The organism is Vibrio sp. UCD-FRSSP16_30 (genome assembly GCF_001676025.1).
Classification (GTDB): domain Bacteria; phylum Pseudomonadota; class Gammaproteobacteria; order Enterobacterales; family Vibrionaceae; genus Vibrio.
The window spans coordinates 1-57,671 of the sequence record NZ_LZFW01000010.1 but is presented as its reverse complement, the minus strand read 5'-3'; the positions used below and the strand labels follow the sequence as shown (position 1 = coordinate 57,671).

The 57,671-nt window shown below is 41.7% G+C and carries 52 protein-coding genes and 1 tRNA gene (1 of these 53 running past the window's edge); 36 read left to right on the top strand and 17 right to left on the bottom strand.

What is annotated here, in order from left to right; all coding sequences use genetic code 11:
• Positions 1 to 112 carry the 3' portion of a type II toxin-antitoxin system RelE/ParE family toxin gene (locus tag A9260_RS06605; RefSeq protein WP_068697375.1) on the top strand. It extends 188 nt beyond the left edge of the window, so the window shows 112 of its 300 coding nt (coding positions 189-300); the start codon falls outside the window, past its left edge; it ends in the stop codon at positions 110 to 112.
• Between the two features lie 428 nt (positions 113 to 540).
• Here A9260_RS06605 and A9260_RS06600 read toward each other — a convergent pair whose 3' ends face one another.
• Positions 541 to 879 carry a cytosolic protein gene (locus A9260_RS06600; protein WP_068697373.1) on the bottom strand — a complete coding sequence of 113 codons (339 nt, stop codon included), beginning with the start codon at positions 877 to 879 and terminating at the stop codon, positions 541 to 543.
• Positions 880 to 1,249: 370 nt separating this feature from the next.
• On the opposite strand from A9260_RS06600, the gene A9260_RS06595 reads away from it, so the two are divergent.
• The 5 genes from A9260_RS06595 to A9260_RS06575 all read left to right on the top strand — a co-directional run bounded on the left by A9260_RS06595 (position 1,250) and on the right by A9260_RS06575 (position 6,688).
• Positions 1,250 to 1,510, top strand: coding sequence for a DNA polymerase III subunit epsilon (locus tag A9260_RS06595; protein ID WP_068697370.1), 261 nt, complete (start codon positions 1,250 to 1,252; stop codon positions 1,508 to 1,510).
• 433 nt (positions 1,511 to 1,943) lie between these two features.
• Positions 1,944 to 3,236 (top strand): DEAD/DEAH box helicase, encoded by a 1,293-nt coding sequence (locus tag A9260_RS06590; RefSeq protein WP_068697368.1) that lies wholly within the window; start codon positions 1,944 to 1,946, stop codon positions 3,234 to 3,236.
• 441 nt (positions 3,237 to 3,677) lie between these two features.
• The gene (locus A9260_RS06585) at positions 3,678 to 4,694 is read left to right on the top strand and encodes a DUF6929 family protein (protein WP_068697366.1); all 1,017 of its coding nucleotides are present in this window, start codon (positions 3,678 to 3,680) and stop codon (positions 4,692 to 4,694) included.
• Positions 4,695 to 4,952: 258 nt separating this feature from the next.
• Positions 4,953 to 5,240, top strand: coding sequence for a YciI family protein (locus tag A9260_RS06580; protein WP_068697399.1), 288 nt, complete (start codon positions 4,953 to 4,955; stop codon positions 5,238 to 5,240).
• Positions 5,241 to 6,025: 785 nt separating this feature from the next.
• On the top strand, positions 6,026 to 6,688 hold the full coding sequence (locus tag A9260_RS06575) for a hypothetical protein (RefSeq protein ID WP_068697364.1): 663 nt from the start codon (positions 6,026 to 6,028) through the stop codon (positions 6,686 to 6,688).
• A gap of 302 nt (positions 6,689 to 6,990) precedes the next feature.
• On the opposite strand, the gene A9260_RS06570 is transcribed toward A9260_RS06575, so the two are convergent.
• From A9260_RS06570 to A9260_RS06550, 5 genes are all read right to left on the bottom strand, one after another.
• Positions 6,991 to 9,147, bottom strand: coding sequence for a c-type cytochrome (locus A9260_RS06570; RefSeq protein ID WP_068697363.1), 2,157 nt, complete (start codon positions 9,145 to 9,147; stop codon positions 6,991 to 6,993).
• Entirely contained in the window at positions 9,144 to 9,755 is a 612-nt protein-coding gene (locus tag A9260_RS06565; protein WP_068697360.1) for a cbb3-type cytochrome c oxidase subunit II, read from the bottom strand. The genes A9260_RS06570 and A9260_RS06565 overlap by 4 nt, the downstream gene beginning before the upstream one ends.
• Positions 9,755 to 11,167 (bottom strand): cytochrome-c oxidase, cbb3-type subunit I, encoded by a 1,413-nt coding sequence (ccoN, locus tag A9260_RS06560; protein ID WP_068697358.1) that lies wholly within the window; start codon positions 11,165 to 11,167, stop codon positions 9,755 to 9,757. Before ccoN ends, A9260_RS06565 begins: the two co-directional genes overlap by 1 nt.
• 11 nt (positions 11,168 to 11,178) lie before the next feature.
• Positions 11,179 to 11,502 carry a c-type cytochrome gene (locus A9260_RS06555; RefSeq protein ID WP_068697356.1) on the bottom strand — a complete coding sequence of 108 codons (324 nt, stop codon included), beginning with the start codon at positions 11,500 to 11,502 and terminating at the stop codon, positions 11,179 to 11,181.
• Between the two features lie 196 nt (positions 11,503 to 11,698).
• Positions 11,699 to 14,203 carry a molybdopterin oxidoreductase family protein gene (locus A9260_RS06550; RefSeq protein ID WP_068697354.1) on the bottom strand — a complete coding sequence of 835 codons (2,505 nt, stop codon included), beginning with the start codon at positions 14,201 to 14,203 and terminating at the stop codon, positions 11,699 to 11,701.
• Between the two features lie 421 nt (positions 14,204 to 14,624).
• Between A9260_RS06550 and cobA the strand changes: the two genes are divergently transcribed.
• The 5 genes from cobA to A9260_RS06525 all read left to right on the top strand — a co-directional run bounded on the left by cobA (position 14,625) and on the right by A9260_RS06525 (position 21,834).
• Entirely contained in the window at positions 14,625 to 15,452 is an 828-nt protein-coding gene (gene cobA, locus A9260_RS06545) for a uroporphyrinogen-III C-methyltransferase (RefSeq protein ID WP_068697352.1), read from the top strand.
• Positions 15,453 to 15,486: 34 nt separating this feature from the next.
• Positions 15,487 to 18,060, top strand: coding sequence for a nitrite reductase large subunit NirB (gene nirB / locus A9260_RS06540; RefSeq protein ID WP_068697350.1), 2,574 nt, complete (start codon positions 15,487 to 15,489; stop codon positions 18,058 to 18,060).
• A 52-nt stretch (positions 18,061 to 18,112) separates the two neighbouring features.
• Positions 18,113 to 18,457: a nitrite reductase small subunit NirD gene (gene nirD, locus A9260_RS06535; protein WP_068697348.1), complete on the top strand. Its 345-nt coding sequence runs from the start codon at positions 18,113 to 18,115 to the stop codon at positions 18,455 to 18,457.
• A 68-nt stretch (positions 18,458 to 18,525) separates the two neighbouring features.
• The gene (locus tag A9260_RS06530) at positions 18,526 to 19,995 is read left to right on the top strand and encodes a NarK family nitrate/nitrite MFS transporter (RefSeq protein ID WP_068697346.1); all 1,470 of its coding nucleotides are present in this window, start codon (positions 18,526 to 18,528) and stop codon (positions 19,993 to 19,995) included.
• A 102-nt stretch (positions 19,996 to 20,097) separates the two neighbouring features.
• Complete coding sequence (locus A9260_RS06525; RefSeq protein ID WP_068697345.1) at positions 20,098 to 21,834, top strand: bifunctional protein-serine/threonine kinase/phosphatase; 1,737 nt, start codon at positions 20,098 to 20,100, stop codon at positions 21,832 to 21,834.
• A 13-nt stretch (positions 21,835 to 21,847) separates the two neighbouring features.
• On the opposite strand, the gene A9260_RS06520 is transcribed toward A9260_RS06525, so the two are convergent.
• Both A9260_RS06520 and A9260_RS06515 read right to left on the bottom strand, forming a co-directional pair.
• Entirely contained in the window at positions 21,848 to 22,318 is a 471-nt protein-coding gene (locus A9260_RS06520) for a DUF302 domain-containing protein (protein WP_068697343.1), read from the bottom strand.
• Positions 22,319 to 22,609: 291 nt separating this feature from the next.
• Positions 22,610 to 23,146, bottom strand: coding sequence for a DUF3332 domain-containing protein (locus A9260_RS06515; RefSeq protein ID WP_068697341.1), 537 nt, complete (start codon positions 23,144 to 23,146; stop codon positions 22,610 to 22,612).
• Positions 23,147 to 23,530: 384 nt separating this feature from the next.
• On the opposite strand from A9260_RS06515, the gene A9260_RS06510 reads away from it, so the two are divergent.
• Both A9260_RS06510 and A9260_RS06505 read left to right on the top strand, forming a co-directional pair.
• Complete coding sequence (locus tag A9260_RS06510) at positions 23,531 to 23,788, top strand: hypothetical protein (protein ID WP_068697339.1); 258 nt, start codon at positions 23,531 to 23,533, stop codon at positions 23,786 to 23,788.
• Positions 23,789 to 23,825: 37 nt separating this feature from the next.
• Positions 23,826 to 24,185, top strand: coding sequence for a hypothetical protein (locus tag A9260_RS06505; RefSeq protein WP_068697337.1), 360 nt, complete (start codon positions 23,826 to 23,828; stop codon positions 24,183 to 24,185).
• Between the two features lie 4 nt (positions 24,186 to 24,189).
• Here the strand turns inward: A9260_RS06505 and A9260_RS06500 are convergent, their stop codons facing one another.
• On the bottom strand, positions 24,190 to 24,681 hold the full coding sequence (locus A9260_RS06500) for a peptidylprolyl isomerase (RefSeq protein ID WP_068697334.1): 492 nt from the start codon (positions 24,679 to 24,681) through the stop codon (positions 24,190 to 24,192).
• Positions 24,682 to 24,825: 144 nt separating this feature from the next.
• On the opposite strand from A9260_RS06500, the gene A9260_RS06495 reads away from it, so the two are divergent.
• From A9260_RS06495 to A9260_RS06475, 5 genes are all read left to right on the top strand, one after another.
• A complete protein-coding gene (locus A9260_RS06495) occupies positions 24,826 to 25,101 on the top strand; it encodes a nitrogenase-stabilizing/protective protein NifW (RefSeq protein ID WP_068697333.1) in 276 nt (91 codons plus the stop codon).
• A gap of 99 nt (positions 25,102 to 25,200) precedes the next feature.
• Positions 25,201 to 25,674 (top strand): DUF4442 domain-containing protein, encoded by a 474-nt coding sequence (locus tag A9260_RS06490; RefSeq protein ID WP_068697331.1) that lies wholly within the window; start codon positions 25,201 to 25,203, stop codon positions 25,672 to 25,674.
• A 148-nt stretch (positions 25,675 to 25,822) separates the two neighbouring features.
• Positions 25,823 to 27,319 (top strand): alanine/glycine:cation symporter family protein, encoded by a 1,497-nt coding sequence (locus A9260_RS06485; RefSeq protein WP_068697329.1) that lies wholly within the window; start codon positions 25,823 to 25,825, stop codon positions 27,317 to 27,319.
• A gap of 364 nt (positions 27,320 to 27,683) precedes the next feature.
• Positions 27,684 to 27,989 carry a hypothetical protein gene (locus tag A9260_RS06480; protein ID WP_068697327.1) on the top strand — a complete coding sequence of 102 codons (306 nt, stop codon included), beginning with the start codon at positions 27,684 to 27,686 and terminating at the stop codon, positions 27,987 to 27,989.
• 170 nt (positions 27,990 to 28,159) lie between these two features.
• Entirely contained in the window at positions 28,160 to 28,582 is a 423-nt protein-coding gene (locus tag A9260_RS06475) for a MarR family winged helix-turn-helix transcriptional regulator (protein WP_068697325.1), read from the top strand.
• A gap of 166 nt (positions 28,583 to 28,748) precedes the next feature.
• On the opposite strand, the gene A9260_RS06470 is transcribed toward A9260_RS06475, so the two are convergent.
• Complete coding sequence (locus A9260_RS06470; protein WP_068697323.1) at positions 28,749 to 29,099, bottom strand: DUF805 domain-containing protein; 351 nt, start codon at positions 29,097 to 29,099, stop codon at positions 28,749 to 28,751.
• Between the two features lie 154 nt (positions 29,100 to 29,253).
• On the bottom strand, positions 29,254 to 30,489 hold the full coding sequence (locus tag A9260_RS06465) for an Lcl C-terminal domain-containing protein (protein WP_068697321.1): 1,236 nt from the start codon (positions 30,487 to 30,489) through the stop codon (positions 29,254 to 29,256).
• A 470-nt stretch (positions 30,490 to 30,959) separates the two neighbouring features.
• On the opposite strand from A9260_RS06465, the gene A9260_RS06460 reads away from it, so the two are divergent.
• Complete coding sequence (locus A9260_RS06460) at positions 30,960 to 31,280, top strand: cupin domain-containing protein (protein WP_068697319.1); 321 nt, start codon at positions 30,960 to 30,962, stop codon at positions 31,278 to 31,280.
• A 192-nt stretch (positions 31,281 to 31,472) separates the two neighbouring features.
• On the opposite strand, the gene gcvP is transcribed toward A9260_RS06460, so the two are convergent.
• A complete protein-coding gene (gene gcvP / locus A9260_RS06455; protein WP_068697317.1) occupies positions 31,473 to 34,340 on the bottom strand; it encodes an aminomethyl-transferring glycine dehydrogenase in 2,868 nt (955 codons plus the stop codon).
• A gap of 153 nt (positions 34,341 to 34,493) precedes the next feature.
• Positions 34,494 to 34,874 carry a glycine cleavage system protein GcvH gene (gene gcvH / locus A9260_RS06450; protein ID WP_068697315.1) on the bottom strand — a complete coding sequence of 127 codons (381 nt, stop codon included), beginning with the start codon at positions 34,872 to 34,874 and terminating at the stop codon, positions 34,494 to 34,496.
• A gap of 220 nt (positions 34,875 to 35,094) precedes the next feature.
• Between gcvH and A9260_RS06445 the strand changes: the two genes are divergently transcribed.
• The 4 genes from A9260_RS06445 (at position 35,095) to A9260_RS06430 (ending at position 37,951) form a co-directional block, all read left to right on the top strand.
• Positions 35,095 to 35,718 (top strand): helix-turn-helix domain-containing protein, encoded by a 624-nt coding sequence (locus tag A9260_RS06445; RefSeq protein ID WP_068697313.1) that lies wholly within the window; start codon positions 35,095 to 35,097, stop codon positions 35,716 to 35,718.
• Positions 35,719 to 35,870: 152 nt separating this feature from the next.
• On the top strand, positions 35,871 to 36,989 hold the full coding sequence (gcvT, locus tag A9260_RS06440; RefSeq protein ID WP_068697312.1) for a glycine cleavage system aminomethyltransferase GcvT: 1,119 nt from the start codon (positions 35,871 to 35,873) through the stop codon (positions 36,987 to 36,989).
• 26 nt (positions 36,990 to 37,015) lie between these two features.
• A complete protein-coding gene (locus A9260_RS06435) occupies positions 37,016 to 37,291 on the top strand; it encodes a putative quinol monooxygenase (RefSeq protein ID WP_068697310.1) in 276 nt (91 codons plus the stop codon).
• A 27-nt stretch (positions 37,292 to 37,318) separates the two neighbouring features.
• Positions 37,319 to 37,951, top strand: a complete 633-nt coding sequence (locus tag A9260_RS06430) for a fumarylacetoacetate hydrolase family protein (RefSeq protein WP_068697308.1) — start codon at positions 37,319 to 37,321, stop codon at positions 37,949 to 37,951.
• An 81-nt stretch (positions 37,952 to 38,032) separates the two neighbouring features.
• On the opposite strand, the gene A9260_RS06425 is transcribed toward A9260_RS06430, so the two are convergent.
• A complete protein-coding gene (locus tag A9260_RS06425) occupies positions 38,033 to 40,915 on the bottom strand; it encodes a polysaccharide lyase 6 family protein (RefSeq protein WP_068697306.1) in 2,883 nt (960 codons plus the stop codon).
• Positions 40,916 to 41,733: 818 nt separating this feature from the next.
• On the opposite strand from A9260_RS06425, the gene A9260_RS06420 reads away from it, so the two are divergent.
• Both A9260_RS06420 and A9260_RS06415 read left to right on the top strand, forming a co-directional pair.
• Positions 41,734 to 41,808: transfer RNA gene (locus A9260_RS06420), tRNA-Gly, on the top strand.
• Positions 41,809 to 42,035: 227 nt separating this feature from the next.
• A complete protein-coding gene (locus A9260_RS06415; RefSeq protein ID WP_068697304.1) occupies positions 42,036 to 42,530 on the top strand; it encodes a hypothetical protein in 495 nt (164 codons plus the stop codon).
• A 29-nt stretch (positions 42,531 to 42,559) separates the two neighbouring features.
• Here the strand turns inward: A9260_RS06415 and A9260_RS06410 are convergent, their stop codons facing one another.
• On the bottom strand, positions 42,560 to 42,922 hold the full coding sequence (locus A9260_RS06410) for an HMA2 domain-containing protein (protein ID WP_231892572.1): 363 nt from the start codon (positions 42,920 to 42,922) through the stop codon (positions 42,560 to 42,562).
• Positions 42,923 to 43,102: 180 nt separating this feature from the next.
• Between A9260_RS06410 and A9260_RS06405 the strand changes: the two genes are divergently transcribed.
• From A9260_RS06405 to A9260_RS06375, 7 genes are all read left to right on the top strand, one after another.
• Positions 43,103 to 43,438, top strand: coding sequence for an HMA2 domain-containing protein (locus tag A9260_RS06405; protein WP_197485258.1), 336 nt, complete (start codon positions 43,103 to 43,105; stop codon positions 43,436 to 43,438).
• Entirely contained in the window at positions 43,438 to 44,184 is a 747-nt protein-coding gene (locus A9260_RS06400) for a hypothetical protein (RefSeq protein WP_068697300.1), read from the top strand. Before A9260_RS06405 ends, A9260_RS06400 begins: the two co-directional genes overlap by 1 nt.
• A 4-nt stretch (positions 44,185 to 44,188) precedes the next feature.
• Positions 44,189 to 44,491 (top strand): magnetosome protein MamC, encoded by a 303-nt coding sequence (locus A9260_RS06395; RefSeq protein ID WP_068697298.1) that lies wholly within the window; start codon positions 44,189 to 44,191, stop codon positions 44,489 to 44,491.
• A complete protein-coding gene (locus A9260_RS06390) occupies positions 44,484 to 44,783 on the top strand; it encodes a YtxH domain-containing protein (RefSeq protein WP_068697297.1) in 300 nt (99 codons plus the stop codon). Before A9260_RS06395 ends, A9260_RS06390 begins: the two co-directional genes overlap by 8 nt.
• Positions 44,780 to 46,846, top strand: coding sequence for a heavy metal translocating P-type ATPase (locus A9260_RS06385; RefSeq protein WP_068697295.1), 2,067 nt, complete (start codon positions 44,780 to 44,782; stop codon positions 46,844 to 46,846). Before A9260_RS06390 ends, A9260_RS06385 begins: the two co-directional genes overlap by 4 nt.
• 61 nt (positions 46,847 to 46,907) lie before the next feature.
• A complete protein-coding gene (locus tag A9260_RS06380) occupies positions 46,908 to 47,462 on the top strand; it encodes a hypothetical protein (RefSeq protein ID WP_068697293.1) in 555 nt (184 codons plus the stop codon).
• Between the two features lie 143 nt (positions 47,463 to 47,605).
• Positions 47,606 to 49,354, top strand: coding sequence for a formate--tetrahydrofolate ligase (locus tag A9260_RS06375; RefSeq protein ID WP_068697291.1), 1,749 nt, complete (start codon positions 47,606 to 47,608; stop codon positions 49,352 to 49,354).
• A gap of 132 nt (positions 49,355 to 49,486) precedes the next feature.
• Here the strand turns inward: A9260_RS06375 and A9260_RS06370 are convergent, their stop codons facing one another.
• Positions 49,487 to 50,857, bottom strand: coding sequence for an L-serine ammonia-lyase (locus A9260_RS06370; RefSeq protein WP_068697289.1), 1,371 nt, complete (start codon positions 50,855 to 50,857; stop codon positions 49,487 to 49,489).
• A gap of 347 nt (positions 50,858 to 51,204) precedes the next feature.
• On the opposite strand from A9260_RS06370, the gene A9260_RS06365 reads away from it, so the two are divergent.
• Positions 51,205 to 51,726: an NUDIX hydrolase gene (locus A9260_RS06365; protein ID WP_082957074.1), complete on the top strand. Its 522-nt coding sequence runs from the start codon at positions 51,205 to 51,207 to the stop codon at positions 51,724 to 51,726.
• Positions 51,727 to 51,799: 73 nt separating this feature from the next.
• On the opposite strand, the gene A9260_RS06360 is transcribed toward A9260_RS06365, so the two are convergent.
• On the bottom strand, positions 51,800 to 52,681 hold the full coding sequence (locus tag A9260_RS06360) for an EamA family transporter (protein WP_231892573.1): 882 nt from the start codon (positions 52,679 to 52,681) through the stop codon (positions 51,800 to 51,802).
• A gap of 172 nt (positions 52,682 to 52,853) precedes the next feature.
• Between A9260_RS06360 and A9260_RS06355 the strand changes: the two genes are divergently transcribed.
• The 3 genes from A9260_RS06355 to A9260_RS06345 all read left to right on the top strand — a co-directional run.
• Positions 52,854 to 54,446 (top strand): DUF4145 domain-containing protein, encoded by a 1,593-nt coding sequence (locus A9260_RS06355; RefSeq protein WP_068697286.1) that lies wholly within the window; start codon positions 52,854 to 52,856, stop codon positions 54,444 to 54,446.
• Between the two features lie 164 nt (positions 54,447 to 54,610).
• The gene (gene phnR, locus A9260_RS06350; protein WP_068697284.1) at positions 54,611 to 55,324 is read left to right on the top strand and encodes a phosphonate utilization transcriptional regulator PhnR; all 714 of its coding nucleotides are present in this window, start codon (positions 54,611 to 54,613) and stop codon (positions 55,322 to 55,324) included.
• A 595-nt stretch (positions 55,325 to 55,919) separates the two neighbouring features.
• Positions 55,920 to 57,671, top strand: a 1,752-nt coding sequence (locus A9260_RS06345) for a VCBS domain-containing protein (protein ID WP_197485257.1), incomplete at its 3' end; no start/stop codon positions are given.

The window sequence follows — 57,671 nt, the reverse complement described above, 5'->3', positions numbered from 1 at the left end:
AGTTATCGCTAGTCCATGTCGTATTTTCTACAAAAAAGAGAGCGACAAAGTCTTTATCTTGTACGTAATGCGTGAAGAGCGAGATTTGAGAAGGTTCTTATTGAGTAAGTAGTAGGAGAAAGTGACAGTTAACGAATAAGGATAAGTGCCGCCCAACCGACACTTTATCTGGGTGTTGAACAAGCCCAATCGTGTAGTTGTCTTCTATTCGTAAATTGCTCTTTGGTGAGTAGTTTGAAATGAGCCTCATCTATTTTCTACAAGTCGTATGTAGTGGTGCGAGGCGGGGTGAGATCGCGAACGTTATTTGAACCAAATCATGTGCATTATCGGAACAACTCTTTGTGACATGGTTTTGTGGCATGAATGCCACATGAAGCCATCAAGGATGATTTCACGGCGTCTTGTGGAGATGATGATTAGTCGATAAGTGTTCACTCATGCGTTCGCCCTAACTTAAAGGGCTTCTTAATTGAAGCCCTTTAAGTATTTGTTAGTGATGACTTTTGATGCCAATCGCTGTTAGTCACGGAATCATTTTCAGTTTATTTGGGTAATAAAGGTTTGCTCGTCATCCATAAAAGCCACAAAGCCTCCGTGATAGATAAACACTCGACCACGCCCCTCAACTAGGCAGGCAAGCTGTGGGTTCAAATCTTCTTCGTTATTCTGGCTTTGGAAAGTGCCGGTATCGGTGATTACGCCGCTGAGTGTAGGCAAATACCCATAAGTGCGCTTGGCTTGATCAATCAGGTGCAATTCGCTGGCTCTAGAGAAGCAAGAGGGGATCGCACCTGCATCTTCAATAAATATAGTTTTAAATTCTTCAAAAGCTGTAATCACCAGCCAGTCGATGTCGTTAACATGATGGATAAACATTTTTATAAATACCTAGTCTCGGTAATTCTGATGCGGAGATTCTATCACTATCAGGGCAGAACATAGCAGAGATTTAGTTGCTAAAGGCGGTAATTCGGTGTCATTTTCGGATATTTACTCGGTTAACTTAAAGCATGTTTTGCCCCTTTTTAAGCTAGGGCATTGAGTCATCACATTTTGAGGTCTGGGGATTGGACAACATTGAAGCGTGTTAATATCAATAGGTATGTCCAGTGTTAGTTATCCACAGTGGTATATGGAGTACTGCATAGTCCAACTTATGTTAGACTCTCGCCATCCGCGAGATAAGTGTTCTTATCTATCAGCGTGAGGCATAAATGGCCATTTTATTTTTTACATAGGTATATCAATGAGCAAATTGAGTTCAGCAGAGCGCAAAGCACGTGACAATGAGCGTTTTTCACAACGTGTAAGTGAACGCAGAGAGAAGGGTGAAGATATCGTTGCGTACGCACTTTCAAACAAGAAGGCGATTAAGTTTCTGACGAAGTCAGAAAAAAAAGCCCTGAACGAACGTAAAGCAGCCGTTAAAAAAGAACTTGAATTAAAAGAGCAAGAAGAGCTTAAAAGAATTGAAGAGTCTTTCTCTGTTGATGAACACCAAGATTAATGAGTAACTAGAAAAAGAAGTCTCAAACAGTGCCTCGTTAAACTTTGGGACTAGAGCGATTGAACGCACCTAGCCTAATAACCCTGTCCAGAGGCTTCTCAGAATGATGCTCCATTGTGCGCGTCGACCGATTGAGCACATTCTTCACCAAAGCATCATTTGGCTTACTTTTTTCATGCTTAGAACGCTAACTATCTGACCAAATTTGCTAATCCACTATACTGTTAGTTGTTGGGAGTGGTTAAACAGCACTTTTACCTTGTAAAAGATGGCCTCTAAAGGACTTATTGCCATTAAATTGTCGTATTTTCGAGCTTATTGCGACGAATTGGTAAAAAGTCTGCCGTTCCGATACAGTTTGTTTTACAATCTGCGACCGTATTTTTGGTTATGCTTTACGTGGTCGTAGCCGTTTAATTTTAGGAACACTACAATGTCATTTTCATCTCAGAATTTTTCTCCAGAAATTGTGAAAGCACTGTCAGAGTGCGGCTACGAAAAACTTACTCCTGTTCAGCAAAAAGCGATCCCACTCGCTCGTAAAGGGTACGATATCTTAGCGAATGCTCAAACAGGGACAGGCAAAACTGCCGCTTTCGCTCTGCCTATTATTCAGCAGCTATTAGACAAGAACAAAGCGAATAACCATTTTCAAACACGAGCACTGATTCTTGCACCAACTCGTGAATTGGCTGCACAGATTGCGCACAGCATTGAAGATTATATTAAGTACACATCATTGAGTGTTGCTGCCATTTATGGTGGCGTGAAAATGTCATCTCAGGTGCAAAAGCTAAAGAACGGTGTCGACATTTTAGTGGCAACACCAGGTCGCTTAATTGAGCATCTGGATGAAAAAAGTGTTTCCCTACTGAACCTTGAGTTCTTGGTTTTTGATGAAGCCGACCGTATGTTAGACATGGGCTTTATTTCATCAATTGAAACCATTATGTCTGGTGTTTCAACTAAGCCACAGACTATGCTGTTTTCGGCGACGTTCTCTCCGCAAATGAACAAACTTGCGGCTGAAATGTTGAATCAACCGAAAAGAGTATCTGTAGCCCAAGAGAATGTGACGGCAAACACTATCTCGCATGTGGTTTACCCAGTAGACCAAGAAAGAAAGTATGAAATGCTATCTGAACTTATTGGTCGTAAAAACTGGCAACAGGTATTGGTCTTTGTAAACTACAAAGAAACGGCCAACATGTTATTGAAAGAACTCAAACTGGACGGCATTAAAGCGGTACTATGTCACGGTGATAAAGCACAAAGTGCCCGTCGTAGAGCGCTTGATGAGTTTAAAGAAGGTAAGGCGCGTGTGATGATTGCAACCGATGTGGCAGCTCGCGGCTTAGATATTAAAGACCTTCCGCACGTAGTGAATTTCGATATGCCATTTTTGGCAGAAGATTATGTTCACCGTATTGGCCGCACAGGCCGAGCTGGCCAAAAAGGACAGGCTGTGTCTTTTGTCAGTCGTGAAGAAGAACTGACGCTGCAACAAGTAGAGTCGTTAATTGGTCATACGATTCGACGTGTAGAACAGGCAGGGTACGAGCCTAAAAGCCGTGATGCACTATTGCAGAAAATGCACAGCAAACCAGCGTTCAAAGACCGCAAAACTCGCATGAACAACCCTTCTGATGCTAGCCAGGGTTCTGCTGAGAAATACGCTCGATTACGTAGCATGGTGAAAAATAGAACCGCAGCCACTAAGAAGTAAGTGAGTCAAAGTTAACGTACATTAAACGCCGATTATGCAAATTAATCGGCGTTTTTTTTCATTTTTTCGGAGAGATTTCTTTCTACCCTCGCTCTATTTCCAACCTTCGATTTTCATGCTTGTTCAATAACTCATAAGAGATTAAATTTTAGCTATCTGGCCAAACTTGCTCAATCACTGATGTAAGGCATCAAGAGAAGAAAGAGCGTCAGGAGCAAGGACAGTCGGGGCTGAGCTAAACAAAGTCCCCTATCTAGAAGTTCATGCAAAGCCAGTTTCTTTGGAAGGTTGGTCTTTTACTCGACTCGCTCAGCAAGGAAGATACCTTAAGCCCGAACGTTGAAAAGTCGTGATTTTCACAATCTTTGTTTTCATTCCTATGAGAGGTGCTAGCTGGGTATATATTAAAACTTCTTAAATATCATGGACGTAAGTATTAAAATGAAAACAAGAAACTATGTCACAGCGAGCTTTCTAACCGCTATTGCTATTGCCGTTAGTGGCTGCTCTCAAACTCCAGCGCAAACGGAGTCATTTGACTTTACGATAGCTAATTCCACCATCAACCCAAATCTGTCTTCTGGTTCAGCAATGGTGGTAAACAATAATAAAATTATTGTTGCAGGTGATGACTCACCGTGGTTATTTGATGTGGCTGATGACTTTTCCATTGATAACAAAACTCTTATCGATAACTTCCCAGTCAATGGAGACAACCGCATAGCCCACGCAACAAAACCTGATTTTGAGGCCATGACGCAGCTGAATTACCACAATCAACCTTATTACTTTGTGGTTGGTTCGGGCAGCAAAAAAGAGTTGCGTGAAAATGCGTATCTAATCCCAGTTGATGGTGGGGATAACATCAAGCTATCGCTGTCTCAATTCTATGCCGATTTACACAGCGCTGCGGGCTTCAAAGACGAAGAAAAAATAAACATTGAAGGCATTGCAAATTCTGCAGATGAAACTTACATTTTCAACCGTGGTAATGAAGGTAAGAATGCAATCTTCAAGATGAAAACCGAGGATATGTTGAGTTATCTGCAAGGTCAAACCAATCATATTCCTTCGTTGGATGTTGTGGAAATTACGTTGCCTAGTATCAACGGCGTACAGGCTTGCTTAGCTGGTGCAGATTTCTGGCAAAGTAATAACAGTTTGATTTATACCGCTTCGGTTGAAGGCAATAATTCAAGCAGCGTGAATGATGGCGCGATTCAAGGAAGTTTTGTTGGGGTGCTACCTGTAGATGCACTTAACAACCAAGATAGTCTTGATCTTACGCCTTATAGCCAGTTGATACAAAGTGGTGGTCAACCTGTGATCACGAAAGCGGAATCTATTGCGGTTGATAAGCAAAATAGTGAGCAAGTATCGGGTTATGTGGTGAGTGATAATGACAATGGTACAAGCCAGTTCTTTACCTTCACGATTCATCAGCCTGCCGCTTTGTAATTTTTAGCGAGTAGAACAAAAAAGCCTGATGAGTTTCCTCATCAGGCTTTTTATTTTTACTTAAAAAAGTGTTGTTCCCTCCAAGAAATCCACCTCAAATAAGAACTGGGAACCAATCGATTATGCGTGAAGTCCCGACCACTACACGGTAGTGGATTCAACATTGTCTCATTGGCCTAATCTACTGTTTCATCAGTTTCTATGATTGTTGTGCCAATGCCTGTACTCAACCAACAAGAACTTAAACGAGGATTGATTATGTTTATCGTATCTTTAACTTATATTTGTGAAATGTCAGAGGTTGATAAGCACCTTGAAGCTCATATTGAGTACCTAAATAAGTACTATGAGTTAGGCGTTTTCATTGCTTCAGGGAGAAAAGTCCCCCGCAATGGTGGAGTTATCTTTGCACAAGCTGAAAATCGCAGTGAATTAGAGGTAGTACTAAACGATGACCCTTTTAAAATTTATAATCTAGCCAATTACGAACTAACTGAGTTTGTACCAAGCAAGACATCCCTTGAGCTTGCTTTTTTAATCAATTAATACTCTCTGTAAACCTAAATGGATCAAATGAGTTGAATGGATTTATCAGCAAACTCGTTTATGCCCAGAATCTTCACAGTTGCACTTCGTAACTCGGAAGTTGCCCACTGCGTGTTTGGGAGATAGCTGAGCCTAAATTAAGACCCTGCATATAATTTACCTTTTCTTACCCCCAAACTCTAACTATGTGGTCAAGCTTTCTAATCCATGACACTTTCTCCCACTTTAAAACTCGTATCTATTTCTGCAAACCTAATTTAAATGGAATAACTAATAGTATTTATATAGTTAATCCGTATATAAAACTCATAGATATGCGTACTTAGTACGCATATAATTCGAATCTAGTACGTTATTGATGAATCCAAATAAAGAGATTTAGGCGATGAAAAAGTTAATTCTAGCGATAATAACAACAGCAACCTTAGGAGGTAGTAACAACTAATTTCGTGCAGAGCATTGTTGATACATATATTGAGCCACAGTAATTAACTGCTGAAGAGACTGTCTTAAACGCAGCTCTAAATAGATCAGATAAATTGCTAGTTCGTTTATGCCCAAAAGTGAGTCAGAGCTAGGTTTAAGTTGAACAAAAAGCGCTGTAATTTAACTTGAGTTTTCTCATGCACAGAACTCTAACCATGTAACCAAAGCTTCTAGTCCACTACAAATTAAACGGAACTAAAACAGTTGGTTAGGTTCCGCTTCGCTTCACGCTATATTATAACCAACAATTTTAGTCCGCTTATCGCGACGTTATATTTTAAATCATATTTGGAGTTTTAATGGACAATCCTTGGATAAATTATAGTTTTGAAGACTCTGCTATCCATACTTTAGATGAAGTACTGATAAAGGAATTCAATCTCAAAGCTAAACCCAAAGTATCATATAATAAAGAACTCTTACCAGATCCATATATCGGAAATATAAACACAAAAATATTACTGTTAATGCTAAATCCTGGTGTAAGTGACAATGATTTTGTTGTTCATAAATCACCTGATTTTATTAAGTTACATAGAAAAAATATCGATCAAAAAGAGCTCGAATACCCCTTTTATTATCTTAATCCTGAACTAGATTGCCCCGGTTCTGATTATTGGCATAAGAAACTAGGAACATTGATCAAAGAGTTTGGTGTTAAAAAAATATCGCAAACGTTTTGTTGTTTACAATTAGTTCCGTATCACTCAATAGCGTTTAAGAACAATACTAAAATATTCCCTACACAGGAATTCACAAAAAACGTTCTTAAAAATCACATGAAGAATAATCTCCCAATCATAATCATGCGTAGCAAAACTATGTGGGAGAATCTAGTTCCCGAGTTAAAAACGTATAAAAACTTTTTTGTGTTAAATAGTTTTTTAAATCCTGTAATCACACCAAAAAATGTTGGTGAGGATAATTTTGATGTTATTAAAGCTCTAATTGCATCGGAGTAATATAATAAATAAAGATAAAGTGTCGCCCAGTCGACACTTTATCTGGGTATTGAACAATCCCAATCATGTAGTTGTCTTCCATTAGTAAATGGCTCTTTGGTGAGTCGCTTGAAATGAACCTCATCTACCTTCTACAAGTAGTATGTAGTGGGTCGAGGCTATCGAGCTGCACTGATCGGCATCAGCCATTAAAAAAAGGATCTAACAAAGTTAGATCCTTTTTAAATTATTAGCCTATATTGTGTGGCCTTATCGCACTGAAAGAAGATAAAGACCGTTAAGCCTTCATCTTCTTAATACACTTACTTGATATTGATGTTTCTATCTCGTTGGTCGTACATATCAGGAGTGGTGTGGACGCCGCCGGCGTAGCCTGCTTTTTCTAGCGTTTCACGTACTTCTTTTATGTCATCAGACGATACAACAATATCTCTTGCGCCTAAGTGGTAGCGAACAAAGGTGATGAGTTCAGCCAGTTTTTGGTCGGACAGTACATCTTCAAAGCTGACCATTGGCATGAAGTTTCTATCTTCTACCAAGTAGGTTGGCTCAAGGCCACGTACGGCAACTGCGATGGTATTGAATGGGTCACTATGCATGATAATGCCGTTGTTCAATAATGCAGGTGCAATTGGGTCGCGCCCTTTACCATCTGCGCCATGACATGCGCCACAGGTTTGTTGATAAACAGGGTAGATGTCAGACTTGTATGCGCTGTCATCAAAGCCTTTTGGTTTAAGCACAACCGACTCAGGGTTGATGAAGTTATCGGTATCACCTTTGATGAGGTAGTACGACATTGCTTCAACATCTTCACGAGTCATTAGGCTGAGACTGTTCTTCACTACATCGGCCATTCCAGCAAAAGCGGTGCCTTTATCTGAGTGTCCAGTGTGTAGGAAGTCCGTTAGTACCTCGGTATTCCATCCATCAATATGCAGCTCATCTGAGGTGATGTTCGGCGCGTTCCAACCATCGATAATATTACCTTGGAATATACGGTCACTGATAATGGCTTGGGCGATATTTCGTGGTGAGTGACACTCAGAACAGTGCCCTAAACCTGCGACGAAGTATTTGCCTTTCTGCCATTTTTCAACGTCTTCAACGCTTTCTTTTATTTCCGCAGGAACTTCATAAGACAGTGGGTCTGTATCCATAAATACAATATTCCAACTTAGTAGACCTAAGCGAATATTGGATGGGAACATCATGCTGTTGTCGTCGTTACGTCTGGCAACAGGGGTGATAGATTGCAGGTATTCCCACATATCTGTCATGTCCTGCTCTGTAACGTGCTGATACGAGGTATATGGCATCGCAGGATACAAGTATCCGTGACGACCTTTACCATCAACCAGTGCTGCTTTAAATTCTTCGTAGTTGTACTCACCAATACCTTCACTTGCATGAGGGGTAATGTTGGTGGAATACACCGTACCAAAAGGTGTGACAAACGGAAGGCCGCCAGCAAAAGGTTCGCCACCTTCAGCACTATGACAAGCCACACAGTCACCCGCATAAGCTAGGTATTCACCACGCTTAATAGATTCCGCATCAAGACTGGCTTGTTTAGCGTTGTTGTCTAAGCGAGCTTTGGTGATCATCGCACCTATGGCAAGCACTTCGTTATGCGTGAGTTGTTTTTCAAACCCTGGCATTACATTGTTTAGACCATAACTAATGGTGTGTTGGATCTCTTCAATACTGCCGCCATGCAACCAGATATCATCGGACAGAATAGGCACACCAATTTCAGGTTTACCTATTGAGCCATCGCCATGACACGCAGAACAGTACTGACCAAATAATTGCTTACCCAGTTCCACTTTTACCGGTGGTACATCAGTATGACGTTGGTTTAATGACGCTAAGAAGTACGAAAGCTTACTGATTTCGTCTTCGTTGAGCACTTCATAATATCCCGCCATCGCGCCGTTACGACCTTTTTCGATGGAGTGGAGGATAGCTTCATCGCTTCCGCCGTATAACCAGTCGTCATCGGTTAGGTTTGGAAAGTGTTTTTGCCCTTGCGCATTATCTCTATGACAGGCTGCACAGTGGGTTTGAAACAAAATTCGTCCAGATTCAGTAATGGCATCATTGCTTGCTAGGCTAAGTAATGACGTATCACTGATTGATGAAAATTGTTCATCTAAGGTTGTGTTAGGTGAGCTTAATTTGTCATCAGTTTGCTTCCAATCCACTAATCCTTCCCAATTCCCCAGTCCGGGATAAAGGACTAAGTAACCAGCAGAGAGAGAGAAAGCGATAAAATAACTGACAAATAAAATTTTAGGTGGCGGGGCATCGTTTTCATCGATGCCATCAAACTTACCTAAAGATTTATTTTGGTCTGCACTGTGATTCTTACGCCAATATTTGAAGATGATACCCATCATCAAAAAAAGGAAGGTGAGGGTGCAGATAACGGCCCATAAATTCCAGAAAGTACTCATCGAATAACCTCCTCTGCTGTATCAACACCTAAGCTTTGTAGATAGCGAATCAGTGCCTCTCCCTTAGTTTTACCTCTAACTTGTAGCCTTGCATCTGCAATTTCATCTTCGGTGTAAGGAACACCTAATGTTTGCAGTGCCAGCATTTTATCAGTGATGTCATTACCTGAGAGCTTGTACTCAAATAACCACGGATAAGAGGGCATGATAGAGGTTGGAATTACATCTCTAGGGTTAACCAAGTGCAATACGTGCCACTGATCTGAGTATTTTCTGCCTACGTTAGTGAGATCTGGGCCGGTACGTTTTGAACCCCAAAGATTTGGAAATTCATAAATGTCATCCGACTCTTTATTGGGGCGACCATTTCGTTTTATTTCTGGCTCTATAGGGCGCACCATTTGCGTGTGACACACATGACACCCTTCACTGATATAGACATCGCGCCCTGCAACTTCAAGGGCGGTTAGGGGTTTGGCTGAGCTGTTTAATGCAAGTTCTGGCCCTCTGACAATATTAGGCACGATAAGTACCAATATTGAAAAAGAGGCAACAACGATTGTCGCAATGATGAGAATAACGACGGACTGAGTGAAGTCTTTAGTCATTAGACAGCCTCCCTTTTTAGAACAAACGTAGGTGTGGTGACTGTTTTGTACAGGTTGTAGACCATCAGAAGTAGTCCAAGCACGAATAACGCACCGCCGAAGAAGCGTACAAATAGCCAAGGAGCCTTAAAGTTCATGGCATCAACAAAGCTATAGATAAGCTCGCCGTTGTCATTTTGTGCAAGCCACATGTAGCCTTCTCCAATCCCTGCAACCCAAAGTGCAATGGCATAAAGTGCCACACCTGCATGAGCTAACCAGAAGTGCCATTTGATTAAACGTGGTGACCAAAGCTTATCTTTGTTCCACAACTTAGGTATGAAGTAGTAGAAAACGGCAATACCAGACATTGCCACCCAACCCAGCGCAGCAGAGTGTACGTGGCCGATGATCCATTCGGTATTGTGCGCCATCATATTAAACCAGCGAATGGCCAGTAGTGGACCTTCAAAGGTGGCAAGACAGTAGTAAAGAATGGCAGAGAAGAAGAACTTCATGATGTAGTCATTCTTCAGTTTTTTCTTGTTTTGCAGCAAGGTCATTGCACTGTTAAATGCACCACCCCAAGAAGGTAGCCACAAGATCAGTGACATCACAATACCGATATTTTGCACCCAAATTGGCACAGAAGAATAGATAAGGTGGTGCGTACCAGCCCAAGTATAGAAACCAACTAATCCCCAAAAGTGAATCACAGAAAGGCGATAAGAATAAATTGGACGCTCTGATACTTTAGGGATGAAGTAGTAGTTCATCCCGATAACACCAGCGGTAAGAAGGAAACCAACCGCGTTATGTCCCCACCACCATTGAACGATGGCATCTTGAGCTCCAGCAAACACCGAATAAGATTTAGTTAAAGAAGCTGGTAGCGCTAGGTTATTCACTATAAAAATGAGGGCGACAACAATGATAAAGGCGGCGAAGAACCAGTTTGCCACGAAGATGTGGTTAATCTTTCTTTTTGCTAGAGTGCCAAAGAACAAAATTGCGTACAACACCCAAACCAGAGCAATCATCAGATCGATTGGCCACTCAAGCTCGGCATATTCCTTGCTGGTGGTGTAACCCATAGGTAATGTGAGCACCGCCAGTAGCAATATAATTTGCCAACCCCAAAAGACCATCCAAGCTAGGCTTTTGTTAAATAGACCACATTGCCCTGAACGCTGAGCAATATAAAGCGATGCCCCCATCAGTATGTTGACTACAAAGCCATAAATAACGCCAGAAGTATGAAGGGGACGTAATCGACCAAATTGGAAGTATTCAGAATCGAAATTTAAAACAGGCCAATAGAGCTGAGCGGCAAGCACAACCCCAATGAACATGCCAAGTACTGACCATGCAACGGACGCCACAACGAAGTATTTGACGACCTTGGTGCTGTACACCGTGGTTTCGTTTTCCATCAGTTAATCCTTTACTGCTGAGGTTCTAGACCAAGTTGTGAAAAGTAGTACGAAATGTCTTCGATGTCTTGATCAGAAAGCGCATCAGCTTGTTGCTGCATTAAGATAGCCAACCCACTGGTTCGCTCTCGCGCTTTATAATCTTTTAATGAGGAAACCAAATAACCGAGTTTTTGACCTCGGAGATTGGGATAGGGATCTAAAGTAGAAATGCCATCTTCGCCATGACAAGCCATACAAACTTTGGCTTTGGCTTTGCCTACTTCAAATTGGGTATCTTCTTGTGCGATGGCACCAACACTGAATCCCATTAATGCTAATAAAAGCAGCTTCATCGGTTAAGTCCTTTTCCGAATCTCCAGCGAACGATGCTGAAGGAAATACAATATGTAGCAAAAGTATAGTTAACAATTTCGACAAGACATTGCTTTGACTGAATTTTCTTGCTCGTAAATGATAACGAGTTTCACTCAATAATGGCGCACAGGCGAAACGCTAAATTCAAATAATGCCCCTCATAGATGTAAGTGATTATGCTAAGAGAGATAAGTGCTTGTTTAAGCTATATATATCAATCAAATCATGAGCTTGTGTTAGGTCTGTTGGTTGCTTAAAGGCGTCAATTAATGCGGCCACATCATCGTGTGAAAAAGTTTTTTGAACGCATAAAAATTGAACTATTCTCTCCTCATTAAGGGTAAGCCAGCGCGCTTTTCCTTGTGCTGTTTCGTTACTGACTTGGCGAAGACCATCAATGGATAAGTGCATTTTTAGTTTAGATGCTAGCTTGTTGACGGTAAGAGAAGACTCAATTCGATACAAGTATCCTCTCACTATTTTTTGCCTTGCCCAGTAGTCAATACCATCTAATGTCAGTGGCGTCGTGGACATAAATAATGCACTACTGCGTGTGGTATAGGGCGCAATGCTTACCGCTGAATGTTTAAACTCAGGTTGACCGGAAATACTGTCAGCAGTATTGGCAATTAAGGTGCAGGGTTTACTGTTATTAGCGGTAGTGCCATTCCAGTGTATTGGCATAAATAGCTGCTGAGCAGATACTTGCTCGGTGATGCTTGCGCGAACCAGTGCCTTGCCTTGCGCGTTAGAGACTTCGGCTAATTGACCATCGACGATATTAAATTTAGCTGCTGTTGCGGGATGAATTTGTACATACGGTTCTGTGCTGTGTTCCCCCAATTTTGCGGATAAGCCAGTGCGGGTCATGGTATGCCAGTGATCTCGGGTGCGACCACTATTGAGGATCAGCGGAGCATGTTCACTCGCCGTGGCGATAGGGGCTCGATGAGAAACCGCTATGAATCTTGCTTTAGCATTTGGGGTAAAGAACTGACCGTCACTGAAAAGCCTTTGATTGACATGAGTTTTTTGATGAGAGGTGACAGGCCATTGCTGTGGCATTAAGCGGCTATAACCTTGATCATCAAGTGTTGTTAGGCCAATAAGGTTCAAATCACGCTCACCGTTACGATTACCTATGGTGGTGAGATTGGCGTACTCATTAAAGATTTCACCTTCATGCTGATAATTGAACGCACTACTGTGCCCCATTTTTTGCGCCACTTGCGAGACTATCCACCAATCTGGTTTTGCCAGTCCGGGGCTTGGTAAAATGCGGCGCTGTCTGGAGATTCGTCTTTCTGAATTGGTCACTGTTCCTGATTTTTCACTCCAGCCTTGCGCAGGAAGCACAATATCGGCCATGCGGGTAGTTTCGGTATCTGCAATGCAATCCGACACCACTACAAGGGGACATTTTTCTAGCGCAGATTTGATTTTTTTAGAGTTAGGTAAACTTACCATTGGGTTAGTTGCCATGATCCAGATGGCTTTGATTTTCCCAGATTCAATCGCATCAAACATATCGATGGCTTTTAGCCCTGCTTTAGTTGCAAGATTGGAAGTTTGCCAAAAATCACTGACCCATTTTTGATGGTTAGGGTTGTCAAATTCCATGTGCGCAGTCAGTGTATTAGCAAGTGCGCCGACTTCGCGCCCGCCCATCGCATTAGGTTGTCCGGTAACAGAAAATGGTCCACTGCCAGCTTTGCCTATCTTGCCTGTGGCTAGGTGACAGTTGAGAATGGCATTCACTTTATCTGAACCGCTACTGGATTGGTTTACACCTTGAGAATAAATGGTGACGATGCGTTCTGTATTAGCAAAGGATTGATAAAACTGCTGTAGTTGTTCGTGAGAAAGCTCGGTTATTTGTTCAATATTCAATTCGTTATCAGCGGCTTGCAATGCTTCATCAAAACCCTGCGTATGAGTGGCAATGTACTCACTATCTAACTTATCATGCTGTATAAGGTGGGAAAGCAGTCCATTAAATAACGCCACATCAGAGCCAGATGCTAACGGAAGATGCGAGTCTGCAATGTCGCAGGTTTCGGTTTTGCGTGGATCGATGACAACAATTTTTAGTGCAGGATTAGATTGTTTTGCGGTGCGCAGTCGTTGAAATAATACGGGATGACACCACGCAAGGTTAGACCCGACGATGACGACCATTTCGGCTTGTTCTAAATCTTCGTAGCAGACGGGGACGGTATCACTACCAAATGCGCGCTTGTGCCCCACAACGGATGACGCCATACACAGCCTTGAATTACTGTCTATGTTTGCGGTGCCCATAAAACCTTTTATCAATTTATTCGCCACATAATAGTCTTCGGTAAGCAGTTGCCCCGAGACATAAAAGGCGACAGAGTCACTGCCAAATTCCTCGATGGTTTTAGCAAAACCGTTAGCAACTCTTTGTGTTGCTTCATCCCATCCAAGGGTTTTTGAACCCTGCTCAGTATTGAGTGTTGGTGAGAGCAAGCGCCCGTCATGAATCACAGTATCCCCAAGAGCAATGCCTTTTGTGCATAATTTGCCATAATTAGAGGGATGATCCTTATCTCCTCGAACTTCTAGCTCTCCAGAGATCTTAGGTCTAGCCTCTATTCCACAGCCAACACCGCAATACGCACATGTGGTTTTAATCCACCCTTCATCTTGCTGATTCATGAGAGTTCCTTTCTGAATTTGTTTCTACTGCCTGTTACCTTGCAAAAATCAAACCAAGTTAAATAAAATGCACGTTTTATAAATAACCACTTTAAATACAATCACATAAAATTACACCTACCCCTAAAGTGGTAGGTATTTATAGCTATATATAGTTATGTTTGATTGCTTATGCACCAAGTTGATCGTTATTGCACCGTTAAGGTTCAGTTTGTGTGCATTTTTGTTTTGTGATGGTTATTTGTACATATTTATATTTTAGAAAAACAAGATTTAAGCTTATGTTTTTTAAGTATTTTTAATATTAATCATTATTAAAATTCAATTGTTGGTATCTAAATTGCAAGAGTTGGCTCAGAGGAAGTTACATAAATGACAATTTTTAGAAAATGTCATGATGGCAAGCGCTAGGAGCAAGACTATGCAAGCACAAGGACATTATCTCGGACGAGTAACACTAGTTGGTGCAGGTCCTGGAGACCCAGATCTTTTGACTGTGAAAGCCAGCAGAGTGATCCAACAAGCGAGCTTTATCATGTATGACAACTTGGTTAGCTCTGAGATTCGCGCTCTTTTTCCTGATAATGCAGAAAAAGTGTTTGTTGGCAAAGCTAAAGGTGAACACAGCTCAACGCAGGATCAAATCAACGCATTGTTATTACAAGCGGCACTTGCGGGCAAAGATGTTTGTCGAGTAAAGGGAGGGGATTCCTTTGTGTTTGGTCGCGGTGGAGAAGAGATGTTGATGCTGGCACAAAACGGCATTGAAGTGGATGTCGTGCCGGGCATAACCGCCGCTTCTGGTTGCACTAGCTATGCCGATATTCCGCTCACTCACCGAGGTCTAGCGCAAGGTTGTACCTTTATCACCGCTCATGCAGATAAAAAGCTTGATATCAACTGGACAGCTCTGGCGCAACTAAAACAAACATTGGTGTTTTATATGGGCCTGAGCAAAACCGACATGCTCATAGAAAACCTTACTACTGGCGGCTTATCAGCCAATACACCTATTGCCTTTATTGAAAACGGATGTACCCCTCAGCAGAGAGTCATCATAGGTAAGCTTGATCAATTAACTTCTTTAAAAGAGCAGCATCAAATTAAATCACCGGCACTGATTGTAGTGGGAGAGGTGGTTTCTGTTGCTAAGCAAATGGACTGGCTAACTGCGCTATCACATCGTCAACCTCAGCATTTTGAATATAAGAAAGTCGAAAGTAAGCAACCGCTTCAGCTAACGGCTTAATAGACAAATTTAACAATTTCAAGGAATGAACATTATGACAAAGCAAAGAGTAATAGTGGTTGGCAACGGTATGGTTGGTCACAAATACATTGAAAACCTGCTACAACAGCAACGAGATGATATTGAGATCATTACCTTCTCTGAAGAGCCACATTTGGCCTATGACCGCGTTCATCTTACTTCCTATTTCACAGGCAGTAGTGCGAAGGATTTGTCACTCGTTGATGAAGGTTATTACACCGAAAATGGCGTTAAGTTTGTGGTCAGCGATAAGGTTATCAAGCTGGATACTGATGCTAAGCAAGTCATTACGGAAAGTGGTCGTGTAGAAGCCTACGATACGCTTATTCTCGCAACCGGTTCTTACCCTTTTGTTCCACCTATTTCCGGTAATGACGGCGCGCATTGTCATGTTTATCGTACTCTTGAAGATCTTGATGGCATTGAAGATTCAAGCAAACTTAGCCAAAACGGCGTGGTTGTTGGTGGTGGTCTTCTTGGCCTTGAAGCGGCAAATGCCATTAAAGAGCTTGGCCTTGAAACACATGTCGTAGAATTTGCTCCAAGACTGATGGCGGTTCAGCTTGACGCTGGTGGCGGTGCACTGCTGCGCAGAAAGATTGAGTCTCTTGGGGTATCGGTTCACACAGAAAAAGCCACGACCGAAATCATTGCAGGTGAGAATTCACGTTATCGCATGAACTTTGCCGATGGCTCTCATTTAGAAACCGACATGATTGTGTTTTCTGCCGGTATTAGACCGCAAGATGAATTAGCGAAAGGCACCAATATTGAGCTTGGTGAACGCGGCGGTATTGTGGTGAACGACTACTGTCAAACCAATTTACCTGATGTTTATGCTATTGGTGAGTGCGCCCTTTGGGACGGTAAAATCTTTGGCTTAGTTGCGCCCGGTTATCAAATGGCGAAAGTGGCAGCACAACATTTAACTCATCATTTAACGAACGGTGATGATGCTCCCGCAACGTCATTTACTGGCGCGGATATGAGCACAAAATTGAAGCTATTAGGTGTTGATGTAGCAAGTATCGGCGAAGTTCACGACCAAACGCCCGGTGCGCAATCTTATACGTTTAGCGATGAAATTGACCAAATTTATAAGCGTTTAATTGTCTCAGAAGATGGTTCAAAAATTATTGGTGCAGTACTAGTCGGCGACGCTGATGCTTATGGCACTTTGCTGCAAATGAAGCAAAATGATATGCCGCTTCCGTCCAATCCTTCTGTATTGATTTTACCTAATGTTGCCGGTGATGAGCCTGCTGGTATGGGGGTTGACGCTCTACCTGATAGCGCGGTCATTTGTTCATGTTTTGATGTGACTAAAGGCGATATTAAGCAAGCGGTGCAGGCAGGGTGCAACACCATGGCGGCGCTGAAAGAAACCACGAATGCCTCTACCGGTTGTGGCGGTTGTAGTGCTTTGGCAAAACAAGTATTAGACAGCGAACTGCTTAGCCTTGGCGTTGAAGTAAATAACGATCTTTGTGAGCACTTTGCTTATTCACGACAAGAGCTTTCAGACATTGTCCGCATCCAACAGATCAAAACCTTTGATGAATTGCTTGATCAATACGGTAGCGGTCTAGGCTGTGAAATCTGTAAGCCAACCGCAGGATCTATCCTCGCTTCATTTTGGAATGACTACATTCTGGAAAACGAGCACATGGAGCTTCAAGACACCAACGATATCTACTTAGGTAACATGCAAAAAGACGGAACTTACTCTGTGGTTCCTCGTATTGCGGGTGGCGAAATTACACCCGATAAATTGATTGTGCTTGGTGAAGTGGCTAAAGAATTTGATCTGTATACCAAGATCACTGGCGGACAGCGTGTTGATTTGTTTGGCGCACAGCTTAATGACTTGCCAACCATTTGGCAGAAATTAGTAGATGCTGGGTTTGAAACTGGACATGCCTACGGCAAATCAGTGCGTACCGTTAAGTCGTGTGTCGGCAGTACTTGGTGTCGATATGGTGTGGGCGATAGTGTTCGCTTAGCCATCGATATTGAAAACCGCTACAAAGGGCTTCGTTCTCCTCATAAGACCAAATTTGCAGTGTCTGGCTGTACTCGTGAGTGTGCCGAAGCGCAGTCAAAAGATGTCGGTATTATTGCCACCGATAACGGCTGGAACTTGTATGTGTGTGGTAACGGCGGTATGCGCCCTCGACACGCCGATCTTCTAGCAACGGATTTGGATGAGAAAACACTGATTCAATACATTGACCGCATGCTGATGTTTTATATTCGCACCGCTGATCGTTTGCAACGTACTTCAGTATGGTTAGAAAACCTAGAAGGTGGCATCGATTACCTTAAACAAGTGGTCATTGAAGACAAATTAGGCTTAGGCGCGGAGCTTGAGCAAGAAATGCAAAACAACATCGACAAATATCAGTGTGAGTGGAAAACCACCTTGCAGTCTCCAGAAAAACTGAAGCGTTTTAGTCACTTTATCAACAGTGAGCAACGCGATAACACCCTTCAATTTGTCTCTGATCGCGAGCAGCGTTTTCCTAAACCTGCTGTGGTTGAAGCCATTGCCCCCGAACAAGTAATAGATGTGGTGGAGATTAGCTAAACATCGCCAAAACCACACGTATATGCAGATAACTTTAGTCTAGGAGAAAATGATGAATAACTGGCAAACCGTTTGTGATGTAAAAGACATTGCCCCCAATGTTGGGGTGTGCGCCCTAATCAATGGACAGCAGATAGCCATATTTAACTATCAGCGTAGCGGGGCATTATTCGCGATTTCAAATTATGACCCGATAGGCAAAGCGCAAGTATTGTCCAGAGGCATTGTTGGCTGTTTAGATGGCGTGCCAGTAGTGGCTTCACCTCTTTATAAGCAACATTTTGATTTGAAAACAGGGCAGTGCATTGAAGAGGCGCAATACAGCGTAAAAACGCACCCAATTCGTTTACTTGATGGCGTTGTTCAAGTTCAGGTGAGTGAAGCCATCGCCGCATAACCGTTTTATCTGTTCGAGCAGTTTGCAGTCGCTGGAATGAAGGAAAAAATAGCAAAAGGATTTATAGTATGGATAACAGTAAATTTTCTTTATTTTCGTTTAGCGGCAAGATGAAAATCTTGCACCTAAGTTGGATGGCCTTTTTTATTACCTTTGTGGTTTGGTTTAACTTTGCACCACTATTGCAAATGGTAAAAGAGTCATTGGGTTTAAGTACTCAAGAAGTGAAAATGCTCTTGATACTGAACGTGGCATTAACCATCCCAGCCCGTGTGATTATTGGTATGTTTACCGATAAGTACGGCCCAAGAAAGGTATATTCCGCATTGCTTGCGGTGTGTTCAATACCGTGTTTTATGTTCGCGTTTGCTGACAACTTTGTACAAGCCGCCATTGCCCGTTTCTTGCTAGGTTTTATCGGTGCAGGTTTTGTTATCGGTATTCGTTTAGTGTCTGAATGGTTCCCTCATGATGAGCTAGGTACAGCTGAAGGCGTGTATGGCGGTTGGGGTAACTTTGGTTCGGCAGCTGCTGCGTTTACTTTGCCTACTCTTGCCATCATGTTCGGTGGTGAAGACGGATGGCGCTACGCTGTTGCGTTAACTGGCTTGATGAGCTTATTGTTTTCGGTGGTTTTTTACCGCTCAGTATCCGATACACCAAAAGGCTCAACTTACTTCAAACCTAAACATATGACGGCGATGGAAGTGACCTCTAAAGGCGATTTTTACTTCTTGCTGATTATGAAAATACCGATGTATGCAGTACTGGCTTTACTGACCTGGAAAATGTCATCAAGTGGCATCAACATGCTGTCTGATTTTGTTGTTAACTCAATTTATGCCGGTCTAGTTGCTCTGTACCTTATTGAAGTGACACAGGTTTGGAAGGTGAATAAAAATATCTTTAAAGAACCTGTTCCAGAAATGCATCAGTATAAATTTAAGCAAGTTGCTGTATTGAACGTGTTGTACTTTGCCACCTTTGGTTCTGAGCTTGCAGTGGTCTCTATGTTGCCACTGTTTTTTGCCGAAACCTTTGAATTGACACCTGTTTTGGCGGGTATGGTTGCTTCGGCTTATGCCTTCATGAACTTAATGTCTCGTCCTGGTGGCGGTTGGATTTCGGATAAATGTGGTCGTAAACCAACACTGCTTATTTTAACCGCGGGTCTTGCTGTCGGTTATTTCTTAATGGGACAAGTAGGTAGCCAGTGGCCAGTATGGCTTGCTGTAGTAACCGCAATGGTATGTTCTTTCTTTGTACAGGCAGGTGAGGGCGCAGTATTTGCGACAGTGCCACTGATTAAACGTCGCATGACAGGTCAGATTGCCGGAATGACAGGTGCATACGGAAACGTAGGCGCAGTAACATACCTGACCATACTTTCCTTTGTTGACTACCAAACGTTCTTTTACGTGATAGCAGGTACCGCAGTATTAGGTTTTGTTACCTTGATCTTTATGGAAGAACCAAGTGGTAAAATTGCTGAAGTGAACGATGATGGTAGTGTGACTTTGATTGATGTATCAAACTAAATAGTACAGTAACAATTTAACGCTCTAAATAAAGTTAGTCTTGCTTAGAAATTATCGCTTCGCAGGGCTAACTTTTTCAGTGATACAGGGAAGGTAGCACGAGTGAAAGAAAGGCTTGAATCACCATTAACATTGAGTTTTGGCGGCGCATCACTAATTGGAATGCGTGATGAAAACCAAGATGCATTTTTAGTTAAAGTGCCACAACCGCGTTATGAGTTAGAGCACAAAGGCATTGTGGCGTGTATCGCCGATGGCGTGAGTTGTAGCGATAACAGTCAAAAGGCCAGTCATACCGCGGTGATGCAGTTTATTGCGGATTATTACGCAACCCCTGATAGCTGGAGTATTCAGCATTGCGCCAGTAAAATTTTAACGTCGATGAATAACTGGTTATTTGAAGAAGGGCTCAAGCAAAGCTTAAAACACAACGGCTTAGTGACTACCTTTAGTGCGGTGATATTTAAGTCCAACACGGCGCACCTATTTCATGTGGGTGACACTCGTATTTATCGCGTTCGAGATAAAAAACTGAAACTTCTGACGCGCGATCACCAGCGAGTGAGTTTTGGGCAAACCCCTCACCTGACCAGAGCATTAGGCATGGATAGTCGGTTGGATGTCGATTATCAATCCTTTGAATTACAATCTGGCGATCGCTTCGTTCTCACCAGTGATGGCGTGCATGATTCGCTTGCAGAAGAACAGCTGCACACCTTATTCATTTCCGATAAAGATAAAGAGCTTTTAGCCGATAGCATCAGCCAAGCGGCCATTGTACTTGGCAGTACCGATAACGCCACCTGTTTGATTCTTGATGTTGATGGATTGCCCAGTCATTCTTTACTTGAGCATCAAGCTAAACTGTTATCCAGAGCCGTACCTCCCGCCTTAAAAGAAGGCAATCGTATCGATCATTTTTTGGTGACTAAGGTGCTGTACGCAGGCCCTAGAAGCCATGTCTATCAAGTGCTTGATGAAACTAACGGTGAATTTCGAGTGCTGAAAGCGCCTTCACTTAATTACAGTGAGGATACTGAGCATCTCAATTTATTAGCCAACGAATATTGGGTTGGAAGTCAGCTTAAAAGTGAGCGTGTGATGCAGGTGTATCCTGTTCCCGACACGACCAAGTTTGTCTATCAATTATGTGAGTATATTGAGGGCGTGACGCTTAGACAGTGGATGTTTGATAACTCTAAGCCCAATTTAAGTAAAGTGCGCAGCATTATTGAAGAGATCATTAAAGCGGTAAGAGTACTGCAACGCGCCGATATGGTGCATCGAGATTTAAAGCCAGAGAATATTATGATGACCGATGGCGGCGCGATAAAGCTGATTGATTTTGGCGCGGTAAAAGCTCTGGGGCTTGAAGAAATATCCGGTCACAGTCACGGCAGTGAACCGTTAGGCGCGGTTAATTACATCGCGCCCGAAAGCATCGATACTGGTGAAGCCACCATACAGTCAGACTTATTCTCGGTTGCCGTCATTGGTTATGAAATGTTGTGTGCAGAGTTGCCTTATAAGCCTATTTCTGCGCAAGTGGCGCAAACAGCAAGACATCATAAATGGCATTATCGTCCAATGATGCAGTTTCGTGAGGATATTCCAGCTTGGTTAGATTTGGTGTTTCGTAAAGCCACTCATGAGAACATGAATAGTCGTTATCAAGTGCTTGGGGATTTCTTGGTGGATTTATCAACGCCCAATTCAACCTTGGTTAAACAGGCCAAACAACGCCCACTATTAAAGCGCGATCCGGTGATGTTTTGGAAGTCAGTTGCGTTAATATCCACAAGCATTGCGATAGCACAATACTTGTGGGGACAAGGTTAGCTTTGCGTCACGTCTATGGCTGAGTTGCTTTAGTCGCAAACATGTTCAATGCTTTGCTAATTTTGCCTAATACTTCGTCACAGCCTGTGATGTTATGACGCTGTTTTAGGTAATTAGGATTGTTGTAAGTTAGCCAAACTAAACCGTGCTCATCTTGTGAAATAAGCGCTTTTTGAGGAAGGTCGATACCTGCACTTTGCTGACAAGCCATAAGTGGTGAACCTACTTTAGGATTACCAAATAACACTAACTCAGTTGGACGCAATTCGATACCTACCGCGTCAGCCGCTTCTGAATGTTTAATGCGAGCAAATGTGGTCATTCCTTTTTCAGTTAAAGCGGCAACCAGTCTGTCTGCTGTGGTCACAACATCGTGGTTACTTTTCACTGAAATTAGACCGTTGTCTGCTTGTGCTGAGCTACTTGCATGGGCTGTAAAGCTAACTAAAAGGGTAGCAAATAGACCAAGTAGAGATTTTTTCATGTTGCCTCCGGCAATCTTTATCATTATTGATTTAGGTTATGGACTTTTGAGTGAATGTTTTACTCAAAGCCTAGTTTTCGCCGTAATTATTAGAAAAAGGATAGTACAAGTAAAGATAGCTGGCTTAGATGTGAGAGAGCGGAACAAAGGTTGATTCAGAATTGAGCTTATTTTGAGTAGGTAATAAACAGTTTAGAAATAAAAATGCTATTTTAAAGGATAAATAAAGGGGCAAAGTCAATGACTGTGCCCCTAATGAGATATTAATTTGTTGCTTTAATAAAGCAGTGTTTATGCTTGTTGGTTAGCCAGTTCTTCTAATTGCCCAATGGTCGTTTGAGCAATTAATTTATCGTCAATATAATAACTGACATTTTCATCATCTTTAATTCCAGTGACTAGCGCTTTCTCACCATTATTATAGGTGACGTGCATTTGAATGGTGTTTTCATCAATAGATTCAAAAGTAGCCGATTCAACCTGACGCATTGAAATAGGTTCAATGGGAGCTTCGGTTAAAGAAGGATCTAGACTATCATTCATCTGATACATGGTTTTTGTTTTAGAATCAAAAATGTGTGGCTTACCGTTGATTGGGTTTTTGCCAGACCAGAACTCAATAGAGTTAAATACAAGGGTATCGGCAGCAACGCTAAGGCCGTATACAGGCGCAAGCAACATGTTGACGCCACCACGAGCGTATCGGTTGTCGACCACTTCTAGGTTAAACTTCATCACATATCCTGTCACTGCATTACTTCCGATACAGCCCGTTAGCATAGTGGCGATTGCTGCGATACTTAATGCTTTTAAACTCAATTTTTTCATTTAATAGACCTTATAAATAGATTGTTGTTAATTAATGTGAATAGTCATATCTGCGTGATTATTTTTAAGCCGGTCACGGTAAAGTCTTATTAAAAATATAGGTATAAAGTTGTAAGACAATAAATGACTATTTAAACTTGATTTAGATAATAACGGCGACATAAATACTGTCTTGTTATTTGTAAATGAATGTTCGTTTGCGATGGGAAGAATTATAGCTTCAGATTTTTAACTTACTTGCCATTTCACGCCAATCAAATTATTGACTAAGAGTTTTATTGTGTATCAAAACATTTCGCTGTTGGATCAATCGGTGTACAGTCGTGTGTATGGGTGAAAAAAATAACAATTTATCGTTCACCGTAGTATCCGTAAGAGGTAAAAATGAGTACACATAAGCAGGATTTTTTAGATTATTTGCAGGTTGAGTTTGATAAATACAGTGCAATTCCAACCACTGAAACGCAGTTAAAGTTTGAGAAAAAGCAGTATATAAATGGTTTGATGATGGCAGCTCGTATTTTTGGCGTTGAATTTGATGAACTAGAAGGGGTTTTGGCTCAACCACAAGCAAAAGCTGCTGAGCAAAGGCTGGATATTCCTGCTTATATTCGTCAGGACGTGCAGATTCAGCCGCTATAGATCTATAGACCGCGCTTTTTCATTGATGAGGGGTTTTATGCGAGTATTTACAGTAATAGCAGTGCTAGGAGCGGCGTTTGTGGCAAGCACGGTATTGGCCAGTACCGGCTTTTTAAAAAGTAATGACGTGCAAGGGTTTAACCAAACCTGCTATTACGATGTGTTGGGTGAATTACATAGCCTCAATATTAATTCGACAGATATTTGCCCACTGAGTCATGAATTTGATCTGCAGCCTAAACTTAAAAAGCCTGCCTCTGATGCTCAGAAAACAGGCTTTTTTAAGCATGATACAACGTCAGGCTTTAGTAAACTTTGCACTTACGATGTATTAGGTGAAAGCTATGTGATCACTATTGGAAGTACCGAGATTTGTCCATTAACTTATAAGTTTTAGGGGCTTACTTTACGGTTACTTTTTCTATCACAATGGCAGTGACGGGCATGTCATCAAGGCCTAAGTATGAGTGAGTTTTAACTTGTGCAATTGCGTTGACGGTATCCATCCCTGCGGTAACTTTCCCGAACACCGCATAGCCCCAACCTTGATTGGTGGTCGCGGTATAATCTAAGAAGTCATTATCGTCTAGGTTTATAAAAAACTGTGAAGATGCAGAGTGTGGCGCATCGGTGCGAGCCATTGCAATAGAGCCGATTGTGTTTTTTAATCCACGATTTGCTTCATTGACGATAGGGGCATGGGTTTCTTTCTCAAGTAAGTTTTCAGTGTATCCACCGCCTTGAATCATAAAACCTGCGATGACACGATGAAAAATCGTGCCTTCAAAAAAGCCTTCATTACAGTATTTAAGAAAGTTTTTTGAACTGACAGGAGCTTGCTCTAGGTCAAGTTCAATGGTGATATCGCCGAGGTTAGTTGATAATACAATCATGGAATGTCATTTTATTAAATGGGGTATACGCAGTAGTATACCTTGAATAGCGTTTGTAATGCGCGCAAGCTTTAGGTTGTGACCATCCTATAATCTAGGCTTTAGTACCGGCTTTGTGAGTTAAAAGCACAATGAGATATCAAAATGAGCTTTAGCGATCTGCAACAGAAGTTGTCTTCATTTACCTCACTTGAGCAGGTGTTTGAGTATTTTGAGGTGGATTTTGATCGTCGATTTGTTAATGAGTATCGCCTGCCACTATTAAAACGATTTAATGGCTACCTACTGCTGGCTAAACCTGATGATTGGTTTGCCGCGCGCAGAGTGCTGAGGAATGCTTATTGTAAAATTCAGAGGGGAAGGTTAGATCCTGCCACTCGCTCGGCCTGTCGCGGTTGTACTTCTTGCTTGCGCCGATAAACCACTTAATAAATTGACCCATCAAATCTATAACATTTCTTTGACAATCAAGCGTCGGATTGATTAACTGGTACGACAAGTTAATCTTTGGTGTTACTGATGCTCTCACAATTACAAAAAGCTAATCTCTATCTCAGTTACTTCGCTTTCACTAAAGTGCCGCTGTTATGGCTAAGCCGACCTAAAATAGTGTTGGTTGATGAAGAGGTGGTAGAGATTAAAATCCCTCTTAAACGTCGTACTAAAAATCACTTAAATAGCATGTACATTGGCGCAATGGTAATGGGCGCGGATGTTGCTGGTGGCTTTATGGCGGCAATGAAAGCTCGCGACCAAGGGCGAAAAATATCACTAGCATTCAAAGGTTTAAAATCAGAATTTCTAATGCGTCCGGAAGCGGATGTGCATTTTGTTTGTCGAGATGGGTATTTAATTGATGAAATGCTAAAAGAAACCATGGCGACAGGTGAGCGTGTAAACCGAGATGTGCGTATTACCGCTTTGTGCCCAACATTACATGGGGACAAACCCATGGCAACCTTTGATCTGACCCTCTCTCTTAAAGCAAAATAATAACGGTTATGTTCTATTTTTTAGTCAATTGTTATCCTACAAGTCTTTGTTAATAACTCTATTACGAAATGTTACTAGAAGGTCGTAGATCCCTAGGCTCAAGTAAGATATTGTTTCGTCTATATTTTATTCAATAGGGAAGTTGTATATGGAAGGCTTTGTGGATGCAGTGAATGGGATTATCTGGAGTCCTGTTCTTATCTATCTTTGTTTAGGTGCTGGATTATTCTATTCTGTCCTGACTCGATTTGTGCAGATTCGTCATTTCTTTGAAATGTGGCGACTATTGCTATCGGGCAAAAGCTCCGAGAAAGGGATCTCTTCATTTCAAGCTTTAGCGGTTTCTCTATCAGGGCGTGTCGGTACGGGTAATATTGCCGGAGTGGCTGCCGCTATCGGTTTTGGTGGCCCTGGAGCGGTATTTTGGATGTGGGTTGTGGCCTTTTTTGGCGCCGCGACCGCTTATGCAGAATCGACCTTAGCGCAAATATACAAAGAAGAAGATGAAGGTCAGTTTCGCGGTGGCCCCGCTTACTATATAGAAAAGGCAATGGGGCAGAAGTGGTATGCATGGATCTTCGCCATAGCCACCATATTTGCTTGTGGCGTATTGTTGCCAGGCGTTCAGTCAAATAGCATCGGCAATGCGGTTGAAGCTGCGTTTGGCTCAGGTCCTATGATTGATACTGCTATGGGCACATTTAGCTTTGCTAAGATAGTGACAGGCACTTTTGTTTCTATCATTCTTGGCTTCATCATCTTTGGTGGAGTGAAGCGTATTGCTAACTTTACCCAAATTGTGGTGCCGTTTATGGCATTAGCCTACATATTAACTGCTTTTGTTATTCTGCTTCTTCACATCACTGAAGTACCACGCATCTTTGCCATGATCATTGGCGATGCCTTCACTCCAATGGCGGGTTTTGGCGCGGCGATTGGTTGGGGTGTTAAACGTGGCGTGTATTCTAATGAAGCAGGTCAAGGTACTGGTCCACATGCCGCCGCCGCGGCCAATGTAGACCACCCTGCGCAGCAAGGTTTGGTTCAGTCGTTCTCTATCTATATTGATACTTTGCTGGTTTGTACGGCAACTGCATTTATGATCCTAATTACCGGAATGTACAACGTACATGGCGCAGAAGAAGGCATATACATAGTACAAAACTTATCTGAGAATATTGGTGCTAATGGCCCAGTATTTACGCAATTGGCCATTGATAGTGCGCTACCGGGTATAGGTAAGCCGTTCATTGCGATTGCTTTATTCTTCTTCGCCTTTACGACCATATTGGCCTATTACTACATTGCTGAGACCAATATCGCCTACATCAGACGTACGTTTAAGATCAGTGGAATGAAGTTTTTACTTAAATTAGTCATCATTTCGTCTGTTTTCTACGGAACCATAAAAGCGGCGAATTTAGCTTGGGCTATGGGTGATATTGGAGTAGGAGTGATGGCTTGGCTGAATATTATTGGCATTTTGATTATCTTCTTTATGTCTAAACCAGCCCTAAAAGCATTAAGAGACTATGAACAGCAGCAAAAGCAAGGGGTTAAGAAATACACCTTTGACCCTGTTAAGCTTGGCATTAAAGGCGCAACTTACTGGGAGCAACTTTTAGAAAAGTCTTCCAAGAAATAATCACTTAGTATGCTTAAATATAGGTCGAGGACATGTTCCTCGACTTTTTTAATTTTGATAGCAAGTTGTCATAGAAAACCCGTTATCTATTTTGGCAACTATTATCTAAATCTGAAAATACAAATGAAACAACGCTCATATAAACTACAATTTAAATCTAGTTTATAGAATTTAGCTATGTTTGATTAAGTAATTTTATAATGAAATTAAATTACATCATTACAATAAAAGCGTGATTTGCGTCACGTAATTCCACATATTTTTGGTAATTAATGACCAAAAGTGTGAGTGTGCCCATAGTAAGAATGGAATTGTATTATTATAACTCTATTAAATATCGGTTTATTGTTTCTGGAGTTATATTTTGTCTTGGTCCATTGTCTTTGATTTATTGAGTGTGCTATTGCTAGTAGTGTTAGCTGTGGCCGCTACAAAATCGATGCAATCACTAAGAGTCTCCATTTCTGCCGACCAACGAAATCATGTCTCGGAAAAATTGGTTCGTAAAAAATTCGCAAGATTAAGCTTAAACAGAGCGATCTTAGTGCTAACCATTGCCACCATCGTGATTAAAGTCGCGCTACTTCTTGGACAAGTGCTCGATCTTGACTCCATCGACAAGCATGGTTTGCTTGATGAAGATGTTGTTCAATATATTGTTGTTGAGTAGACAAGTTTAGTCGAGCGAGCACGCGGTAATGCGCATTATGTGTGTTGCTGCCATAACCACAATTTAATTCAAAATAATTTCTGTGTATTCGTACTTGAGTCATGCTAATTAGGTAGATAAAATCAACTTAATCGTACTGTTTATGTTGTAATACTACTCTAGGTGAATTCATGGATAAGAATGCAGTTTCTGAAACCATTTTTAATATTGTTCAATCTTATCGTCAGGCCATTCGCGCCGAACTACAAGCCAATGATTTAGGATTAAATGGAATGCATGTCCGTTGTTTATCCTTTATTCGTCATCGTAATCAATGTACCGCTAACGACATCGTACAACAATTTTCTCGTGATAAAGCTCAAGTAGCGCGAATCGTAAAAGATATGATCAGCAAAGGTTGGATTATCAAGACCCCCAATCCCAATGACAAGCGTAGCCAACAGCTGTTTTTGACAGAACAAGGCGTTAGCCTGAGTGATAAGATTGAGTTGGCGCAGTATTCAATTCAAAATAAAATGCTAGAAAATATCAGTGAAGAAGAGCTGAAGACCTTTGTTGCAGTTGCAGATAAATTATCAGACAACTTACAGTAAGTTCTAGTCGAATAGTGTATTGATATGATTACTATTTATTTGATATTAATGGATAAATAGTAGTAAGCAGTGAATGTAATATTAGCGTTATTATTTGAAATTGGTATAAAGCCCGCTTTAAGTTGCGGGCTTTATGTTGATTAGATAATAACACTCACTTTATTGGCTATTTGAGTGTATTCCCAAAACGGTTACTTCCATTTGTACCTTTGAAACATCCAAGATAAATCATCAATGGGAACGTTCCAAGATAAGGGATGAGATTAATAAGCACCCACCAACCTGCTTTATCTAAGTCATGCAGACGCTTAACTTGGATAGCGAGTGACCACCAAAGCATCAGAACACTGATAACAAACACGACAAAAGTCGCAATGTTTGATACGTCACCTTCTCCGTGATTACTAAAGTTACCGTGTAAGCTAAAGCGCATTATTAAAATGATAACAATATTTGCTAACACCATGCTCCAGTACGTGCGACGACTTGCTCGTCCTTGAAAAGAAAAAATATTCATAATCTAAATCTTCTAAGTGTAGAAACTAAACAGTTCAATTTTATAGCATAGAAGAAGATGACGAAATTGCTTTCAATATAAGTTTGTATGGTTTGGCTATGGTTGCAGTAGCCTTTAGTTTATTCAAAGGCTACTAACTATATGAATTGATAATCTATTCAAGAGTACCGCTGTCATTTTTCATCCACATAAGGCCAGTCGCATTATCGGTAATGGTGTTATCGGAGTTATCGATAAAGTTTGATGATTGATAGTTGCTGTTACCTCTTACATATCGAACATGGAGTAGGTTATCAGTGCCTGTTGATTTTTTGTATTTTGGATAGCCTTTAATTCGACCATCTACAAAATTCAATCCAAAGACCGTTTCATCTCCATTCATGGTCGTGCTGACGTATTCTGTCGCAGACCAAGTTTGTGCATCAATGGCGCGATAGCCATCATCTGTGTTTCCATATGGTTGCTCAAAAAAGTCAGTATCAATGAATTTTTTAGTGGTGCATTCGTCAGTTGTGCCAGTACAGCTCGTCGCATCTTCGCCGGAGAATATGATAAGAGAATACAGCTCTTTGATAGTGGGCAATCGCCAGTCATCATAACCGCCAATATTGATGGTTGAGGCGTTATTGATTGCATCAGAGTAACTGACTTTATCCGCGACACTTTGTTGCCACATCAGTCCAGTATTTTTATCCTCGATAACTTCACCATTGCCAATGACAGCATAGGAAGGTTGATTACCCATATAGTCAGAATCTTCGCCAAAAGTTGTGGTGGTATTGTTGTTTTGATTGGTATCTACGATGGTATAAGAGGGGCTTACAATAGTGTTGTCATCGCGCACGCAGCGTACATAGTTATCAATTCGGATTGCGTCACCTTGAGGACCATGCCCTTCAGGGTAGTCTGATGCATCACCAGATTTTGGATCGCTTCTTTGTGAGCCTGCGCCATGTACATCTTTCCATTCTTCACTCATGTAGCCTAAAGCAAGACCAAATGCGATGTAGGCAGCACTGTTGGTTTTACCGCTACCAGAGATATGCGTCGTGCTACTCCAATAATAGGGATAGTCTACTTCGCCACCTTCATTAATGATTTGAGATGAAATGAAGGTCGAGTCAATAGCTGCGGTTCCGCTAGAGTTGGGAGATAAAGAATAATCCACAATAGAGTGCAATTCTTTGATATTAGGCAGTCGCCAATCATCATATTCTGCATAGTTGAGGGATTCACAAAATTGGATGGCAGACTCCCAATCTAAAGCGCCACTGGTGGAAATATTGCTATCGTCACCTTCAACCGATCCTGAGTTTCCACCGCTTTCGCTATTACAGCCTGCAACAAGCACTAAGGTTAAAGCGGCAATATAACATTTATAGTTATTCATTCTGTTTCCTAGTCATACTCCTGAACTTGCATAATAATTAACTAAGTCCTATATAGGCAACCTAATAACCTTTAATTTACAATGATTTACTTACTGTGATTGGCATTACTGTGAATGGTGTAAGATATGGAATATGGCGTTATTTCTATGAACAAGAACAGATAAGGTTGCGGTCACCGTATACGTTGTCGTACACGGTTTACTGTTGGCCAGTATATTTCCAGTTACGCTGTGAACGGGCGAGAAAGCGGCCAATTTGCATGAATATGGATGACCCCATTGGCTACTTTTAAGGTCAATTTGTGAAATAAATACATGGCTGTCCTGTATCTTCTCTATCTCGGTTCAAGAATTATGTTATCATTTGTCATATAAAATTATTAATAGGCAGAGGTAATTCAACAGCTGTGAGGCTTAATGCCTAACAATGTTGAATATTTTGTCACACTGAAAATAAAGAAGGCGAAAACATGTTTGTATACAATAAAGACGTTGTTATTGAAGAGCTAGGTGGTGGTCTTTCACGTAAGGTTCTAGCATACAGCGAGAACATGATGACTTGTGAAGTGTATTTTGAGACTGGTACAGTAGCTGCAATGCACAAACACCCACATGAGCAACTAACTTACGTTGTTTCAGGTAAGTTTGAGTTCACTGTTGGTGAAGATACTCAAATCGTTGTTGCTGGCGACACTATCTACAAAGAACCAAACATCATGCACGGTGCTAAGTGTCTTGAGAAAGGTGTTCTTATCGATAACTTCACGCCAATGCGTAAAGACTTCGTATAAAAAACAAAAAGAACCCGGTTATTTAACAGGGCTCAAAAGTTTATAAGGCTCCGCAATTGCGGAGCTTTTTTGTATCTAGCTCACCATTACTTGGTGTTTTTTAGCCGAGATAAATGCAAAAAAGCGAACCTGTTGAGGTTCGCTTTTTTATTGAAAGAGACGTAACTTAATGAGACATCTGCATCAGTTAAATTACTCTTCTATATAATCATCAATGCTAGGGCAAGAACAGATAAGGTTACGGTCGCCGTATACGTTGTCGACACGGTTTACTGTTGGCCAGTATTTCCAGTCACGCTGTGAGCGAGATGGGAAAGCGGCTAGCTCGCGTGAGTATGGACGTTCCCATTCGCTATTGGCAAGATCAACTTGTGTGTGAGGCGCGTTAACTAATGGGTTGTTATCCAGTGGCCATTCGCCATCACGTACTTTATTCATCTCTTTACGAATCGCGATCATCGCATCACAGAAGCGGTTTAGCTCTTCTAAATCCTCAGATTCTGTAGGCTCAACCATTAGGGTGCCCGCAACAGGGAAAGACATAGTTGGCGCATGGAAGCCGTAGTCCATTAGACGTTTAGCGATGTCTTCTTCACTGATGCCTGTTTCTTCTTTTAGAGGGCGGATATCAATAATGCACTCGTGCGCAACACGACCATTCTTACCACGATATAAAACTGGGTAATAAGGCAATAAACGTTCCATTACATAGTTGGCATTTAGGATAGCCACTTCGGTAGCTGTAGTGAGCCCTTGCTCGCCCATCATGGCAATGTAAGCCCATGAGATAGGAAGAATAGAGGCACTGCCCATATCGGCTGCAGATACTGGGTGATCGCTACCTTGTACGCCGTTTTCAATGTGTCCAGGTAGGAAAGGTGCTAGGTGAGATTTAACACCGATAGGTCCCATACCAGGACCGCCGCCGCCGTGTGGGATACAGAACGTTTTATGTAGGTTAAGGTGCGATACATCAGAACCAATAACGCCAGGGCTAGTAAGGCCCACTTGAGCGTTCATGTTCGCGCCATCAAGGTAGACCTGCCCACCTGCTGCGTGAATCATTTCGCACACTTCTTTCACTTGCTCTTCAAATACGCCATGCGTAGAAGGGTAGGTGATCATAATGCTTGATAGGTTTTCTGCGTGTTTTTCGATTTTAGCCGCAAGATCGGTCATATCGATATTGCCGTCATCATCACATTTCACTACCACGACTTTCATCGATACCATAGAGGCCGATGCAGGGTTTGTGCCGTGCGCAGAGCTTGGGATTAAACACACATTACGATGGCCTTCGCCGCGAGATTGGTGGTAGCGCTGAATCGCGATAAGACCTGCATATTCACCTGATGCACCAGAGTTTGGTTGCAAAGAAAAATCATCATAGCCAGTGATTTCGCACAGCTTCGCTTTCAAGTCTTTGGCAAGCGCGGTATAGCCGGCGGCTTGATCAATTGGCGCAAACGGGTGCATTGAGCCAAATTCAGGCCATGTAACCGGAATCATTTCTGCTGCTGCGTTTAGTTTCATGGTACATGAACCTAGCGGGATCATGCCGTGAGTCAGAGAAAAGTCTTTATTTTCTAGTTTTTTCAAATAACGCATCATCTGAGTTTCACTGTGACAAGTGTTAAACACAGGGTGCGTTAAGAATGAAGAACTGCGGCGACAGCTTTCAGGAATCGCGGCAAATTCATTCGCCGATACGGCGTTACTTAGCGCTTCAATGGATTCGCTAACTTGGAAGACGCTAAATAGGGACACGATATCTGCAACAGTCGTGGTTTCATCAAAACTAACCCCGAGCTTGCCATCAAGCTTACGCAAGTTAATATTGTCACGTAGCGCTGCGCCATAAAGGGCTTCAGTTCTGTCACCAGTATTAATGGTTAGCGTATCAAAGAAGGAGTTATGGCAAAGCTCATAGCCAGATTGAGTTAGGCCAGCGGCTAAAATAGCGGTCATATGGTGAGTACGACGTGCGATGGTTTTTAAACCTTCACTGCCGTGGAACACGGCGTAAAATGCCGCCATATTGGCAAGCAGTGCTTGCGCAGTACAAATGTTGGATGTGGCTTTTTCGCGGCGAATATGTTGCTCACGAGTTTGCATTGCCATACGCAGTGCTTGGTTACCATTGGTGTCAATAGAGACACCGATAACGCGACCTGGCATGGTGCGCTTGTGTTTATCACGCGTTGCCATAAAGGCAGCGTGAGGACCGCCGTAACCCATAGGGACGCCAAAGCGTTGCGCTGAACCGATCACAACATCTGCGCCCATTTCGCCCGCCGGTTTTAATAGCGTAGAAGCTAATAAATCGGTCGCAATAGTGACCAGTGTTTTATTGGCTTGCGCTTGAGCGATGATGTCACTGAGATCTCTTACTTCACCGGTTGTGGTTGGGTATTGCAGTAGGGCACCAAATACATCTTGCTGCGCTAAAGAATCAACATCGCCTACTAGTACATCAAAACCGATGAACTCAGCGCGAGTTTTGACCACTTCAATTGTTTGTGGGTGCACGTCATCGGCAACAAAGAACGTTTTGCTTTTGCTTTTGCCAGCGCGTTTACACAAAGTCATCGCTTCGGCAGCCGCGGTTGCTTCATCCAATAGAGAAGCGTTGGCGATTTCCATACCGGTGAGGTCGATGATCATTTGTTGATAGTTCAAAAGGGCTTCAAGACGGCCTTGAGAAATTTCTGGCTGATAAGGTGTATACGCGGTGTACCATCCTGGATTTTCTAGAACATTACGTAAGATAACGTTTGGCGTGAAGGTGTTGTAATAACCTTGACCAATAAAGGTACGTTTGACTTGGTTTTGCTGAGCAAACTTTTTCATCTCTTCTAGCATTCCAGCTTCACTTAGCGGAGCGTCTAGCGTTAATGGTTTTTCCAATCGGATTTGTTGTGGCACCGTTTGTTGAACAAGTTCACCAAGGCTTTGTGCTTTGATGCGCTCAAGCATTTTCTGTTGGTCAGCTAAGTTTGGACCGTTATGTCGAGAAACAAACTCGTTGTCTGTACTTAAGCTGCGTAATAGATCAGTCATAATTCCTTTATACCTTACTTGAAACCTTTAATGAGATGCAGCGTGAGCGTTTAACTGATGCTACGTATCTCTTAATGGCAAGATCCCCGCAATTGCGGGGATACTTTAATTTATTGTTTTTACTCAATAAATGATAAATATTACTTACTGCGATTAGTCTTCTTCAATGCTAGCTAAGTAATCTTCAGCATTTGTTAAGTTGTCTAGCTCTGATGGATCTTGCAGTTTTACTTTAACAATCCAGCCACCTTCATAAGGTTCTTCATTAATCAGTTCAGGGCTATCTTCTAGCTCTTCGTTAATTTCGATGATTTCACCTGTAATTGGTGCATAGATGTCTGATGCTGCTTTTACAGATTCAACCAGTGAAAAACCTTCACCTGCTTCAATGCTGTCTTCTACGTCAGGTAGGTCAACAAATACAACATCACCAAGCATTTGTTGAGCGTGCTCTGAGATACCGATTGTTACTGTACCGTCACCGTTGTCTTTAACCCACTCATGGCTATCTGCAAACTTTAGGGTGTTGTCCATCTTGAATCTCCAACTTAATCAGATTGAAATAATAAAAACATACTGAAGATAAAATAAACTGAGTTGTGTACATTCTCAAGTCGAAATTTCCTATTGGAAACAAAAATATCAACTTTGCCACTTATTTCTCATTAAATCTTCACAATTGCTCTTCATACGCGGCTCTTTTTAAGGCACACTTTTTAGTGACACATTGCATCACTTTTCGGTAAAGAGGCTTATGAAAGAACCTGTATTGGACGAATATCCATCGCTTAGCATAGAGAAATCCTCTGTAGAAAACAGCGTAGAACCATTAAAATTAGGTGACAAAATTAAGTCAATTCGCAGCCAGCAGGGTTTAACTCTTGAAGAAGCGAGTCAACGTACCGGTCTTGCTCGCTCAACCTTGAGTAAAATTGAGAATGAACAGATAAGCCCCACCTTTCAAGCAATGCAAAAATTAGCAACTGGCTTAAATATTGACATGCCACAACTCTTCACTCCCCCTAAGAATAAAGGGGCGAGCGGACGTAGAGACATAACATTAAAGGGAGGTGGTAAGCCTCATCCGACTGTGACCTATGAGCATGAATTGCTTGCGACTCAAATGTCACAAAAGAAAATGATGCCGTTTAAATCGGTGATTCATGCACGCAGTTTTGATGAATTTCACGGTTGGGTTCGTCATGACGGGGAAGAGTTTTTATTAATTCTTTCTGGCGAAGTACTCTTTTATACTGAGTTTTATGAGCCGTTAACGCTGACTGAGGGCGATAGTGTGTATTACGATGCCAATATGGGACATGCGTTGATTTCAGTTAGTGAAGAGGACGCCCAAATTATTTGGGTAACAGCAAAGTAGCGCTGTAATTCTAGACTATTGTGTTAAGAGACGAAGTTTCCTATAGTGTCAGCAAACGTTTGCTTAGATAAGAAACGGATATTAATCATTAAGAATCTGCTGTTCTAAGCAGAAACAAGATTTTGTTATTAGAACACAGCTAAGGAGAGACAATGACTGAAGCTTTACTGAAGACCCCGCTACATGCTTTACATGTGGAACAAGGCGCGAAAATGGTACCGTTTGCTGGCTATGATATGCCAGTTCAATATCCATTAGGGGTAAAGAAGGAGCACCTACATACTCGCGATTCAGTCGGTCTTTTTGATGTTTCTCATATGGGGCAACTGCGCCTTAAAGGTAACAATGCAGCCGCAGCGTTAGAAGCACTGGTTCCGGTTGATATCATTGACTTGCCAAGCGGTAATCAGCGTTATGCCTTTTTCACTAATGAACAAGGCGGCATCATGGATGATTTGATGGTGGCCAATCTTGGTGATCATCTATTTGTTGTAGTGAACGCGGCGTGTAAAGAGCAAGATATTGCTCATCTTAAAGCTAATATCCCAGCGGATGTTGAGCTAGAAGTGATTGACGATCGTGCGCTATTGGCTTTGCAAGGACCAAAAGCGGTGGATGTGTTAGCTAAGCTTAACCCAGCAGTAAAAGACATGGTCTTTATGGATGTGGCGCGTCTTGAGCTTCTTGGCGTTGAATGTATTGTCAGTCGCTCTGGTTATACCGGTGAAGATGGTTTTGAAATCTCTGTGCCGAGTGATAAAGCGCAAGATCTAGCTCGTGAGCTAACCGCTTCAGATTTAGTAGAATGGATTGGCCTTGGCGCTCGTGACTCTTTACGCCTTGAATGTGGACTGTGTTTATACGGCCATGACTTAGATACAACCACGACACCGGTTGAAGCAAGCCTACTTTGGGCTATCAGTAAGATTCGCCGCACTGACGGTGAGCGCGCGGGTGGCTTCCCTGGCGCTGATATTATCCTTGAGCAATTGGCAACTAAAGATGTGAAACGCAAACGCGTTGGTCTGGTTGGACAAACTAAAGCACCAGTACGTGAAGGCTGTAAACTATTTGATGCCGATGACAACGAAGTGGGTATTGTAACCAGTGGTACGGCAGGTCCTAACGCAGGTAAACCTGTTTCTATGGCTTATGTACGCAAAGATTTGATGGCAGTAGGCACAGAGATTTTCGCCGAAGTACGTGGTAAAAAACTGCCTATGACGGTTGAGAAAATGCCGTTTGTACCTCAGCGTTATTTCCGCGGATAAGACTAATCATCTATTTTTTGTGATATATGTCTAAAGTGATACTAGAAGGGCACATTATTGTTCTCTCTCAAGACTTAGATGCAGTGATACAAGCTCTACCTGAACATATTAAAATGACTCAGGCGGAGCTTGGCAATATTACCTTTCAGGTTTCACAATCGATTCACCACCCTTTACGTTTTGATGTCTATGAAGAGTTTGTAGATAGCTCGGCTTTTGAATTTCATCAGCGCCGCGTTAAACAATCCAAGTGGGGAAAGATCACCACTAATGTCATCAGGCACTACACTCTTTATCAATAAACCTTCTCTCTTTTAAAAGGCACCTCTATGCCCTTAAATACCATCGAATTAAATTCAACATCACGCAAAAATTGCACTTATACACCCAGTAAAATAGTCTGCATTGGTCGCAATTACGTGGCGCATATCGAAGAGCTAGGCAATGAAATTCCCGAGGACATGGTGGTGTTTATGAAACCCAATTCCTCGTTAACATCTACCTTGCACAGTGTTCATGGCGAAGCATTGCATTATGAAGCAGAGCTGTGTTTCTTAGTGGAATCAGGAGAGTTCTCAGCGGTTGCTATTGGTTTGGATTTGACTAAGCGTGAGATGCAAAAACAGCTGAAAAACAAAGGACTACCATGGGAGCGCTGTAAAGCCTTTGATGGTTCGGCACTGCTGTCCGACTTTGTGGAATTAAACAATGGCATGCAAGGTTTATCCTTACAGTTATGGATCAATGATGTGCTGATTCAACAAGGTGGTATTGAGTTAATGCTTTATCCACCGAAAGTGATCAAACAGCAGTTAGCGCAATTTATGACCTTAGAAGATGGTGATGTAGTGATGACCGGCACGCCAAAAGGAGTAGGGATAGTGAATAAAGGTGACCGCTTTGTCGGACGCGTATTGCAAGGTGAACAATGCCTTATTGAGCAACGTTGGATTGCTCAGTAGTTTTCTCAGTTTTTTATTTTTAGCAAGCCAAAAAAAGGCGCCTTAAATAAGGCGCCTATTCGTTATTTAACTAAGTCTAGATTAGTCGTTTGCTTGAGGTTGTTGGTCAGTACGAGTTGCAACACGTACTTCATCAAAGTTACCACTTAAATCAGCGCTTGCTGGACCTTCATAAGAAAGTGCTAGGTTATCGACACGAATTTCAAACTTACCACTTGTACCGTTGTTGGTGTAAGCACCACTTGCTTTCACACTATCAACATCATTTGGAGCAACTGCCATACCAGCAAAGATTTCTACACTAGTATTAGTACCATTGTTAAAGGTAGTCGTCGCTTGTTTGAAGCAATCTTTTTTAGAGCCGCTAGGAGCATCTTTGAGGTCACTATACTGAACAGTTTTGTCAGCTAAAATATGGCCTGCTAGAGAAGTACTTGCTACCTCTTTAGCGCCAAAGTGAAGGCTGGCAAGAGATGCGTCACCTTTCATTTGGTTACAGTAGTAAATAGAGAAAGTAACGTCTGAATTTTCAGGTATCCCAGAAACTACTTGGCTAATACTTGGTTCAGATGTGAAGTCATTAGTGGCATCATCACTATATTTAAAGCGCATGCGTGCAGAACCACCTTCAGAGAATGCACTATCACTTGAACTACCAACATCAGCATTATCTTTGTGCTCGGTCCAACCTTCTTTATGACCGTTTTTGTAGTCGCTAAAATCAGTATCAGCGACATTAGCATTAGTGGTAACTGTTTTTGGAATTGCGAGTGATAAAGTAACGTTCTTATTTGAGCCACTATCAAATGGTAGTTTTATCCATTTATATTGATCACCAGTAACATTACCTTTAGCTACATTGTCTTTAATCTTAGTTGTACCGTTGACAGAAAGCGCGTAACTACCTTTTACAAATGCACTCATTACATAATGATGATTAGGTAATACGGTTATTTCTTGAGTGACTTCACTATTATTAGTTAATTGTAATGTTTGCCCTGAAAATGCATTAACACCGGTAATGGTTGTTGCGTTTGTTCCCCCATCCCAACTTTCAGTCCAATTATCAAAGTTACTATTTTTAATCGGAGCAGTAATAACAATAGGTTCAGGTTTAGTCACTTTATAATTAACTGGACCAACATTAGAGTAACTTAATGGTTGAATCGTACGTAGAACTTTAGTATTTGTTTCATCGGCACCTATAGACGTTAATTTGTTTTTACTGCGAGATTGTCCATCCATGTCAATTCTAGGAGTATCAATTTCGCCTTTATTGTCTGAAGTGAAAGTCACTGTTAGGCTTGGTGAGTTGATTGTAGGTCTATATAGACCATTTTCACTACTGCGTTCAAGGCCAGCAGATTCAAAGGTGTTATTTGCAAGTTTATCAATGGTGATGTTATCACTGTCAGCAATTTTGTCTCCAGATAAGAAGTTACCTAAAATTTCAGAGTCTGGTGGCAAGCCGCGATCAGAGCTTTTAAATATGGAGCCGATGGCTTTATCTACAATGTTATTTTCAATATAGACCTCTGTTGGCTGATTTTTTTTACCACCACCATCAAGGTTCAAACTATTAACACTATCGACAATGGTATTGTTAGTGACGTGTACGTTTCTAACTGGTTGATAGCCGTTGCCACCAGCTTTATCACTCATGCTATCGGAGCCAAGCAACACAATACCGCCGTGATGAGTCGAGCTAAGATAACGAGCACCTTCGATGTAGTTATTATTAACTTGATGACCAGCATCAACAATACGAATACCACCAGATTGTGGGTATCCATCACCAATAATGAAGTTATTTTCAATTTTTGTATTATGTCCGTGGCGATTGGTTAATGAACCATAACTATCACGAATGGTATTAAAGCTAATGGTGTTATCAGTGGCTTTGTTTGAAACAACTTCCGCTTCCCCTTGGATATTTTCAAACAAGTTACCGACCACAAATGATTTGCTTGATTGCTCGTGAGTTTCACTAAGACCGGTACGAATAGCTTCATAGTCATTGTCATTCCCAGGATAGATTTTGCCATCAACTGGTGGGCGGTTAGCTATATAGTTTTTATAAACTACAATATTTTTAGCTTTCTGGTCCTCAGTTAGACCTTTTTCACGAACCAAAGAAATCATCGGATTGGCATTTGTTTTGCCACTAATAATACTATGGTCAAGCCATACATGATGACCGTAAATTTTGACTAAAACACCAGAGTTGCCTTCCTTTTTAGGCTTAGCATTGAGAATAGATACTTCTGAAATTCGGCAGTCTTCACATGCAAGGTTATGTGCCCCACGTGTTTGGATTAATGCACTTCCAAATTTAACATCTTTAAAGATTAATCCTTGCAGCACACTATGTTGACCATTCATTGCAATGGAGACTTCATCATCTTTAATAATAACGTTACCTGGATTTTTTGCTGCCACGGTAAATCCATTGATTTTTAAATCAAATTTAGAACCATTATTAGTATATTCTCCATCGGCTAAACATAAGGTAACGTCTTTATTTTTATACTCAACTTGCGTGCCATCTTTTTGCGCTTGTTCAGTGGCATCATCTTGTTTGCCAGTTAGCTCTTTAGCTCTGTCTTTTAAGCCTGATAATGTATTGAAGGTGTCTGCGTCTGAACACTTAACGTTAGGAATAGTGGTTATACCTTCTGGGATACCTGAAGATTTAAAAACTGTATCATAATCCGCTTTAAGCGGGGCCATTGGAACGGTATTGGCTGGCTGACCAACTTCTGTTGCTTTGGTTTGTGTAACCAGTGCATTATTTTCAACTAAAGAAGAAGGTACACTCTCAGTTGTCTTTTTAGCTGGTGTTTTTGTTACTTGTTGTGTATCTGGTGTTTTTGATACTTGCTGAGTGGTGTTGCCTGTATTGGATTCACTGTTACAACCCACAAGAGCCAAACCAATTAAAATAGCTAATGCATTTTTGTTCATAATATTCTACGCCTTGGTAATACTTTATTACAAAAATACTACTCTTCGAGTTATTCTAAACTGTGATCTTCGCCTTGTTTTTATTTTGGTTTATATTTAAATCCGAGATGCACATATGCTGAGTTCAATTTTAAACTCTTGAAAACCAATGACTTAGCCTGCTATTTTTCTTCTTTGCAAGTCTTGTGTTATTTAATTACTTATGTGATGAAGATCTAAAAAATATATTGAATTTATTTTTGATGAAATATGAATTCTGTAATAACAGGTGAGCTCTGTTGCATATTAATATGAAAGTCGACTCTTATTTTTCGTGTTAGAAAATATATCTCTTAATATGTGTATTATTATTTGTGTTATTAGTTTTATAGTTCAGCAAAAACTCAATTGTATTATTTTACGGGATTAATTAAATAATAAAGAGCAAGTAGTTTCTTATTATCCATATAAAATTAGAAGTTATAATTGATATCACGTGCTTACTTTCAAATGACTGCAATATAATGCTGTAAACATCGTGATTGCGTGGGTACATTTGCTGCGCATTTACTAGAAATGATAAAACCTGAGGCTGAGGCTGATCTAATAACTGTTAAATTTGGTTTCAGCGACTAGGCCCCTGTAATGTTGAATTAGAGAGTAAAACTAAAGGACTAGCACGTACGATGCTTATGTAGACGGCATGTCAACGCTAACCAGCATGCTTTTTGCTCATTTAGACTAAAAAGCATGCGAATGATTTGAAAAGGGTGATATTTCTTAAATTAACGCTTTTATTTTCAAATTATTGTGGCATATTAACTGCGTCTTCACGATGTGCGTGCATCGTATAATGGCTATTACCTCAGCCTTCCAAGCTGATGATGCGGGTTCGATTCCCGCTGCACGCTCCAATCTCTGCTACATACAATACCCACAATTTTAAAAGCTTTATTCTACGCACTTTATTGTGTGTTTTTTCGTATCTGTCGAAATGTGATTACTTCTCTATAGCACTGCCACTGCTAGGCCTACCTCAATAGGTAATTTTGTTGTCGCATAATATCATGTGAATAATTGCAAAAGATAATAGCAATGGTTATCATTAGCGATAGGTTGTTAGGTCACTAAGAGTGGTCATATGGATGCGAGCAAAGCCCTCAAAAAGCTAAAAAAGAAGTCAGTTAAGAAAATTAAGAATAAGAAAGTAGACAAGCTTAAGAACTTAAGGTTAGAGACTGGCAATGCTGACAAAACAAATCATCACTCAAACGATAAGCTAAAAGGGGAGATCCAGAGCGTCGTTAATCAAGTTATGATTGATGCGGCGGTTGAGCTTGCGACACCATTGAAACCAATATTATCGTGGTTTAACGACCATCAGGGTTATCAAAGTGATTTTGTTGAAATATTAGGATCAGATGAGTCAATATCTCAAAAAGTTAAAGAAGCACCAGTTACGCCAGTGGCTAAAAAAAGAGTAGAAAAACCAGTTGTACAACCACAGAAAATTTCAATTCAGCCTGCTAATGCAAACTTATACGTAGCTTTCAAATCACCTGCATGCAAACGATGCCCTGCGTTAAAAAATGGAATATGTAAGTGCGCGGCTAAACGTTATCAACTCTCTGCATAATCATTATTAGTCACATTACCCATCGCATATTAAGCAAAATTAAGAATGGCTCTACTTACCGAAGGACCAATCAATCGGCTTAGCGCAATACCTGCCAAGCTCTTTGCTAGAGTCTTAGTTCCTGATACGGCGGCATTTTCAATAAACGAAGGTTTCTCTGAACTTTTCAGCCAGCCATGACTATCTAAAATCTCGATTAAACTCTCGCAATCTAACTCTTTGCAGTCAAAACAAATGGCAACAGATCCGGCATGCTTTTTGTGGGTGACTTTATGAATTGCGTCGATATCTTCAAATTGACTTAATAGATTTTGTACTGTTTTAGGGTGAGTTTTTATGAAATCAGATCTTACTCTAAGTCGTTGATTTGTTTTGTGAATGTAAGTGTTCATAGTAAGATGATTCCAAATGATAATTATTTACATTATCGATATTAGCACTGGCAATAATAGAGTGCAAAATAAATATTTAAGACTTGTAATCAATACACAAATAATAGATATTTGCCACAGACACATCTTGTATTACTTATACGTATTCAGGGTATGTAAACAGACATAAGGTAGTAAGTCATGACTGTAAATGAATATGTCGCAAAAGCATTAAAATTTCGAAAATGGGTTAAAATTGCCCATCATATCCCAGGCCGAATTCGCCTAAAGTACAAGTTAGGCATCATCGCTCAATTAAGTAGCTTCCGAAGCCAAGATATCGAAGATGCCCTTCAATCGGTACCAGCCTTTAAAAATTATCAACTCAATGCCGCCACTGGCAGTATTGTGCTTGAATATGCCCCCGCAATAATAGAGCCGAGCTGGATAGATGCATTATTTTCAGATAGTGAAGAGGATGCAAAACTTGCTTGCTATAAAATTGCAGAGCACATCAGTGACAATGGAAATTCTTAATGGATAACAAACACACTCCTTCTAATCCGTATGAAGAGTATTTTCATGCGATGTTAGAAATGCAAAAAGAAATGATGCAATCCTATATGGCGATGCAGCAGCAATCAGGCGCAAATATGCCACCAATGATGCCTCCTATGATGTCACCATTTATGAATCCCATGATGGCACCGTATATGGCTCAACAATGTCAGCCAAATATGATGCAACAGCCATACTGGGGGCATCCTTCTATGCCTCAGCAAGGGCCATCATCTCAGCAACAATCTCAACAGCAATCTCAACAACAACCATCCCAGCAATCACCAACTCCTGAACAGCAAGGCAATGATGTTCTTTTTGAACAAGCTCAAGCCATGCTTGATGGTGCTTTAGGTGAAGATGCGGGTACGTTTAAAGAAATATTAGGAACTTTTGGTATGAACGATAAAGAATTCTGGAAAGGCGCAATGATTGGCGCAGCTGCGGCAATGTTAATGAGCAATGAGAATGTTCGAGGCAAATTAATGGGTCTCGTTTCTGGTGCTGGCGATATGCTTAAATCAGGTGGCGGTACAGTAAAAGATACGGCTGTTCATACTGCGTCTGCTGTAAAAGAAAACATCAATACTAGCAGCGAAATCTTTAGAGATACTGTGTCAGCGGGTAAACAAGGCTTCCAAGAGTCTGTTGAAAAACATAAAGCAGAACCTGAAGTAGAAGCTCAAGCTGCGACAACGGAAGAACCTGAATCAAAAGAGCAGTAAGCGAATGAGTAACTCAACAAACAAATTGAGTTCAGCTAATCGCGCGATGTTAGTCGGTGCTATCGCAGGAGGTAGTACCGCTGTTGTTACACAATGGAAACAACATCAAAACGGTTCGCTTTCTACTAATGAATTAGTTGTAAATGCTGCGACTACCGCGCTTAAAACTGGTATTGCATCTGGCGCGACTACTTATGTTGCCGAGAAAATGTCAGGCCGCCCAGTTTTATCTATGTTGACCTTATTAAGTGTCGGCGCGGCTGGCTTGTATTTACTCGATCAATCATCAGGATCAAACAATGAATAATTATAATCCGTTTGCGGGAAACCAAAATACAGGTAACCCTCAACAAGAGACGCAAAACACCGCGCCTCAATATCAAAATCAAAATACCAAAACCCATTTTGCTATGGGTATTGCAGCTGGCGCAGCGGTTGCGTATTTGCTAACCAATAAAAAGTTTAAGCAAGGCGTTGCTGCTACTGGCGAAAAAGCGTGGTCAACTGTTCGGGGCGAAGTTGAAGAATTAAAAGAACGCTTAGAAGATACGCAAGCAGAGCTTGAATATTATCGTAATCTTCACAAAGGTGAAGAATGATCCCCATTCAACTAAAGCACCATGTTCCCGGACGAATTCGTTTTAAGGTTCCCGAACTTAAGCAGTATTCGGACATAGGTGCTTGGATCAAAACGAGCTTAATGGCCATTCAAGGGATTTCTCTTGTGCGTGTCAACGAAGAAGCTTGTTCGATTGTTATTGAGTATGAAACACAATTACTTGATCACAATGTTGTTGAACAGAGATTGAGCCAGCTCGACTTCTCAGTAGCAATGTCAGAAGAGGGTGAGCATGAGTTCACTCGCGGTGACATTGCGATGAATGTTATTGGGACAATTTCTGCAGCTTTGCTTCCGCAAAAATGGGGGGCGCTGACAACAGCAACTTTGATTGCGCCAACCTTGCTAGAAGGTGTTCAAGAGTTAAAAGACAAAAAAATCTCTGTTGAAGTGCTCGATGCTATCGCAGTGGGTTTGTCTGCTTATCGTGGCGATTATAAAACGGCAATGATGACTCAAAGCTTAATAAGCCTTGGGGAATATTTAGAGCAGAAAACGACTCGAAACAGTGATGAGTTGCTGGCTGATCTGATGCGTCCTAAAGAAACCATTGTTTGGTTAGTGGTGGATGGCGAGCGCAAACAGGTCAATTCAAGTTCTTTGCAAGTTGATGATGTTATTGAAGTTGGTCCGGGCGTTCAGATCCCAATTGATGGCGCGGTGATCAAAGGTACAGCCTTGATCAACCAATCCTCTTTAACCGGTGAGAATGTCCCTGTACGTCGCGAAGAAGATGCCAAAGTGTACTCTGGCACCATGGTTCACGATGGCACGATTCTTATTCGAGTAGAAAAAGTCGGCAGTGAAGCGACGACCGCTAAAATTGCTAAGCTGATTTACGATTCTTTGAGTGAGAAAAGTGATATTCAGCGTGTGACTCAAGACATGGCAAACCGCCGAGTTAAGATCACTTTAGGCATTGGCGCGGCAGTCTTTGCATTAACTCAAGACATTAACCGTGTTGCATCTGTATTCCTTGTAGACTATTCGTGCGCTCTGAAACTTAGCACACCGGTAACCTTTAAATCGATTATGTACCGCGCCGCACAGCAAGGAATCTTATTTAAAGGTGGCGGCGCTATCGAGAAGCTTGCAGGCGTTGATACTTGCGTCTTTGATAAGACAGGTACATTGACTTATGGCGATATGGAAGTTACGGATGTGATTCCTATATGTGCCAATAACAATGCGCGAGATTTGTTGGCGATTGCCGCATCAGTGGAAGAGCACAGTAACCATCCATTGTCACAAGCTGTAGTCAATGCGGCTAAGCACAATGAACTGCCTCACATAGAGCATGGTGAAGTTGAATACGTTATTGCGCATGGTTTAAAAACAACACTCAATGGCACCAAGCTCGTGATGGGTAGCCGTCATTTTCTTGAATCCCATGAAGATGTTGATTTTACGCAAGTGGAAGAGGCGATCCAAGATTACGAATCTCAAGGTCGACATCTCATCTATATTTCTCGTCAAAGTAAGCTTATTGGCATGATTGGTCTTCGAGACCATTTACGCGAAGATGCACTACAAACGTTGAATGATCTGCGCAAACTTGGTGTGAATCAATTAATTATGATCACCGGTGATAGCACGTATAAAGCGCAACTACTGGCTGATGAGCTACAGCTCGATAGAATGTACGCCGAAGCGGTACCTGCACAAAAATCATCAATTATTGAAGCTTTGCAGCAAGAAGGCAGAAAGGTCATGTTCATCGGTGACGGTGTGAATGATGCTCCTGCGTTAACTGCGGCTGATGTCGGCGTTGCTATGTCAGAAGGTACTGAGCTTGCAAGACAGGTTGCCGATGTTGTGTTATTGAAAGATAAATTACACGCCATTGTGGAGGCTAGAGAGTTAGCTAATATTTCAATGCGGGTAATTCACTCTAACATCAAAGCGGCGGAGTATATCAACAGTGGCATTATGCTTGCGGCGGCTTTAGGTTATCTAAACCCTGCAATGAGCGCCTTGCTTCACAACGGTACCACCTTGTCTATTTTAGGTCGTTCTGCGGCGTTACGTCACGCTCGTAACTGATTAAGAATAAGGGCATAATTAGGCTATTAACGCTATTTATGCCCCTTTATTATATTCTCTTATGACCCAATCCAACGTACTGTTACACGCACTGCATACCATAGGCTTTCATCTGCCTAAGTCAGTCACCTCTGATGAAGCGAAGCTGTCTGTGCTTTGTAATACATTGTCGCCTTTGTTTGAAAAGTCAAAACTGATGCACCCACAACATTCTGATGTTGCGGTTATGTTGGGCTTATTTACTTTGCACCATGAGAAATTAGTCAAACAACTACAAGAGCAGCAGCCAAGCCTTGCCGCGATGAAAAAGGTGATTGATGATTCGTTGAGTGGTGAGCATGCTAAAGCGTTCAAATCGCCATTGGTTGAAGAATTTCATCTAATCATGCACATATGGCTTTTCATTCAAGGACGTATGCAAATGGACTACTCCTTGGCAAATGACTATGCAGCCCAAGCAGGCACATTACTATCCTCTTTAACACGCTTTTCTGAGCATCAATTGAGATGTGATTGGATGGAATCGTTTTATGAGGGATTAAATGCTTTAAAGGGTAATAAAGTGTGTTTTGGTCGTTCAATCATGCTGCGATTTAAGCGACTGTTTAAAGAGTAAAAATACTCATTTTGTTGTTATGCATTCAGTTGATATATTAAAATATTTTTTAGCTGACGCAAACGTTTGCTCTTTACTTATTACGAAATTTCTTTAAGATTCCCGCCAACATCAGTTGTCTTTATATGCCTTTAGAGGAACCTATGCTGTCGGACATTGAAATCTCACGCGCCACGCCATTACGCCCTATCACCGATGTAGCCACTGCAATAGGATTGCACGCTGACGAGATTTATACTCAAGGCCAACATAAAGCGAAAATTTGCCTTAAAACCTTAAAACGTCTTTCCAACAAAAAAACCGGAAAATTGATTGTTGTTACCGCGATGACACCGACACCTTTAGGTGAAGGAAAAACCGTTACAGCCATTGGTTTAGCGCAAGGTTTATTTAAGGTTGGTCAATCGGTCATGGCTTGTATTAGACAGCCATCAATGGGACCTGTATTTGGCGTTAAAGGCGGCGCTGCGGGTGGTGGTTACTCTCAAGTCGCTCCAATGGAAGAGTTAAATTTGCATTTAACCGGTGATATTCATGCGGTTAGCGCAGCTCACAACCTTGCATCAGCGGCAATTGACGCTCGTATTTATCATGAGCAACGTAAAGGTTATGCAGACTTTGAAGCTCGCACTGGCTTGAATGCACTGCAAATCGATCCTGCGACAATTACTTGGAAAAGGGTCATTGATCATAACGATCGCGCTTTGCGTAAAATCACGGTCGGCCTAAATGATGAAGGCAAAACCATCAATGGCTATGAGCGTGAAGATGGTTTTGATATTTCAGCCGCTTCTGAATTAATGGCGGTATTGGCCCTTGCCAGCGATCTTCACGATCTTCGCCAGCGCATCGGTAATATTGTTATTGGTTACTCTATCGAGGGTGTCGCAGTAACAACCGAAGATCTTGGCGTTGCCGGCGCAATGACAGTCAGCATGCGTGATGCGATTGAGCCGACCATGATGCAGACATTAGAGGGTATTCCAACTCTTGTGCATGCGGGTCCTTTTGCCAATATCGCGCACGGTAACTCTTCTATTATTGCCGATAACATTGCGACAAAACTGGCTGATTTTACCGTTACGGAAGCTGGTTTTGGCTCTGATATGGGTTTTGAAAAAGCCTGTAATATTAAAGCGCAAGCGTCTGGTAAAGCGCCAGATTGTGCGGTTATCGTGGCAACACTACGTGGCTTAAAAGCCAACTCTGGTTTGTACAACCTAAAGCCTGGGCAACCTATTCCAGACTCTATGTTTGATAAAGACAGCAAAGCGCTGCAAGCAGGCTTTGCCAATCTAAAATGGCATATTGAAAACGTCGTCAAATATGGCGTTCCTGCAGTTGTGGCCATTAACCGTTTTCCGCAAGATACCGATGAAGAACTTCTCGAGCTTAAAGCTATGGTAGAAGCACTGCCGTATTCAGTCGAAGTTGCGGTTTGTGAAGCGTTTGTAAAAGGTGGTTTGGGCGCAGTAGAGCTTGCAACTAAAGTGGTTGAGCAGTGCCAAACTCCGACTCAATTTAAACCTCTTTATCAAATGTCTCAAACATTGGAAGAGAAGATCATGACCATCACCGAAAGTGGTTATGGCGCGGCTTCAACCACACTGAGCGATAAAGCAAAAGCGCAGTTGGAACAATTTAAAGCACTTGGTTTTGATGATTTGGCAATATGCATGGCAAAAACGCCAATGTCTATCTCTACTGATGGTAGCGTGAAAGGGGCTCCGACTCAGTTTGATGTGCCCATTCGCGAGCTAAAATTGTGTGCTGGCGCGGGATTCATTTACGCTCTGTGTGGCAATGTGATGACGATGCCGGGACTGCCAGATAAGCCTGCGTTTATGAATTTAGATATTGATGATGATGGGAATATTACAGGTCTAAGTTAACTCATTATTGGGGCGACAAAGTTCCTATTTAAAAAGTAAAAAGTAAAAAGTAAAAAGTAAAAAGTAAAAAGTAAAAAGTAAAAATATTAAAGGCATAGCATGAATACACGCTATGCCTTTTTAATTGATGGCCTATTCACACGGCGGCGCAAGGTGAATCATAGCCAAACCACCTAGTGACGTTTCACGATACTTCTTGTTCATGTCTTTGCCTGTTTGATACATAGTATCGATGACATCATCAAGAGAGATCAAACATTTGCTAGAGCGCCTTAATGCCATGCGAGAGGCATTGATTGCTTTCATTGCGCCCATGGCATTACGTTCGATACAAGGCACTTGAACAAGCCCGCCAATGGGGTCGCACGTCATACCTAACGAGTGCTCCATGGCAATTTCTGCTGCAATACAAATTTGCTCATTACTGCCGCCTCTTAGAGCGGTAAGTCCTGCGGCGGCCATCGACGATGACACGCCCACTTCGCCCTGACATCCTACTTCAGCGCCAGAAATAGAGGCATTGGTTTTATAAAGAATACCAATGGCACCGGATACCGCGATAAAGTCTTTGAGTTGTTTGGTATTGAGCTCTTTAATGAAGCGGTGATAATACATTAGTACCGCAGGAATCACGCCGGCAGCACCATTGGTTGGAGAGGTGATCACCTGTCCCCCTGCGGCGTTTTCTTCACTTACTGCAAAGGCAAATAAGTTGATCCAATCCAGAATCTCCATCGGATCATTTTCAACCAGAACGTTAGCTTCCAGTTTTTTAAGCAGATTAGGCGCACGGCGGGTAACATTCAGGCCACCATCAAGAATGCCTTCAGTATCAAAACCACGCTCCATACACAGACACATTACTTTCCAAATCTGATCGGCTTTGGCGTCAATTGCTGGCATATCTTGAAAAGCTAATTCATTTCTTAGCACCATACCACCAAGGCTAAGACCATTTTTCTCAGCTTGCATTAGCATTTCATCAGCGCTAGAAAAAGGAAACTCGACCGAGACATCAGAGGTTTGCTTGCCGTTTTGCAACTCATCCTCAGTCGCAATAAAGCCACCGCCGATAGAATAATAGGTTTCGAAATTGACTCGGTTACCCGCATCGTCAAATGCGGAAATGGTCATACCGTTTTCATGCAGAGGCAGGTTGCTGTGGTGAAACAAAATATCTCTGTCGTAATCAAATTCAATTAAATGATGATTGGCAATATTGAGCTGGCTATCTTGAATAGCACTGCGCATTTGAGCATTGGCACTGGAGATTTTGATGGTGTCAGGTCGATTGCTAAGTAGACCTAGAATAACCGCTCGGTCAGTGTGGTGCCCTTTGCCGGTTAAAGAAAGAGATCCGTACAAATCCACTTGAATACGTGCCACTTTAGACACATTGTGCTGAATAAGTTGCGTAAAGTGATAGCCTGCAAGCATAGGGCCATTGGTATGGGAGCTAGAAGGACCGACACCTATTTTGTAGATATCAAAGATTGAATACATATTCATTACCTATTACGACAATATGGCAAAAACCAATTAGGGATAACAAAACACAGTGCTAGCAAGAGTGAAGATGCTTTACCGGTGAGGCTAGCAATGAAGTGAGCTTGCCACTTCAATAGAAACTGTTTTTGTTGCTTGATGAAGTCCTTTTTCTTTGCGCATTATATCCTTAAAAATAGTCACTAGGCATCTTCGATGCAACAAAATCAGACGTTTCTCATCCGTCAGTTTGTTACAAATTAACAAAAGTGCCAATAAAGGGAGTTTACTGCTAATTACCTAGCATTTCTGTTTGTCATCAGTGATAAAATGACAAAAAAGTGCTTTATATAAGGTTTTATCTAATGTTGTATTGTCCTAAATGTGGCGTAAAAAGCTTCACTAATACCAACAATCAATTTGTGTGTAGCAAATGTGATTTTACTTTTTTCCAAAATATGGCGGCATCGGTGATGGTCGCCGTGATTAAGCAAGATCAAGTGGCTGAACAAAATACACTGTTATTGGTTGCGACTCGTTCGCGTGAGCCAGGTAAGGGACAATGGGATTTACCCGGCGGCTTTGTGGACCCAGATGAAAGCGCCGAATACGCCCTGCAACGTGAGTTAAAAGAAGAGATCGGAGTTGAGCCTGAAACCTTTACTTATCTCAGCACTTTTCCGAATACTTACCCGTATAAAGAGGTAATTTATAAAACGTGTGATATGTTTTTTATCGCGACTCTGCCACAAGGAGCGCAAGTGATTGCCGCCGATGATGTCGAAAGCTTAAGCTGGCTACCTCTTGCCGATATTGACTTGAGCCGTTTCGCTTTTGAGTCCACTAAACAAGCAGTGATAGCGCTAAAACAACATCTTGGCGAATAGGCTCGTTTGTTTTTGTTGTGGCATTATTATGAGTTATTTTTAATGCCACACCTTTATTAATACCAGATCTTTATCAATGCCACATCACCAGTGCGGCTGCAATGGCCACTAAGATCAGTGCAAACATGTCTTTTTTCGGGATGCTTTCTTTGAGATAAAAATACGACACTAGCATGGTAAATAAAATCTCAACCTGTCCCAGAGTTTTCACATAGGGCACCGCTTGTAGTGACATTGCGCTAAACCAGCCAAATGAACCGATAAAGCTTGCCACACTGGTCATCACAACCAACTTTGGCTTACTGAGCATTTGCTTTAGTGTGTCGCGATCTTTAATCAGTAAATAGCTAGTGAGCATGATAGTTTGCAAAAATATAACAATAAATAGCACCCAAGCGGCTCTGTGAGGGAAGGGCAGTGACAGGCTTAAACTGGCTTCTCTTACCCAAAGGGAGGTTAAAGCAAAAGAGGTACTGCACGCCAAACCTAACGCCGCGGTATTAAGAGAAATACCACGAGCACCTTGCGGACAACTTAAAATCAACACCGCGATCCCACCCACTAATACCCCAATCCAGCCAAATAACGTCAAGCTAGTGCCAAAAAACAATACCCCTAAGAAAGCTGAAACTGGCGCTTCAGATTTGGCAAGCCCCGCACCAATGGCAAAATTCTTTTGTTTAAATAACACCACCATCAATGCTGTAGCAATGATTTGCATGATGGACGCACCAATCAAAAAGAACCACGAATGCCCAGTAAATGTCGGCATATCGGTCGGTTGCCATTGATATAAGCCAATGAGATAAATGAGTGCCAATGGGCTTGCCCATAAAAAACGTGCGAGAGTGACACCGGCGACATTGAGGGTTTTACTTAACTGACTTTGAAATGCATTGCGCCATGCTTGGCTAAAAGCGGCCAAAAATGTAAAAAGAATCCAGCTCACGGGTATCCTTGGAGAAAGAGGCAAAAGGCTGTCACCATCCTATAGAAGAGTGAGGATATGACAATACTGATCTAGGTCATTAATTATGCAAAGATTTTATACTTTAGTTTTTAGGCGACATTAATTGTCGCTTAGTTGGTTATTCTGACATCAAATAAACAGAATAAGAGATAAGCTAATGTCCGTGGCCCAATTCAATCATTACCCGCAAGTTAATACCGTTGATAATTATAGTTTCCTGCAAAATGGATTAAACGAGCTGTATATTCAAGCAATACAGGCGGAGAAATACGCCTTTATTGATGGTCAGTCTAGCTTAGCGAAGATGCGTCTATTTGTTGAATTGGCTTGCCATGAACTAGGCAAATACTATGATCTCCGTCCGCCAGTTCATGGAGACTTAGCCAGCAAGATAAAGCAACTGCAAGCCTTATCAACCGTTGATCGCTGGGTGATTGATTTGATGAACCGTCTGCGCAGTTATGGCAATCAGTCGCTACATATTTGCGAAAGCAACGGTCACTTTGTGGCGCAAATGACATTGTCAGAAAGCCGTATGCGTTTGTTATTACAAGATATGCATGAATTGGCAAAATATTTAGCGAATAAGCTACTTAAAGTCGATCAAAAGCTGTTGCCAACTTGGCAAGAGAACCCCTCTTTAGAGTTAGCAGAATCCGTCACTTTAGCTTTAAGTGGTGACGCGCAATCTAGCTATGCGATTGCCAAGCATTTTGTCAGCAAATTATCACTTAATGAGTATACCGATAAGCAACAACGTGCGACTTGGCAGCACGATGTAAAGTACTGGTCAGAAAAAGCATTGCAACAAGGCTGTACTCAAAGCTGGCTCTTGCAAGCAAATTGCTTTGCCAATAAACAGCTGCTTTGCAATGATAATTTACAGATCAAAGCTCTGTATAAAAAAGCGCTAAAAGTAGATAAAGACGGAGAGGCTCATTGCTATTTTGGTTTGTATCTAATTGGCTTAGGCGAGAAAAAACTCGGGATTGAGCAACTGACCAAAGCCGTTGAAATGGATAACCATCAAGCCATTTTTTCGATGCAATTATTGACTTATAAAAATGATTCTAAAGCGTATCTAGATCTGATTAAAAAAGGGATTGATGCCAAGCATAAAGCATCTTATACCTTAGATTTGTTTGAGCGAGTGAAAGCCTATGAAAATGACGCGCAAGATGAACTGGCTTTTAGGGCGCTACGCAGTGCATTAATTACCGCAGAAGCAATGTTAACTCCAGGCATGAATTTCTTTAAGGCTTATGCGGCTTTTCTGTCTGAGAACAAAGCGGTATCTAAGCCTTTAACGCCTCAAGAATGTGCTGATATGATGGTAGCCAGCTATGAAAGCCTGCCTATGGCGCTAGAAGTGGAATCTCGATTGCTCACGGTTATTGCCCAAGCAGAAGGGCACAACAAATTGGTTAACCATATCTTTGTGCGGGCAATGGAACAAACTCAAGATGTAAAAGAGAAAGCTCGTTTAAAATCTGTCGTGGCCATTCGCTCAATTGAGCAATTTAAAGAAACTCATAGCGTAAGTACGCCGATGCCACTGCGTCAACTGTTGCAAGAAGCGGCAAATGACGGTGACGCGCAGGCTAGAGCGTATCTTAATTCTTCGGAAGGGAAGGCGTTATTGAAGAAAGGCGGGTTTTGCACCACAAAAAATGTAGGTCGAACTTACGGAGTGCAAAAAGCAAAAGACAGAAAGAAAAGTAAGGCGGCTAAAAAAGCGCGCCGTAAATAACGGTTATGTATTTTAATTTACTCGCCTTTTTTGAGAGCAATCGATCATGTGATACATAATTGAGATGAATTTACCGAATATGTCTTAGATACAATATTTACGGTAGTATCAAAGCTAGCGATAAGTAACCACAGATTTAATGTAAGCATAAAAGGGAATATTGAGTGCAGTACGTAAAAATTAAAGACGTTATTGTAGAGCAAATAGAGTCAGGACAGCTTAGCCCAAGACAAAAGCTCCCTTCTGAGCGAAAACTGGCTGAGCTTTTTGACACCACTAGAGTGACTTTGCGCGAAGCATTATCACTGCTTGAGGCTGAGGGGCGAATCTATAGAGAAGATCGTAGAGGTTGGTTCATTTCACCTTTACCTTTGCGATACGACCCAACGCTAACGCTTAATTTTATGGATATGGCGAAGGCACAAAACCGTGAACCCCTTACTGAATTGGTAGGCTATAAAAGTATGCTTGCCGATAAAAAAGTGTCTGAATTACTCTGCTTGCCTGCGTTTTCGGATGTATTTAAAGTTGAGCGAGTACGTTACTTAGAGCAGCGCCCGGTTGTCTTTGTGGAGAACTATGTGCGCCCGGAATGCGCCCCAACACTACTAGATCATGATTTGTCTTTGTCATTAACCGATATCTACCGTGAACATTATGGTATCCATTATTCAGAGATTCGTTATCGAGTGAGTACGACTTCTTTATTTGGTGAAGTTGCACAAAAACTACGAGCAACAGCAGGTAGCCCTGTAATGTTACTTCAACGTATCAACTATGATCAGCAAGGAAACTTGATTGATTGTGCATTAGAATATTGGCGTCATGATGCTATTTGTATTGAGTCGGCTATCAAGTTAACCAGTACGCATAATTAAAGAAAAATAGACATTAACCCAAGAGCTAAATGGTGTAGGAAATTGGCCGGGCCTGCGGCAAAGGCTGATAAATAGCACTCTAGCTGACATTTAACTAAACTAATTATAAACCTCATTGTTCATTTTATAGCAGTGAGGTTTTTTTATGAGCAGATTTATCCTACCTGATTGAAAAAACTAGTTTTTCTCAAGAATTAAATTTCATATCAAACTATTAATTACTCAGTCGGTTGGATGCATCCACAGGCGCTATCTCAATCATACCTATTCAAAACTTAGGTCATATAAAGCAATCAAGGGACTTATCATTAGAGAAAATTGACTTTGAAATGTGGGAAAATAGTTTTTAAAAAAGGGAGCGGAAATTTGTGTTTAACTTCTGTACAGTGGGAAGATCATCAATAGATGTGACTGACTTTTATATGCATATCACTGCGTAAGTGCGTTTGTATATAGAGTTTGAATTATTTTTTAGTGGTCAGTTAAGAGTTGAAGAGTACATTAAAATTCTTGGTAGTGTAGAGATAATGTGTACTTTTGTGATTTCAGACAATTATTCATCATATTTTCAATATGAGCATTGGCGGTAAAATTAATGGCAGATTTAGACAAGAATAAAAAAGCTTCGCAAGAATCAAAAAATAAAACTGAACAAGGGCGTGCAAAAAAAGCTCGACGTTTGGTGATGTCACAAACTCTTGCTTCTAATAATAACGTTGATGCTTTCATTCTTCCGTCATATCACCTCAGCGTTACAGCGAATCCGACTCAGGGTAGTCACTCATCAATTGCTCATACTTCATATACCAGAAGTACTCCAGTACCAGCATACACAGCAACTGAAACAAAAGGCCATCAGAGTGTTAGTCCAGTGCCTCCTACTCACGTAGCTTCTGACACTGAATTTCAACCAAGATATCACACTGAAAATACAGGCGGTCATCACTACCACCATGCTGACACATATATCGGGCAACAAATAACGCCAGTTGTGGGAGTGTTAGGTCATAATTTAGGACAATTTACTCCGGTAGTGGCTCCTACTAATGTCTCGCATGCAGGGATAGTCTCGCACACAGGAGCGCAACAAGGTTTCTCATACCTAATGCCGCCAATAATAGGCACGCCTTCATCCGGTACTGTTATTGAAGATTCCACATTAGTGACTAACGGTACAGTTGATGCTCATAGCCCGCAGCAAGGTTCACCATTAACTTTCACTCCTGATAACTTACATGGTCAGTATGGTGAATTTAGCCTAGATAAAGATACAGGTGAATGGAGTTATAAATTAGATAACAGCCATCATCAAAACCTAGCTTTAGGTGAGTCCCACACCGAGATACTACACGTTACGGTGACTAATGAAGCGGGTGTTGCTGCGCTTCAAGATATTACCGTTATTGTGCAGGGTACGAATGATATTCCTGTGATAGTGAATACTCCTCAGCACGGTGCAACAAAAGAAGATGGTGTATTAACAGCGCAAGGACAACTTGCCGCCACCGATGTCGACCATGGTGAAGTAATTACTTATACCGCGGATAATCTGCAAGGACACTATGGCGCATTTACCTTAGAGCCTCGCTCAGGTAAATGGCACTACACCTTAGATAACCCTCATGATCAAAATTTGGCCGAAGGTGAAACGCATACTGAAAGTATGTTGGTTACATTGACCGATGATAAAGGCGCTCAAGTTACTGAAACTGTTAGCGTTACGGTTGTCGGCACCAATGACGCGCCAGTGGTGACAATTACACCAGATGCAAAAGGCGATCATAGCAAAGGCACCGTCACTGCGACAGATGTTGATACTGGCGATACGCACACCTTCCAGATTCTGGATGGTCAGCAAGGTAGCCAAAGCGTGCAGGGTCAATTTGGTGACTTGGTACTGGATGAGAAAACGGGCGCTTATACGTACAGCGCGCACGCTGGCGTGCAAGGCATGGGGTATGATGCTCAGACACAGCAATACCGTGGTCAAGAGTCGTTCCATGTTCAAGTGTCAGATAATCACGGTGGTGTGGATGATAAATACATCACTTTTGAAGTGCAGGGTACAGTCGCGGCACCGACAACCAGTGGTCAGCCAGGTCCGATCACAACCACGGTGGTTGCACCAACGAACCCAACCACTCAAGCGTCATTACCTCAAGTAACCGATACGCCGCCGACATTAACCCCACTTGCCCCAGTGCCAACTAACGCAGTGACGTTAGATTTAACCGATGGCAGTGATACCGGCAGCAGTCACAGTGATGATTTAACCTCATCACAAACGCCTATCATGTCGGGTACGACGGACATTCCATTCTCGGTGGTGACCATCAGCGAAAATGGC

What these genes read in the sequence shown, in the direction of transcription:
- A9260_RS06600 (WP_068697373.1), bottom strand. Translation starts at nt 879, where the DNA reads ATGTTTATCCATCATGTTAACGACATCGACTGGCTGGTGATTACAGCT.
- A9260_RS06595 (WP_068697370.1), top strand. Translation starts at nt 1,250, where the DNA reads ATGAGCAAATTGAGTTCAGCAGAGCGCAAAGCACGTGACAATGAGCGT.
- A9260_RS06590 (WP_068697368.1), top strand. Translation starts at nt 1,944, where the DNA reads ATGTCATTTTCATCTCAGAATTTTTCTCCAGAAATTGTGAAAGCACTG.
- A9260_RS06585 (WP_068697366.1), top strand. Translation starts at nt 3,678, where the DNA reads ATGAAAACAAGAAACTATGTCACAGCGAGCTTTCTAACCGCTATTGCT.
- A9260_RS06580 (WP_068697399.1), top strand. Translation starts at nt 4,953, where the DNA reads ATGTTTATCGTATCTTTAACTTATATTTGTGAAATGTCAGAGGTTGAT.
- A9260_RS06575 (WP_068697364.1), top strand. Translation starts at nt 6,026, where the DNA reads ATGGACAATCCTTGGATAAATTATAGTTTTGAAGACTCTGCTATCCAT.
- A9260_RS06570 (WP_068697363.1), bottom strand. Translation starts at nt 9,147, where the DNA reads ATGAGTACTTTCTGGAATTTATGGGCCGTTATCTGCACCCTCACCTTC.
- A9260_RS06565 (WP_068697360.1), bottom strand. Translation starts at nt 9,755, where the DNA reads ATGACTAAAGACTTCACTCAGTCCGTCGTTATTCTCATCATTGCGACA.
- ccoN (WP_068697358.1), bottom strand. Translation starts at nt 11,167, where the DNA reads ATGGAAAACGAAACCACGGTGTACAGCACCAAGGTCGTCAAATACTTC.
- A9260_RS06555 (WP_068697356.1), bottom strand. Translation starts at nt 11,502, where the DNA reads ATGAAGCTGCTTTTATTAGCATTAATGGGATTCAGTGTTGGTGCCATC.
- A9260_RS06550 (WP_068697354.1), bottom strand. Translation starts at nt 14,203, where the DNA reads ATGAATCAGCAAGATGAAGGGTGGATTAAAACCACATGTGCGTATTGC.
- cobA (WP_068697352.1), top strand. Translation starts at nt 14,625, where the DNA reads ATGCAAGCACAAGGACATTATCTCGGACGAGTAACACTAGTTGGTGCA.
- nirB (WP_068697350.1), top strand. Translation starts at nt 15,487, where the DNA reads ATGACAAAGCAAAGAGTAATAGTGGTTGGCAACGGTATGGTTGGTCAC.
- nirD (WP_068697348.1), top strand. Translation starts at nt 18,113, where the DNA reads ATGAATAACTGGCAAACCGTTTGTGATGTAAAAGACATTGCCCCCAAT.
- A9260_RS06530 (WP_068697346.1), top strand. Translation starts at nt 18,526, where the DNA reads ATGGATAACAGTAAATTTTCTTTATTTTCGTTTAGCGGCAAGATGAAA.
- A9260_RS06520 (WP_068697343.1), bottom strand. Translation starts at nt 22,318, where the DNA reads ATGAAAAAATCTCTACTTGGTCTATTTGCTACCCTTTTAGTTAGCTTT.
- A9260_RS06515 (WP_068697341.1), bottom strand. Translation starts at nt 23,146, where the DNA reads ATGAAAAAATTGAGTTTAAAAGCATTAAGTATCGCAGCAATCGCCACT.
- A9260_RS06510 (WP_068697339.1), top strand. Translation starts at nt 23,531, where the DNA reads ATGAGTACACATAAGCAGGATTTTTTAGATTATTTGCAGGTTGAGTTT.
- A9260_RS06505 (WP_068697337.1), top strand. Translation starts at nt 23,826, where the DNA reads ATGCGAGTATTTACAGTAATAGCAGTGCTAGGAGCGGCGTTTGTGGCA.
- A9260_RS06500 (WP_068697334.1), bottom strand. Translation starts at nt 24,681, where the DNA reads ATGATTGTATTATCAACTAACCTCGGCGATATCACCATTGAACTTGAC.
- A9260_RS06495 (WP_068697333.1), top strand. Translation starts at nt 24,826, where the DNA reads ATGAGCTTTAGCGATCTGCAACAGAAGTTGTCTTCATTTACCTCACTT.
- A9260_RS06490 (WP_068697331.1), top strand. Translation starts at nt 25,201, where the DNA reads ATGCTCTCACAATTACAAAAAGCTAATCTCTATCTCAGTTACTTCGCT.
- A9260_RS06485 (WP_068697329.1), top strand. Translation starts at nt 25,823, where the DNA reads ATGGAAGGCTTTGTGGATGCAGTGAATGGGATTATCTGGAGTCCTGTT.
- A9260_RS06475 (WP_068697325.1), top strand. Translation starts at nt 28,160, where the DNA reads ATGGATAAGAATGCAGTTTCTGAAACCATTTTTAATATTGTTCAATCT.
- A9260_RS06470 (WP_068697323.1), bottom strand. Translation starts at nt 29,099, where the DNA reads ATGAATATTTTTTCTTTTCAAGGACGAGCAAGTCGTCGCACGTACTGG.
- A9260_RS06465 (WP_068697321.1), bottom strand. Translation starts at nt 30,489, where the DNA reads ATGAATAACTATAAATGTTATATTGCCGCTTTAACCTTAGTGCTTGTT.
- A9260_RS06460 (WP_068697319.1), top strand. Translation starts at nt 30,960, where the DNA reads ATGTTTGTATACAATAAAGACGTTGTTATTGAAGAGCTAGGTGGTGGT.
- gcvP (WP_068697317.1), bottom strand. Translation starts at nt 34,340, where the DNA reads ATGACTGATCTATTACGCAGCTTAAGTACAGACAACGAGTTTGTTTCT.
- gcvH (WP_068697315.1), bottom strand. Translation starts at nt 34,874, where the DNA reads ATGGACAACACCCTAAAGTTTGCAGATAGCCATGAGTGGGTTAAAGAC.
- A9260_RS06445 (WP_068697313.1), top strand. Translation starts at nt 35,095, where the DNA reads ATGAAAGAACCTGTATTGGACGAATATCCATCGCTTAGCATAGAGAAA.
- gcvT (WP_068697312.1), top strand. Translation starts at nt 35,871, where the DNA reads ATGACTGAAGCTTTACTGAAGACCCCGCTACATGCTTTACATGTGGAA.
- A9260_RS06435 (WP_068697310.1), top strand. Translation starts at nt 37,016, where the DNA reads ATGTCTAAAGTGATACTAGAAGGGCACATTATTGTTCTCTCTCAAGAC.
- A9260_RS06430 (WP_068697308.1), top strand. Translation starts at nt 37,319, where the DNA reads ATGCCCTTAAATACCATCGAATTAAATTCAACATCACGCAAAAATTGC.
- A9260_RS06425 (WP_068697306.1), bottom strand. Translation starts at nt 40,915, where the DNA reads ATGAACAAAAATGCATTAGCTATTTTAATTGGTTTGGCTCTTGTGGGT.
- A9260_RS06415 (WP_068697304.1), top strand. Translation starts at nt 42,036, where the DNA reads ATGGATGCGAGCAAAGCCCTCAAAAAGCTAAAAAAGAAGTCAGTTAAG.
- A9260_RS06410 (WP_231892572.1), bottom strand. Translation starts at nt 42,922, where the DNA reads ATGAACACTTACATTCACAAAACAAATCAACGACTTAGAGTAAGATCT.
- A9260_RS06405 (WP_197485258.1), top strand. Translation starts at nt 43,103, where the DNA reads ATGACTGTAAATGAATATGTCGCAAAAGCATTAAAATTTCGAAAATGG.
- A9260_RS06400 (WP_068697300.1), top strand. Translation starts at nt 43,438, where the DNA reads ATGGATAACAAACACACTCCTTCTAATCCGTATGAAGAGTATTTTCAT.
- A9260_RS06395 (WP_068697298.1), top strand. Translation starts at nt 44,189, where the DNA reads ATGAGTAACTCAACAAACAAATTGAGTTCAGCTAATCGCGCGATGTTA.
- A9260_RS06390 (WP_068697297.1), top strand. Translation starts at nt 44,484, where the DNA reads ATGAATAATTATAATCCGTTTGCGGGAAACCAAAATACAGGTAACCCT.
- A9260_RS06385 (WP_068697295.1), top strand. Translation starts at nt 44,780, where the DNA reads ATGATCCCCATTCAACTAAAGCACCATGTTCCCGGACGAATTCGTTTT.
- A9260_RS06380 (WP_068697293.1), top strand. Translation starts at nt 46,908, where the DNA reads ATGACCCAATCCAACGTACTGTTACACGCACTGCATACCATAGGCTTT.
- A9260_RS06375 (WP_068697291.1), top strand. Translation starts at nt 47,606, where the DNA reads ATGCTGTCGGACATTGAAATCTCACGCGCCACGCCATTACGCCCTATC.
- A9260_RS06370 (WP_068697289.1), bottom strand. Translation starts at nt 50,857, where the DNA reads ATGTATTCAATCTTTGATATCTACAAAATAGGTGTCGGTCCTTCTAGC.
- A9260_RS06365 (WP_082957074.1), top strand. Translation starts at nt 51,205, where the DNA reads ATGTTGTATTGTCCTAAATGTGGCGTAAAAAGCTTCACTAATACCAAC.
- A9260_RS06355 (WP_068697286.1), top strand. Translation starts at nt 52,854, where the DNA reads ATGTCCGTGGCCCAATTCAATCATTACCCGCAAGTTAATACCGTTGAT.